General features: G+C 33.7%; 47 protein-coding genes and 3 pseudogenes (2 of these 50 cut by a window edge). 18 read left to right on the top strand and 32 right to left on the bottom strand.

Annotation, left to right across the window (positions count from 1 at the left end; all coding sequences use genetic code 11):
* The 6 genes and pseudogenes from ADIWIN_RS09650 to uvrB all read left to right on the top strand — a co-directional run.
* On the top strand, window positions 1-3,945 hold the 3' portion of the coding sequence (locus tag ADIWIN_RS09650) for a T9SS type B sorting domain-containing protein (RefSeq protein ID WP_152487243.1). Its footprint begins 1,722 nt before the window's first position; 3,945 of the gene's 5,667 nt are visible here — the last part of the coding sequence; its start codon lies off the left edge, out of view; it ends in the stop codon at window positions 3,943-3,945.
* A gap of 193 nt (window positions 3,946-4,138) precedes the next feature.
* A complete protein-coding gene (locus ADIWIN_RS09655; RefSeq protein ID WP_020894957.1) occupies window positions 4,139-6,376 on the top strand; it encodes a choice-of-anchor L domain-containing protein in 2,238 nt (745 codons plus the stop codon).
* Window positions 6,377-6,972: 596 nt separating this feature from the next.
* A pseudogene (locus ADIWIN_RS22180) lies at window positions 6,973-7,095 on the top strand (IPT/TIG domain-containing protein); the annotation flags it as partial.
* Window positions 7,096-7,386: 291 nt separating this feature from the next.
* Window positions 7,387-9,117 carry a T9SS type B sorting domain-containing protein gene (locus ADIWIN_RS09665; protein ID WP_020894958.1) on the top strand — a complete coding sequence of 577 codons (1,731 nt, stop codon included), beginning with the start codon at window positions 7,387-7,389 and terminating at the stop codon, window positions 9,115-9,117.
* A 90-nt stretch (window positions 9,118-9,207) separates the two neighbouring features.
* Window positions 9,208-12,084: a T9SS type B sorting domain-containing protein gene (locus ADIWIN_RS09670; protein ID WP_020894959.1), complete on the top strand. Its 2,877-nt coding sequence runs from the start codon at window positions 9,208-9,210 to the stop codon at window positions 12,082-12,084.
* Window positions 12,085-12,240: 156 nt separating this feature from the next.
* Entirely contained in the window at window positions 12,241-14,244 is a 2,004-nt protein-coding gene (gene uvrB / locus ADIWIN_RS09675) for an excinuclease ABC subunit UvrB (protein WP_020894960.1), read from the top strand.
* A gap of 350 nt (window positions 14,245-14,594) precedes the next feature.
* Here uvrB and ADIWIN_RS09680 read toward each other — a convergent pair whose 3' ends face one another.
* Window positions 14,595-14,996, bottom strand: coding sequence for a hypothetical protein (locus tag ADIWIN_RS09680; protein WP_020894961.1), 402 nt, complete (start codon window positions 14,994-14,996; stop codon window positions 14,595-14,597).
* A gap of 141 nt (window positions 14,997-15,137) precedes the next feature.
* Between ADIWIN_RS09680 and ADIWIN_RS09685 the strand changes: the two genes are divergently transcribed.
* Window positions 15,138-15,938, top strand: a complete 801-nt coding sequence (locus ADIWIN_RS09685) for an alpha/beta hydrolase (RefSeq protein ID WP_020894962.1) — start codon at window positions 15,138-15,140, stop codon at window positions 15,936-15,938.
* Window positions 15,939-16,021: 83 nt separating this feature from the next.
* Window positions 16,022-16,282, top strand: a complete 261-nt coding sequence (locus ADIWIN_RS09690; protein WP_020894963.1) for a DUF1456 family protein — start codon at window positions 16,022-16,024, stop codon at window positions 16,280-16,282.
* A 107-nt stretch (window positions 16,283-16,389) separates the two neighbouring features.
* On the opposite strand, the gene sucC is transcribed toward ADIWIN_RS09690, so the two are convergent.
* Together sucC and ADIWIN_RS09700 are read right to left on the bottom strand one after the other, a co-directional pair.
* Window positions 16,390-17,583 (bottom strand): ADP-forming succinate--CoA ligase subunit beta, encoded by a 1,194-nt coding sequence (gene sucC / locus ADIWIN_RS09695; RefSeq protein WP_020894964.1) that lies wholly within the window; start codon window positions 17,581-17,583, stop codon window positions 16,390-16,392.
* A 140-nt stretch (window positions 17,584-17,723) separates the two neighbouring features.
* Complete coding sequence (locus ADIWIN_RS09700) at window positions 17,724-18,380, bottom strand: hypothetical protein (RefSeq protein WP_020894965.1); 657 nt, start codon at window positions 18,378-18,380, stop codon at window positions 17,724-17,726.
* A 109-nt stretch (window positions 18,381-18,489) separates the two neighbouring features.
* Between ADIWIN_RS09700 and lysA the strand changes: the two genes are divergently transcribed.
* The 4 genes from lysA (at window position 18,490) to ADIWIN_RS21355 (ending at window position 24,161) form a co-directional block, all read left to right on the top strand.
* Complete coding sequence (lysA, locus tag ADIWIN_RS09705; protein WP_020894966.1) at window positions 18,490-19,695, top strand: diaminopimelate decarboxylase; 1,206 nt, start codon at window positions 18,490-18,492, stop codon at window positions 19,693-19,695.
* 89 nt (window positions 19,696-19,784) lie between these two features.
* Window positions 19,785-20,795, top strand: a complete 1,011-nt coding sequence (locus tag ADIWIN_RS09710; RefSeq protein WP_040756872.1) for an AI-2E family transporter — start codon at window positions 19,785-19,787, stop codon at window positions 20,793-20,795.
* Between the two features lie 97 nt (window positions 20,796-20,892).
* Complete coding sequence (locus ADIWIN_RS21350; protein ID WP_020894968.1) at window positions 20,893-22,185, top strand: S41 family peptidase; 1,293 nt, start codon at window positions 20,893-20,895, stop codon at window positions 22,183-22,185.
* 74 nt (window positions 22,186-22,259) lie between these two features.
* Window positions 22,260-24,161, top strand: coding sequence for a PDZ domain-containing protein (locus ADIWIN_RS21355; protein WP_498370482.1), 1,902 nt, complete (start codon window positions 22,260-22,262; stop codon window positions 24,159-24,161).
* 138 nt (window positions 24,162-24,299) lie between these two features.
* On the opposite strand, the gene ADIWIN_RS09720 is transcribed toward ADIWIN_RS21355, so the two are convergent.
* The 8 genes and pseudogenes from ADIWIN_RS09720 to ADIWIN_RS09755 all read right to left on the bottom strand — a co-directional run bounded on the left by ADIWIN_RS09720 (window position 24,300) and on the right by ADIWIN_RS09755 (window position 32,272).
* A complete protein-coding gene (locus tag ADIWIN_RS09720) occupies window positions 24,300-24,827 on the bottom strand; it encodes a hypothetical protein (protein ID WP_020894970.1) in 528 nt (175 codons plus the stop codon).
* A gap of 52 nt (window positions 24,828-24,879) precedes the next feature.
* Window positions 24,880-25,758: a PPK2 family polyphosphate kinase gene (locus ADIWIN_RS09725; RefSeq protein WP_020894971.1), complete on the bottom strand. Its 879-nt coding sequence runs from the start codon at window positions 25,756-25,758 to the stop codon at window positions 24,880-24,882.
* A gap of 12 nt (window positions 25,759-25,770) precedes the next feature.
* Window positions 25,771-26,932 (bottom strand): annotated as a pseudogene (locus ADIWIN_RS09730) (sigma-54-dependent transcriptional regulator).
* A 99-nt stretch (window positions 26,933-27,031) separates the two neighbouring features.
* Window positions 27,032-27,907, bottom strand: coding sequence for a mechanosensitive ion channel family protein (locus ADIWIN_RS09735; protein WP_020894974.1), 876 nt, complete (start codon window positions 27,905-27,907; stop codon window positions 27,032-27,034).
* A 3-nt stretch (window positions 27,908-27,910) separates the two neighbouring features.
* Window positions 27,911-29,224 carry an ABC transporter permease gene (locus ADIWIN_RS09740; RefSeq protein ID WP_020894975.1) on the bottom strand — a complete coding sequence of 438 codons (1,314 nt, stop codon included), beginning with the start codon at window positions 29,222-29,224 and terminating at the stop codon, window positions 27,911-27,913.
* Window positions 29,224-30,153 carry an ABC transporter ATP-binding protein gene (locus ADIWIN_RS09745; RefSeq protein WP_020894976.1) on the bottom strand — a complete coding sequence of 310 codons (930 nt, stop codon included), beginning with the start codon at window positions 30,151-30,153 and terminating at the stop codon, window positions 29,224-29,226. The genes ADIWIN_RS09740 and ADIWIN_RS09745 overlap by 1 nt, the downstream gene beginning before the upstream one ends.
* A gap of 381 nt (window positions 30,154-30,534) precedes the next feature.
* A complete protein-coding gene (gene dnaJ, locus ADIWIN_RS09750; protein WP_020894977.1) occupies window positions 30,535-31,662 on the bottom strand; it encodes a molecular chaperone DnaJ in 1,128 nt (375 codons plus the stop codon).
* 52 nt (window positions 31,663-31,714) lie between these two features.
* A complete protein-coding gene (locus ADIWIN_RS09755; protein ID WP_020894978.1) occupies window positions 31,715-32,272 on the bottom strand; it encodes a nucleotide exchange factor GrpE in 558 nt (185 codons plus the stop codon).
* A 148-nt stretch (window positions 32,273-32,420) separates the two neighbouring features.
* Here ADIWIN_RS09755 and ADIWIN_RS09760 point away from each other — a divergent pair, with 148 nt between their 5' ends.
* Complete coding sequence (locus ADIWIN_RS09760; RefSeq protein ID WP_020894979.1) at window positions 32,421-33,074, top strand: YceI family protein; 654 nt, start codon at window positions 32,421-32,423, stop codon at window positions 33,072-33,074.
* Window positions 33,075-33,440: 366 nt separating this feature from the next.
* Here ADIWIN_RS09760 and ADIWIN_RS09765 read toward each other — a convergent pair whose 3' ends face one another.
* The 5 genes from ADIWIN_RS09765 to ADIWIN_RS09780 all read right to left on the bottom strand — a co-directional run bounded on the left by ADIWIN_RS09765 (window position 33,441) and on the right by ADIWIN_RS09780 (window position 37,399).
* Window positions 33,441-34,763 (bottom strand): DUF5723 family protein, encoded by a 1,323-nt coding sequence (locus ADIWIN_RS09765; RefSeq protein WP_040756873.1) that lies wholly within the window; start codon window positions 34,761-34,763, stop codon window positions 33,441-33,443.
* 167 nt (window positions 34,764-34,930) lie between these two features.
* Window positions 34,931-35,551: a response regulator transcription factor gene (locus tag ADIWIN_RS09770; protein ID WP_020894981.1), complete on the bottom strand. Its 621-nt coding sequence runs from the start codon at window positions 35,549-35,551 to the stop codon at window positions 34,931-34,933.
* Window positions 35,548-35,973: a sensor histidine kinase gene (locus tag ADIWIN_RS19580; protein WP_020894982.1), complete on the bottom strand. Its 426-nt coding sequence runs from the start codon at window positions 35,971-35,973 to the stop codon at window positions 35,548-35,550. Before ADIWIN_RS19580 ends, ADIWIN_RS09770 begins: the two co-directional genes overlap by 4 nt.
* Window positions 35,974-36,011: 38 nt before the next feature.
* Window positions 36,012-36,323 (bottom strand): histidine kinase, encoded by a 312-nt coding sequence (locus ADIWIN_RS19585; protein WP_020894983.1) that lies wholly within the window; start codon window positions 36,321-36,323, stop codon window positions 36,012-36,014.
* Window positions 36,324-36,499: 176 nt separating this feature from the next.
* A complete protein-coding gene (locus ADIWIN_RS09780) occupies window positions 36,500-37,399 on the bottom strand; it encodes a tetratricopeptide repeat protein (protein ID WP_161624670.1) in 900 nt (299 codons plus the stop codon).
* 428 nt (window positions 37,400-37,827) lie between these two features.
* Here ADIWIN_RS09780 and ADIWIN_RS09785 point away from each other — a divergent pair, with 428 nt between their 5' ends.
* Complete coding sequence (locus ADIWIN_RS09785) at window positions 37,828-38,214, top strand: pyrophosphohydrolase domain-containing protein (protein WP_020894985.1); 387 nt, start codon at window positions 37,828-37,830, stop codon at window positions 38,212-38,214.
* A gap of 74 nt (window positions 38,215-38,288) precedes the next feature.
* Here the strand turns inward: ADIWIN_RS09785 and ADIWIN_RS09790 are convergent, their stop codons facing one another.
* On the bottom strand, window positions 38,289-39,362 hold the full coding sequence (locus ADIWIN_RS09790) for a branched-chain amino acid aminotransferase (protein WP_020894986.1): 1,074 nt from the start codon (window positions 39,360-39,362) through the stop codon (window positions 38,289-38,291).
* 118 nt (window positions 39,363-39,480) lie between these two features.
* Here ADIWIN_RS09790 and ADIWIN_RS09795 point away from each other — a divergent pair, with 118 nt between their 5' ends.
* From ADIWIN_RS09795 to ADIWIN_RS09810, 4 genes are all read left to right on the top strand, one after another.
* Window positions 39,481-39,984, top strand: a complete 504-nt coding sequence (locus ADIWIN_RS09795) for a DUF4920 domain-containing protein (RefSeq protein ID WP_020894987.1) — start codon at window positions 39,481-39,483, stop codon at window positions 39,982-39,984.
* Between the two features lie 16 nt (window positions 39,985-40,000).
* Complete coding sequence (locus tag ADIWIN_RS09800) at window positions 40,001-40,420, top strand: hypothetical protein (RefSeq protein ID WP_040756897.1); 420 nt, start codon at window positions 40,001-40,003, stop codon at window positions 40,418-40,420.
* Between the two features lie 177 nt (window positions 40,421-40,597).
* Window positions 40,598-41,284: a tRNA (5-methylaminomethyl-2-thiouridine)(34)-methyltransferase MnmC2 gene (mnmC2, locus tag ADIWIN_RS09805; protein WP_020894989.1), complete on the top strand. Its 687-nt coding sequence runs from the start codon at window positions 40,598-40,600 to the stop codon at window positions 41,282-41,284.
* Between the two features lie 306 nt (window positions 41,285-41,590).
* Complete coding sequence (locus ADIWIN_RS09810; RefSeq protein ID WP_020894990.1) at window positions 41,591-42,496, top strand: TIGR01777 family oxidoreductase; 906 nt, start codon at window positions 41,591-41,593, stop codon at window positions 42,494-42,496.
* Window positions 42,497-42,588: 92 nt separating this feature from the next.
* On the opposite strand, the gene ADIWIN_RS09815 is transcribed toward ADIWIN_RS09810, so the two are convergent.
* The 15 genes and pseudogenes from ADIWIN_RS09815 to ADIWIN_RS09885 form a co-directional block, all read right to left on the bottom strand.
* The gene (locus ADIWIN_RS09815) at window positions 42,589-44,208 is read right to left on the bottom strand and encodes a phosphodiester glycosidase family protein (protein ID WP_020894991.1); all 1,620 of its coding nucleotides are present in this window, start codon (window positions 44,206-44,208) and stop codon (window positions 42,589-42,591) included.
* 212 nt (window positions 44,209-44,420) lie between these two features.
* Complete coding sequence (locus tag ADIWIN_RS09820) at window positions 44,421-46,781, bottom strand: glycosyltransferase (protein WP_020894992.1); 2,361 nt, start codon at window positions 46,779-46,781, stop codon at window positions 44,421-44,423.
* A 10-nt stretch (window positions 46,782-46,791) separates the two neighbouring features.
* A complete protein-coding gene (locus ADIWIN_RS09825) occupies window positions 46,792-47,664 on the bottom strand; it encodes a glycosyltransferase family 4 protein (protein WP_020894993.1) in 873 nt (290 codons plus the stop codon).
* Window positions 47,642-48,037, bottom strand: coding sequence for a hypothetical protein (locus ADIWIN_RS09830; protein WP_020894994.1), 396 nt, complete (start codon window positions 48,035-48,037; stop codon window positions 47,642-47,644). The genes ADIWIN_RS09825 and ADIWIN_RS09830 overlap by 23 nt, the downstream gene beginning before the upstream one ends.
* A 194-nt stretch (window positions 48,038-48,231) precedes the next feature.
* Window positions 48,232-49,713 (bottom strand): pyridoxal phosphate-dependent decarboxylase family protein, encoded by a 1,482-nt coding sequence (locus tag ADIWIN_RS09835; protein WP_020894995.1) that lies wholly within the window; start codon window positions 49,711-49,713, stop codon window positions 48,232-48,234.
* Between the two features lie 27 nt (window positions 49,714-49,740).
* Complete coding sequence (locus ADIWIN_RS09840) at window positions 49,741-50,229, bottom strand: P-loop nucleotide/nucleoside kinase family protein (protein ID WP_020894996.1); 489 nt, start codon at window positions 50,227-50,229, stop codon at window positions 49,741-49,743.
* Between the two features lie 14 nt (window positions 50,230-50,243).
* Window positions 50,244-50,468, bottom strand: coding sequence for a hypothetical protein (locus tag ADIWIN_RS09845; protein ID WP_020894997.1), 225 nt, complete (start codon window positions 50,466-50,468; stop codon window positions 50,244-50,246).
* A gap of 153 nt (window positions 50,469-50,621) precedes the next feature.
* Window positions 50,622-51,301 (bottom strand): annotated as a pseudogene (locus ADIWIN_RS20030) (tRNA-uridine aminocarboxypropyltransferase).
* A gap of 206 nt (window positions 51,302-51,507) precedes the next feature.
* Window positions 51,508-51,810, bottom strand: a complete 303-nt coding sequence (locus ADIWIN_RS09855; RefSeq protein WP_020895000.1) for a type II toxin-antitoxin system RelE/ParE family toxin — start codon at window positions 51,808-51,810, stop codon at window positions 51,508-51,510.
* Window positions 51,807-52,049, bottom strand: coding sequence for a type II toxin-antitoxin system ParD family antitoxin (locus ADIWIN_RS09860; protein ID WP_020895001.1), 243 nt, complete (start codon window positions 52,047-52,049; stop codon window positions 51,807-51,809). Before ADIWIN_RS09860 ends, ADIWIN_RS09855 begins: the two co-directional genes overlap by 4 nt.
* A 191-nt stretch (window positions 52,050-52,240) precedes the next feature.
* Window positions 52,241-53,092 carry a HEPN domain-containing protein gene (locus ADIWIN_RS09865; protein WP_020895002.1) on the bottom strand — a complete coding sequence of 284 codons (852 nt, stop codon included), beginning with the start codon at window positions 53,090-53,092 and terminating at the stop codon, window positions 52,241-52,243.
* A 340-nt stretch (window positions 53,093-53,432) separates the two neighbouring features.
* Complete coding sequence (locus ADIWIN_RS09870; protein WP_040756874.1) at window positions 53,433-53,861, bottom strand: PH domain-containing protein; 429 nt, start codon at window positions 53,859-53,861, stop codon at window positions 53,433-53,435.
* Window positions 53,862-54,002: 141 nt separating this feature from the next.
* Window positions 54,003-54,674 carry a phosphoglycolate phosphatase gene (locus ADIWIN_RS09875; RefSeq protein ID WP_020895004.1) on the bottom strand — a complete coding sequence of 224 codons (672 nt, stop codon included), beginning with the start codon at window positions 54,672-54,674 and terminating at the stop codon, window positions 54,003-54,005.
* A gap of 335 nt (window positions 54,675-55,009) precedes the next feature.
* Complete coding sequence (locus tag ADIWIN_RS09880; RefSeq protein WP_020895005.1) at window positions 55,010-56,158, bottom strand: DUF3095 family protein; 1,149 nt, start codon at window positions 56,156-56,158, stop codon at window positions 55,010-55,012.
* Window positions 56,159-56,416: 258 nt separating this feature from the next.
* Window positions 56,417-57,671, bottom strand: partial view of a dipeptidyl-peptidase 3 family protein gene (locus ADIWIN_RS09885; protein WP_020895006.1) — the 3' portion only. 782 nt of this gene lie beyond the right edge of the window; 1,255 of the gene's 2,037 nt are visible here — the last part of the coding sequence; the start codon falls outside the window, past its right edge; the stop codon is at window positions 56,417-56,419.

A 57,671-nucleotide genomic window follows, 5' to 3' on the forward strand; every position in this document is an offset into this window, starting at 1 on the left:
AGTTTTCATATCACTAATGAAGATGCTATAAGCAACATGAATCCCATAGCAGATCCTGAAAATTATATAAATACAACACCAAATTTTCAAATAATCTACATACGCGTTCAAGATCCTTTGACAGGATGTAATACAATTGTAGAATTAGAACTGCATTCTAATATTATTCTAACAACATTTTCAAATGTTACTTTTATTGTTTGTGATGATGTTTCTAATGATGGCATCGCTGATTTTGATTTGAATGCTGTTGAAGCAGATCTTAAAGATGACTATGACGAATTTGACGTTTCATTCTACTTGACCGAAGATGATAGAGAGAATGACATCAATGCATTAGATAAATTTATTCCGTTTAATGTCATTGACAATGGTACAATTCTATATGCCACTATGGCCGATGGAGAATGTGACGGTTTTGTAGATATTGCATTGCAAATTGCTCCGGCCATTATCTTAACACCTCAAGTTGTTGATTATTGTGATGAAGATAATGATGGATTCACCACTTTAGTTATGGATACCTTTAATAGTGTTGCAAGCCAAGGTGTGCCTGCTGTAAACGTTAAATATTACCTTACTGAAAACGATGCCATAAATAATGAAAACATACTTCCAGATTATGTCTACAATACTTCTAATCCCCAATTACTTTATATAAGAGTTACCAATTCTCAAACCGGATGTTATGATATTTCCACTCTAGAAGTTAACGTGGTTAGCGCACCTACAATTACATATCCTGACGCTATAATTGTTTGTGATAATGATCAAGATGGTATTTCTAATGTGGATTTAATTTCTAAAATCCCAGAGATAACGAGTGCTACCACAGGGTTTGAAATCACATTTTATAATGATTATAATTTTGCTATTGCAGGTGAAAATGAAATAATAACTCCAGAAGATTATACCACAGCTACACAATATATTTATGCACGCGTTGAAAATGAAACCACAGGCTGTTACAGCTTATCCGGATTTTATGTTTATGTGAATACCTTGCCCGAATTTGTTCCAATTACAAATTTTGAAAATTGCGAAGCAGACATCACTGGAGTTGCTGATTTTTATTTCTACTTAAAAGATGATGAAATCCTTAATGGCCAGCCAGACAAACAAGTACTTTATTATAGGACAGAAGCCGATGCCCTTGCTGGAGATAATGTTATAGACAAATATTCAATCTTTAATAACACATCTAGCCCTCAAACGATATATGTTAGAGTAGAAGGCCTTACAGACTCTAATTGTTTTGGCACCTCTTCATTTGAAATAGAGGTTGGTTCTATTCCTATTTTTAATGCTGCAACAAGTATTTTTGTTTGCGATGACATTAGTAACGACGGTTTTATAACCATTGATTTAAACGATAAGATAGCCGAAATGGTTGCTGGTAGTCCAGAAACATTAGATATTACATTTCATGAATCTGCCTTTGATGCCACTAACAATAGTAATCCTGTTCCTTTAATTTACACCAATTCAACAAACCCACAAGAGCTTTATGCCAGAGTCGATAACGGCAATCATTGCAAAGGGATTTCAGCTTTTGATATTAATGTTATTACAGCACCTGTTGTTAATTCTTCAACACCAATTGCACGCTGTGATGACAATTACGATGGTATTTTAACTTGGGATTTAACAGTTTCTGAAGTTGAAATACTAGGAGTAAGACAAGACAATATTGAAGTCACTTATTTTGAAACTATAGAAGATTTAGAAGCTGATACAAATCCAATTCTAGATCCTGAAAACTATGATAACATCAGTAACCCACAAACAGCTTACGTTAAAATAACCAACACACTTAGTAATTGCTTTGTTAATGTTCCTCTAGATTTAATTGTGAATCTTCCTCCACCCTTCAATGATTTTGAAGTTTATCAAATTTGTGATAATCCAACCAATAGTTTCGACCTTTCAGAAATTGAAGCTGTCATAATTAATCCAGGAACACAAACCACTTTATCATATTTTGAAAGTTATAATAATGCCCAAAACAGTATAAGTCCATTAGCTTTAAATTATAATTATCAAACGACAAATGATGTTATTTTTGTTCGTATCGAACACTCTGATACGGGCTGCTTTTTTGTTTATGATTTTATACTTCAAATTAATCCTTTACCGATTGCAAATACACCAAATAATATTGAAGCTTGTGATGATGATTCTAATGATGGTATTGCTTCTTTTAATTTAGAATCTCAAACCGATATCATTTTAGGCACTCAAAATCCTGATAATTTTACAGTAACTTATCATTTAAATCTTACTGCTGCAGACGATGGAGACAACCCAATTTCATCTCCTTTTATAACGTCAAACCAACAGCAGATTATAGTCCGAATTGAAAACAATGAGACAGGATGTTATAGCCTAACTGATTTTACCTTAATCGTAAATCCGCATCCAGAGATTCCTGAGCCTCTTTTAGAATGTGATACTAATTATGATGCAAATACACCTTTCAATTTAACAACAGCTGAAGACGATTTATTCACAACAACTAATCCCGATAATGTCATCTCCTATTTTACATCCATAGACGATTTGCAAATAGGTAGTAGTCCTATTTTAAATCCTGAAAATTATTCTAACACTAGCAATCCACAAACGGTGTTTATAAAAGTTTATAATTCAGTTGCCGATTGCTTCACTTTTGTGCCGTTAGAATTAAATGTAAATCTTCCTCCGGCAACAAATGCTTTCGAAATATTTGATACTTGCGAAAATGAAAGCAATAACTTCGACTTAACAACGATTAACGACGTTATTGTAGATACCAATTATAATGTGCTCTTTAGTTATTTCACTTCAGAAGCAGATGCTATTGCCAATCAAAATCCTCTAGACACAAATTACACGTATACAAGTACAAATGATATCCTTTTTGCTCGTGTAGAATTCAGTACCACACATTGCTATTACATTCACCCTTTTGAACTTAGAGTAAATCCATTGCCCATAGCAAATCAACCACCAAATCTTATTGCTTGCGATGATGACTATGATGGTTATTTTGATTTCAATTTAGATCAACAAACGGCAAGCATTTTGGGCTTCCAAAATCCATCAAACTTTAGCGTCACCTATTTTAATAACACGCCAGAAGCTATTGAAGGTTTAAATTCAATAAATGAAGACGCTTACAGTGGATTTGACAACGATACCATTACGGCACGTGTTGTAAACTTAACTACGGGTTGTTTCGAACTTGTCAATTTTTCATTAATCGTTAATCGTAAACCTTTTATAAATATTCCTAATCAGGTTGTTTGTATCGATAATTTACCTTTAGTTGTTTCTGCAACTACGTTTTATCCTACCGACACCTATTTATGGTCCACAAATCAAAATAGTTCTGAGATTGAAATCACAGAAATTGGTACGTATTCTGTTACTGTGACTTCAGAAAACGGATGTATAACAACAAACACATTCAATGTTACAGCATCAGAATCTGCAACTATAGATTTAACGGAAACGGTAGATTTCTCTGACCCAAATAATATTACAATCACCATCAGTGGTATTGGTAATTATCTCTATATTTTAGACGATAACGAACCACAAGAATCTAATGTTTTTGAAGATGTGTCTTTAGGTTACCATACAGTTACCATTATTGATCTATATGGTTGTGCAGAAGTCACCAAAGAAGTTGTTGTTGTAGATGCACCTCCCTTTTTCACTCCTAATGGAGATACACAAAACGACACTTGGCATATTATAGGCATAGAAACTTTACCTGGTAGTATAGTTTATGTATTTAATCGTTATGGCAAATTAATAACAAAGTTAGGATCTAATACCCAAGGTTGGGACGGTACCTACAATGGTTACAATCTACCAGCCAGCGATTATTGGTTTTTAGCAGAAATAAAACAAGGCACTATTGCTTTTGAAGTCAAAGGCCATTTTGCGCTTCGTCGTTAATAAAAACATCTCACCTTTTTTAACATCTTATTTGAATTTAGATAATCCTTAGTAGTTTATCTTTGCAGTCCCTTAAAACGAAAATGAAGCAAACACTACTCGCTATTGTCTTTTTTTTTCTCTATTGAATTATGCTCAAAATATTTCAGTAGACAGTCAGACTTATAGTCCTCAACAGCTTATAGAAAATATTTTGATTGATAGTGACTGTATCAACAATGTTACAGTAACCAATGTCGTTGGTGGTGATTTTGGAGGAACGGATCAAAGCTACGGTTATTTTGAAGCTACTGGCACTAATTTCCCTTTTGAAAGTGGCATTGTTTTAAGTACAGGACGATTAAATAATGTCCCTGGACCAAATAACAATTTAAGCGATGATGACGCTCCTAATTGGACTGGAGATATTGATCTCGAAAATGCATTAAATGAATCTGGCACCATAAACGCTACCATTTTAGAATTTGAGTTTACGTCTGTTGCTTCACAGATAAGTTTTAGATATATATTTGCGTCAGAAGAATATCAAGAGAATAATTCGAACACCTGTAGGTACTCTGATTTATTTGGCTTTTTAATTAGACCTACAATCGGACAACAGGCCTATGAAAATATAGCCTTAGTGCCAGATACAGACACACCTGTTAAAGTGACTACGGTTATGCCGGGCGTTCAGGGTAGTTGTCCTCCAGAAAACGAAACCTATTTTGGTAATTATAATGATAGTAATGCTCCCATTAATTTTAATGGTCAGACTGCTATTTTAACGGCTACAGCAAATGTAGAACCGAATACCACTTACCATGTTAAGTTAGTCATTGCAGATGAGCAGAATTACAGATATGACTCTGCTGTTTTTTTAGAGGCTAGTAGTTTTGAACTCTCTTCAGACATAGGTCCTAATTTACTTCTTGCGACAAACAATGCACTTTGTGAAGGTGAATCTATTATATTGGATGCCAGACAAGCTGGGCAAAACACATACGATTGGTACAAAAACGGTAGCTTAATTGAGTCTCAACCTAGCAATTGTGTAAACTGTGGAATATATACGGTTGCTGAACAAGGAACCTATAATGTTGAAGTTACCTTAGCCAACGGTTGTATTTCTTACGGAGAGGTTACAATTGAATATGCTCCGTTACCTATTGGAGTGGATTCTGTTTTAATTGAATGTGATAGTAAACAAGATGGGTTAACTATGTATGATTTGTTTGATGCCACCTCAGATTTAACTAGCGCAAACCAAGACGCATATGTTGATCAATTTTTCTTATCAGAAGCAGATGCTATTGCCAATATAAATCCGATTACAAATCCTGAGGCATTTCAGAACACGACTCCATTTCAAACTATTTATGCTAGAGTCATAAATAGAGCTAATTGTTTTGACATTGCTGAGTTAGAGTTACAAACCTCAAATAACACGGTATATATCCCTAATTTAGAAGCCTGTGACGGAGAGGTTATAGATGGATTTACCACTTTTGATTTATCTGAGATTCAAACCTCTATTCAAAATCAAATTCCGATAGGTGCTGTAGTGCGTTATTATGACACAGAAGAAGATGCTTTAAGTGACTCTAATCAGTTATCTGTTAGTTTTGAAAATACGGTAGCATATACACAAACGATTTACGTAAAAATCACGAATAACAATCAGTGTTATGGTATTTCTACGGCAAGCCTCAACGTCCTTTATACTCCAGTTTTAGAACCAGATGAAACGGTTTTATATTGTTTAAATACGTTCCCAGAACCACTTACCATATATGGTGGTGTGCTTAACGATTTACCTAATAATTATTATTACGAATGGCAATTTAATGAGACTACAACGCCGAACAACACTTTGTTTTATGATGTTACAGAACCTGGTGTTTATACGGTAATTGTTACAGATCCAAATGGCTGTTCTTCTAGTAGAACAATTACAGTTTTGGCTTCAGAATTGGCAACTATAGATGGTGTTAGCGTTGTTGGTGTTGCTCCTAATAATACGGTTACCATTACACTTTCAGGTGAAGGTGATTATGAAATCGCATTAGATGATATCAATGGACTTTACCAAGATAGTTTTGTATTTACAAATGTTTCTAGAGGCTTTCATACCGTTTATATAAGAGACAAAAATGGTTGCGGTACTCAAGAAGAGATCATTTCAGTCTTAGGCTTCCCAAAATTCTTTACTCCAAATGGAGATGACGACAATCCGACTTGGCAAGTTATTGGTACTGCTGCACAATTCGATCAAATAGCATCTATTCAGATTTTTAATCGTTACGGTAAATTGATAACACTGCTTACAAATGCCAATCGTAGTTGGGATGGCATGCTAAAAGGAAAACCACTTCCTAGTGACGATTATTGGTTTAAAGCTAATTTTTATGATGGTAAGATCTATACTGGTCATTTTGCTTTGAGACGGTAATTCGTAATTAAGTCTCCTTATTTTAAATTCTATTATATTAAGGAAGGACCTTTTCTTTTATACCTAAACTATCTGCCTATTATTTTATATCATTTTTTGTTTATACCTATAAAAGTTCCTACTAGAGATTTATGATATCACTATACATTACCAATACAAACTTTACATTCTAATTTTATCTATTCATAGCAGAAAATTCCCATATCTAACGATTTAAAAAGTAGAAACAAGATGTAAAAAAGAGGAACAAGACGTTAAGCACCTGATTCATTTCACACTACAAATAATAACCTTCACATTTTGAATTATCACTTAATCTTCTATTTTTGTGATAACTAACTCAACCTTTATTTGAGCAAGAATTAATGTAACTATTACTTAACAAATGAAAGTATTTTATTACATATTTTTGCCCTCTATTTTTATCTAAACTAAATGAAAAATTCTACTTTTTTATTATTCCCTCTTGTTTTAATTTTTAACGGTTATTTTTAATTAATAACACAAATTACTCAACCTACAAAGCCGAAAGCACTACTTGTCCGGCACCAATCATAAGCACATTTAATCCTTCAAGTGGACCTATAAATACAGAAATCACACTTAATGGAAGTAATTTTGCGACGACTACGACAGTAGACTTTAGTGGTGTAAATGCAAGCTTTACAATACTAAGTGATACTGAAATTGCTATTAGTGTTCCATCTGGAGTTTCTAGCACATCTAGTATAACGCTTACAACGTCTGGAGGCTGTGACGCTACAACCGCTTCTAATTTTACCCTAATTGATTCTGATTGTAATTCGGCCGATGAGATTTACATCTCGGAAGTTTATGATTCTAACGGCGGAAGTTATGGTGTTATAGAACTCTATAATCCAACCAATGCAGCTATAAGTCTAAATACCGTTTACGAAGTACAACGTTTTGGAGATATTGGTGACGCTGCCCCAAGTGCTACAATTCCACTAGAAGGTTCTATTGCGCCTCTTAGCACCTATATTATTGAAATGGGTAACACAGGTAATACTTGTAATGGCTTAACGGCTGGTGTATCGATTAATGCTGGTATTAACGAAGATGATGAAATTAAATTAGTAAAAAATGGATCTATCATCGATGTAATGTTTACAGATGATGAAATTGGTTACAGTTTTATTAGAAACGCAGATGCAGCTGCACCGAGTACAACATTTAACCTTAACGAGTGGTTATTGTTAGAAGATGAAGATTGCTCTAATTTAGGCGCTCATACAGCTAATGGTGGTAGTTCTACTCCGAACATTACACATCCTAATAGTCAAGATATTTGTGAAAACGGTACAGCTACTTTTTCAGTGTCTGTCGATACCGGATCATATACTTACCAATGGCTTGTTATTAATGCTGCTGGAAACTGGGTTAACGTCACTAACGACAGTAATTATTCTGGAGCGACAACAAATACATTGACCATTACAAATACGCCTGCGAGTTTTAATGATTTTCAATACTACTGTATGATATCATCTACCGATTGTAACCTGGTTTCGGACGCTGCTCAACTTGAAGTTTCAAACCCTGAAGTTGATACCTTATCCAACCAAACGGTGTGTTCTAACTACACCTTACCTACTTTAACTAACGGGGATTATTATACAGGAACTAACGGAACTGGTACTCAACTTAACGCTGGAGATGTTATTACATCATCTCAAACCATCTATATTTATAATGTTTCTGGTACCGCGCCAAACACTTGCCAAAGTGAATCTAGCTTTAGCATTTCTGTTAGTGGAAATCCACTTGTAAGTGTCATAGCTGATCAAACTGTTTGTTCTGAATATGTGTTACCAAGTATCACTAATGGAAATTATTTTACAGGTGCAAATGGAAGTGGTTCACCTTTAAATACCGGAGATATTATATCGACTTCACAAACGATTTATATTTATAACGAAGTTGGAGTTGCTCCTAATGTCTGTACGAACGAAAGTAGTTTTGATGTAAGCGTAACCGGAACTCCAAATGTAGATATGCTTTCTGATGTTTCGATTTGTTCAGAATTTATTCTACCAAACCTTACAGATGGTAACTATTTTACAGGACCTAATGGTACCGGAACGCAGCTTAATGCAGGTGCTATGATTTCAACGTCACAAACAATTTATATTTTTAATGAAATTGGTACCACTGCAGCTACTTGTAATAACGAAAGCAGTTTTGATGTTACAATTTATCCGTCGACAGATTTCTCGCTTACGGATTCGAATATTGAAATTAATGGAGATTCTATAACAATAACAATGTCTGACACGTCAATTGAATACGAATACGCTATTGATGGTTCTAGTTTTCAAAGCGACAATACTTTTACAACTATTTCAGAAGGCTCAAACACCTTATACGTGCAAGATGTTAATGGTTGTATTGTTAAATTCATTTCTTTTGAAATCACAACTTCAGCAGTAGAGTTAATTATTCCAACGGGTTTTTCACCTAATAATGATGACAAAAATGAATGGTTTAACATCCAAGGTTTATATGACGTTTACACCAACCATAAATTAGAAATCTACAACAGATACGGAACTTTAATTTTTGAAGGGAATAATAGTAACAAATGGTTCGGAACCGCAAACAAAGGTTTAATGCATACGGATAAAGTACTGCCTGTAGGCACTTACTTTTATGTATTATATTTAAATGAGCCTAATAAGAGTTCTAAACCTTTTACGGGTTGGGTTTATCTTAATAAGTAAAACTAATTATTTTTCTCACCGCTAATTTGAAGCTATGAAACGCATTAATTTATTAATACACTATACCTGCGCATTAAGTTATTTTTTATAATGACTGCTTATGCCTCAGTAGGTAGCGCTATCACAAAAGACAATAGCTTTTGTCCTGCACCAATTATTAATACGTTTACACCTGCTAGTGGACCAAAAAACACATTAATTACGATTAGCGGTAGTAATTTTAATGCTGCTGCTTCTGTTTCAATTGATGGAGTCTCTACGACATTTACAGTTATAAACGATTCTCAAATTACAGCGATTATACCTGCTGGTGCTGTCGATACTTCTAGCATTTCCATTATAAGTACTGGCGGTTGCACAGGAACGTCTGCGACAGATTTTACAGTGATAACTTCAGATTGTGAACCTGCTGATATTTATATTTCAGAAATATATGATGCCAATAGCGGCGATTATGCGGTTATAGAGCTTTATAATCCCACAAATTCCCCTGTGGTTATAGATAATATTTATATCATAGAACGTTACGGAGATGTCGGAAATGCAACGCCTAATAATGTATTTAACGACATTGTAGGGACAATTCCACCACTAAGTACTTTTGTCATTCAAATGGGAAGCGGTACAAATTGTTCTCCTCTAGATGTTGATTTCAATATACCTACAGGAATTAACGATAATGATGAATTCAAATTATTTAAAAACGGAAACCTTATTGATACTGTAAATGCACCAGACGAAAGAGGCTATACAGTTATCAGAAATGCAGATGCACCCATACCACAAACAACTTATGATAGTAACGATTGGTCTATTCAATCTAGTGAAAACTGTTCTAATTTAGGGTCACACACAGCAGATCCGATTACGAATAACATACCAGATATTACAGACCCTATTACTCAAACCATTTGTGAGAGTAGTACTGTAACATTTAACACGACTTTAGATACTAGTACTTTTCAATACCAATGGAAAGTTCTTGACTCCTCAGGAAACTGGGTTGACGTTCCCAACGCTAGTCCATATTCGGGCACTCAAACTAGCGCCTTAAGTATCACTAATGCTCCTTTAAGTTTTAATGAAAATCAATATTACTGTGAAGTTACATACGATGCATGTACCTTAATTACGAATACGGCCCAACTATTCATTGAAAATCCAGCTGTAGATACACTTTCAAATCAAACTACATGTTCTAGTTATACCTTACCAACCTTAACTGACGGAGCCTATTACACTGCAACTAATGGTGGAGGAACCCAACTTAATGCTGGTGATTTTATTTCAACAACGCAAACCATTTTCATTTATAACGAAATAGGAACAGCGCCTAATACGTGCTCAAATGAAAGTAGTTTTGAAGTCACTATTTCTGGTACACCAAATGTAGATACCATTGTTGACCAAGCTGTGTGTTCAGATTATACATTGCCTGCACTAAGCGATGGTAATTATTTTACTGGGACTAATGGAACAGGAAGCCAACTCAATGCTGGTGAAATTATTTCAACAACACAAACCATTTACATTTATAACGAAATAGGTACAGCGCCTAATACGTGTTCAAACGAAAGTAGCTTTGACGTTACGGTGAGTGGCACTCCTAATGTAGATACGCTTTCTAATCAATCGGAATGTGGATCATATATATTACCATCACTTACCAATGGTAATTATTTTACAGGCACAAACGGTACAGGTACACCACTTAATGCTGGTGATACTATTTCAACCACACAAACCATCTATATTTATGTTGAAATTGGTACAGCTCCAGACACCTGTAATAATGAAAGTAGTTTTGAAGTCACTATTACTGGTGCTCCAAATGTCGATATTATTGCTAACCAAGATGTGTGTTCAGAGTACACATTGCCTCCACTAACCGATGGTAATTATTTTACAGGCACTAATGGAACAGGAACGCAGCTCAATGCTGGTGAACTTATTTCAACAACACAAACCATTTACATTTATAACGAAACAGGAACTGCACCTAACACCTGCTCTAATGAAAGTAATTTTGAGGTTACAGTAAGTGGCACTCCTAATGTAGATACACTTTCTAATCAAACGGAATGTGGGTCCTATACCTTACCAACACTTAACAATGGTAATTATTTTACGGGTACAAACGGAACAGGTACCGCACTTAATGCTGGAGATGTAATTTCGACTTCTCAAACCATCTATATTTATGTTGAAATTGGTACAGCTCCAAACACGTGTAATAATGAAAGTAGCTTTGATGTCACCATTACTGGTGCACCAAATGTAGATACGTTTACCGATCAAACTATTTGTGCAGAATATACGTTGCCTACACTAACCAATGGTAACTATTTTACAGGAGCAAATGGAACAGGAACGCAATTAAATGCAGGAGATATTATTACCACTTCTCAAACCTTATACATTTATAACGAAATAGGGACAGCTCCAAATACCTGCGCTAATGAAAGTAGTTTTGACATTACTATTAATGACGCTTTAGATTTTACATTAGATGAATTTAGTATTATCATAGATGACGCAACACTTACGGTGAACATGACAGACATGTCTATAGATTACCTATATGCAGTAGATGACACCGATTTTCAAACCTCTAATGTGTTCAATAACCTTAGAACAGGTTTACATGTATTATATGTTCAAGGCCGTAATGGCTGTGTTATAAAAACGCTCAATTTTGAAATTGAAGTAGACCTTTTTATCCCTGCATTTTTCACACCTAATAATGATAGCGCTCATGATACATGGACGGTTATTGACAGAAACCGCATTGTAAAAGAAATTCTTATTTTTAATAGATACGGTAAGCTTATAAAGCAATTAATTCCTTCGAATTACTCTTGGGACGGTTATTACAATGGAAAAATGCTTGAGTCAAATGATTTCTGGTATTTAATTACTTTAAAAAGCGGTGAAGAGCTTAGGGGCCATTTTGCTTTAAAGCATTAAGACGTATAACTAATACTTCTAGTAAAAAAGGAGTATCTATATTGAACATTCTATAAAACGGACTTCAGATTTTAAATCTTGAAGTCCATTTTATTTTAACGCAATTGTAACGCATTTCACAATTAAATTATAAGCGCTTTATTGTAACTTTGCAGTATGCGATTTAAAATTGAGTCCGAATTCAAACCTACTGGTGATCAGCCACAAGCTATAAAAAAACTAGCAAAAGGGATTACCGATAACGAAAAATACCAAACGCTTTTGGGTGTTACTGGTTCTGGTAAAACCTTTACAGTTGCCAATGTTATTGAAGAGGTGCAACGACCAACTTTGGTTTTGGCACATAACAAAACGTTAGCAGCACAACTCTACTCCGAATTCAAACAGTTTTTCCCTGAAAATGCTGTTGAGTATTTTGTATCCTACTATGATTATTATCAACCCGAAGCCTATATTCCCACGTCTGGTGTATATATAGAGAAAGATTTATCTATCAACGAGGAAATAGAGAAAATGCGTTTAAGCACCACCTCTTCCCTACTCTCTGGTCGTCGTGATGTGATTGTGATTGCTTCAGTATCTTGTTTATATGGTATTGGAAATCCTGTGGAATTTCAAAAGAATGTGATTTCTATAGAACGTGATCAAGTGATTTCTCGTACTAAGTTATTACATCAACTGGTTCAAAGTTTATATTCTAGAACGGAGTCTGAATTCAAAAACGGAAACTTTAGAATAAAAGGTGATACTGTAGATGTATTTCCGGGTTATGCAGATCATGCCTTTAGAATTCACTTTTTTGGTGATGAAATTGAAGAAATTGAAGCGTTTGATGCCAGATCTAACGAGATTATAGAACGTTATGATCGCTTAAATATTTATCCTGCAAATATGTTTGTGACGTCTCCAGATGTGTTGAATGGTGCGATAAAAGATATACAAGACGATTTAGTAAAACAATACGATTACTTTAAAGAAATAGGTAAACATCTTGAAGCCAAACGACTCAAAGAACGTACAGAGTTCGATTTAGAAATGATTCGAGAATTGGGGTATTGTTCGGGTATTGAGAACTATTCAAGATATTTAGACGGCAGATTGCCAGGAACGCGTCCGTTCTGTTTATTGGATTATTTTCCGGATGATTTTTTAATGGTGGTTGATGAAAGTCACGTCACCATTTCACAAGTGCACGCGATGTATGGTGGAGATAGAAGCCGAAAAGTGAATTTGGTTGATTATGGTTTCCGATTGCCAGCCGCTATGGATAATAGACCTTTAAAGTTTGAAGAGTTTGAAGCCCTTCAAAATCAAGTGATCTATGTTTCTGCGACTCCTGCAGATTACGAAATGCAAAAAACAGATGGCGTTTATGTAGAGCAAGTCATTCGTCCAACAGGATTATTAGATCCTGTTATTGAAGTTAGACCAAGCCTAAATCAAATTGATGATTTAATTGAAGAAATTCAAAATCGTGTTGAAAAAGACGAACGGACTTTAGTAACCACGTTGACGAAACGAATGGCGGAAGAATTGACAAAATATTTAACCAGAATTTCAATTCGTACCCGATATATCCATAGTGATGTAGATACTTTGGAGCGTGTAGAAATAATGCAAGATTTACGAAAAGGTGTCTTTGATGTTTTGGTAGGTGTCAACTTACTACGTGAAGGTTTAGATTTACCTGAAGTATCTTTAGTTGCCATTTTAGATGCTGATAAAGAAGGTTTTTTAAGATCTGCACGTTCTTTAACCCAAACTGTTGGTAGAGCTGCAAGAAACTTAAATGGGAAAGCGATTATGTATGCTGATAAAATTACGAAGAGCATGCAAAAAACAATGGACGAAACGGAATATCGTCGTGAAAAACAAATTGCCTATAACACCAAACATAACCTTGTTCCTAAAGCTTTAAATAAAAGTTTAAATAGTGCTTTAACTAAAAACTCTGTGAGTACATACAGAACAGAATTGGATGCACAAATAGCAGCTGAACCAGAAAGTGATTATTTGAATAAAGGGGAATTAGAAAAGAAAATTAGAGAACGTCGTAAGTTAATGGAACAAGCTGCAAAAGCATTAGACTTTTTAGAAGCCGCTCGTTTTAGGGATGAGATAACAGCTTATCAGAGTAAGTTAGAGAAGTTGAAGGTGTGAAACAGTGGTCAGTGGTCAGTAAAAAGTGTGAAGTGTGAAGTGTGAAGTGTGAAGTGTGAAGTGTGAAGTGTGAAGTGTGAAGTGTGAAGTGTGAAGTGTGAAGTGTGAAACTAAAAAAAATTGACGGAAGGTTGGAAGATTTTACAAAAAGTTGCGAAAGAGTAAACATTCCGAAACCCAATAATTAAATTCCAAGATTAAAAACTGAGACTGAGACTAAAACTGAAAACTATTACACGAAGTTACACAGAGAAGGCACAAAGATTCACAGAGAGATTGTTCTAAACAATTAAGCATATATTTAAATAGGATAGCTTTTTAAAATTACCATTGAGACTGCAAACTAAAGACTAGTTGTATTGCACCTTAAAAATATCAATCAAGAAATCTGGTGGTACAATTTTATTAGGAAAACTATCCATTAAATCGAGCACTCGGTTAATTGATTCATGACTTAATCCCATTCTTAATCCAAAGTTGTGAATTTTTACTAGTTGTTTTGGTGCTACTTTATGATCGAGATTCATAAGTAATACTAACCGATGGAATTGAACAATGCGTTCGCTATGTGATTTTAAATGCACATAATTTACAGGATGCTCAAAGAGGTATTTAAAATCTTCTTTTGAAATCTCCAACTGCTTAGCAATACTATATAAAAATTTATATTCAATAGCTTTTATATTTTCATCTGTTTGAGCGAAGGCAATCATCTCGGAAAGCAAACTCAGTTTTTCAACACGATTAATCATGATTATATGGGGATTAATTTATAGTGTAAAGTTAAAGAGATAGATTATTTTATTGTCGTTGATATAATGTATCTTGTCGAAAAATTAAATGTACTTGGTCGATTTTTTAAACTTTTGTCACACAAAAACAGCATTAAATCAATGAAATTGAAGTATTTATATTTGCTAATCTTAGCATTTATAGCGAACAAAACCACAGCTCAAAGCACTGCTTCACAACGGGTTACAAAATTCACCATAGCAGCACCTCAACTAAATTCTGTAAAAACTATTTGGGTGTATTTACCTACAAATTATAAAAATTCCGAAAATTCTTATCCTGTCATTTATATGCATGATGCTCAAAATTTATTTGATGCAGAAACATCTTTTGTTGGAGAATGGAAAGTTGATGAATATATGGATACATTAACTGCTGACCAAAGTATAATTATTGGAATAGAACACGGCAACGCTAAACGCACTGATGAACTCACTCCATATACGCATGAAAAACATGGAGGAGGAAAAGGGGATGCCTATTTAAGTTTTATAAAAAACACTTTAAAATCACATATCGATAAGACTTACAGAACTCAACCAGATGCAGAACATACCACAATTTTCGGTTCTTCATTGGGTGGTTTAATATCATTTTATGCAGTAATAAAATATCCTGAAACGTTTGGTAAAGCCGGAGTATTCTCACCTTCATTTTGGATAAATCCTGAGATTTTTGACTTCGTTGAAGCTACTCAAATACCTGAAACCTCAAAATTTTACTTTCTGGCTGGCACTGATGAGGGCGACACTATGATTCCAAAGTTAGAAGAAATGATTAAATTGCTTCAATCTAAAGGTGTCAATGAATCACAATTTGAAAGCCATCATATTGAAGGTGGCCAACATAATGAAAAACTTTGGGCGACTCATTTTGAGCAAGCTTATAAATGGTTGAATTAAGAAACCTCATAGATTTGACTAGTTTTACAAAAAAATCAAAAATCAACAGATTCTAATATAAAGATCCATAAACAAATTATAAAATGACAAATAACGACATATTTAAAAAATTAAGAGTTGCTCACAAACTAAGAGACGATGATATCGTAAAAATTTTAGAATTGGTAGATTTTAGAATTTCTAAAAGTGAATTAAATGCCATGTTTAGAAATGAAGATCATCCTAAATATATGGAATGTGGAGATCAAATACTTCGTAATTTTTTGAATGGTTTAATTATTCATTTACGAGGACCAATGCCTAAAAAAGGAGAGAAAAAGAAAGAGGAAAAGAAGAAAGATTAAATTCTATAATTATAGAGACAAAAAAAAGAGCAACAAATTAATGTTGCTCTTTTTTTAATATATATAATAATACCTGTCAGGCTTTAAAAAACCTTATTAGATACTTATTATTTATTTAATACTTCTTGCACCTTATCAGCTGCTTCTTGGAATTCAGTTGCACTCATTACATCTAAACCAGAATTATCAATTAGTTCTTTTGCGATGTCTGCATTTGTTCCTTGTAAACGTACAATGATTGGCACTGTAATGTTGCCCATGTTTTTATACGCGTCAATGACACCTTGAGCCACACGATCACAACGTACAATACCACCAAAAATATTAATTAAGATTGCTTTTACCGCAGGATCTTTTAATATGATTTTAAAAGCTGCTTCTACTCTAGCCGCATCTGCAGTACCACCAACATCTAAAAAGTTAGCTGGCTCACCACCTGCTTGCTTAATTAAATCCATTGTTGCCATTGCTAAACCAGCACCATTTACCATACAACCAACGTTTCCGTCTAAGTCCACATAGTTTAAACCTAAAGCACCTGCTTCAACTTCAATCTGGTTTTCTTCACGTAAATCACGTAATGCAGCTAAATCTCTATGTCTGTATAAAGCGTTTGCATCTAAAGTTACTTTAGCATCAACAGCCATTATTTTACTATCACTAGTTTTTAGTACTGGGTTGATTTCAAATAAAGACGCATCCGATTTATCGTAAGCAGTATATAAAGCCGTAACAAATTTTGTCATTTCTTTAAAAGCAGCACCCGATAAACCTAAGTTAAACGCGATACGACGCGCTTGAAAAGGTAAAATCCCTGTAGCAGGATCAATTTCTTCGTTATGTATTAATTCTGGAGTTTCTTCGGCAACCGTTTCAATATCCATTCCACCTTCTGTAGAATATACAATCATGTTTCTTCCTGTAGCACGATTTAATAAAACAGACATATAATATTCTTTTGGCTCACTTTCACCTGGATAGTAAACATCTTCAGCAACTAAAACTTGATGAACACGTTTTCCTTCTGCAGAAGTTTGAGGTGTTACCAAATCCATTCCTATGATTTGTCCTGCAATTTCTTCAACTTCCTTAAGGTTTTTAGCCAACTTAACGCCTCCACCTTTTCCACGTCCACCTGCATGAACTTGTGCTTTTATAACATGCCAACCTGTTTCAGTTTCAGCTGTTAATTGCTTTGCTGCATCAACAGCTTCTTTAGCACTTTGAGCTACAATTCCACGTTGAATTCGTACTCCAAAACTGCTTAATAATTCTTTTCCTTGATATTCGTGTAAATTCATTTTTAATCAGAAATTTATTGGTCCAACAAAAATAAGCATACTAATAGTTTTTACCAATAGTTTTTAAAATTGATTTAAGCTTAATAATATCTCATTTAGAAATTAGCAAATATGCCTTTAAACTGAAATTATTATTTCATTTAATCTATCAATCGTTTTATAGCCGAAAATGCCTTATCCACTAAATAATCTTCAACCACAATTGTAAATTCATTGGTTGTAGAAACGACTTCATATAAGGTTATGTTTTCCCAAGCTAAACGTTTAAAAATCTGATAATACAAGCCCACTATTTTAGAATTTCCTTTAGGTAAATAAATACTAATGGCAGACAGTTTTTCTTGTAATCCTATTTGATTTTCGTTTTTAAATGCCTTGATAACAGTCTCTTTTTCAGATGTAGATATAATAATATTGCTTTCAAACATACCACGTGTAAAGGCATAAAACGTTTGGTGATTTTCACTAATTTTCTCTAAGATTTGCGAGTGACTATGTATTAAGGTTTTTGAATTTTGGAATGTAAAATCACTTAAGTTAGAGCGCACCGTTATATCACCCAATTCATTAAAGGTTTTCTTTAAACTTTTTGAATTTTCAAGATTTAGAGGTTGTTGATAACGTCGTAATGCCATCATAATAGCCCCATCTTTTATAGGTTTCCGCAGCATTTTGGAAATCGGTCCATTCAACTCTTTTGCTAAAGCAGAAAAATTTATAATTTCTCTAGATAAGCCTTCTTCTAAGAAGGGACTAGCCACAATAATATCTTGAACACAAGAAGCAATAGTCTTCATTTTGTTAACTATTTAACATTTTGTGTAAAAATAACCATTTTTTGTCATTTTTATGTTTATTATGTGGATTACATATATTTTCGCCATCTCACTTAAAGACAAAGAAAGAATGAAAGATAGTACCTTATTACAAATTGCAAAGGATTTTGGAAGTCCTGTTTATGTTTATGACGCTGAAAAAATTGAATTTCAATACAAGCGATTAACAAAAGCGTTTAGTAAGGTAAAAAACCTGAAGCTTAACTATGCCGTTAAAGCATTGTCGAATATTTCAGTTCTAAGATTGTTTAATAAGTTGGGTTCAGGAATTGATACCGTTTCGATTCAAGAATTGCGATTAGGTTTAAAAGCCGGATTTAAACCCGAAGATATTATTTTCACTCCCAATGGTGTGTCTCTTGAAGAGATTGAAGAAGCTGCAAAATTAGGTGTTCAAATTAACATTGATAACCTTTCAATCTTAGAACAATTTGGAACGAAGCATCCTAAAGTTCCTGTTTGTATCCGAATAAATCCACATGTAATGGCTGGTGGAAATACCAATATTTCTGTTGGACATATTGATAGTAAATTCGGGATTTCAATTCATCAGATTCCTTTATTACTTCGTATTGTAGAAAACACGAATATGAATATCAACGGCATTCACATGCATACCGGAAGTGATATTTTAGATATTGATGTCTTCTTATATGCCAGTGAAATTTTATTTGACACGGCTAAAAACTTCAAAACTCTTGAATTTATAGATTTCGGTTCTGGATTTAAAGTGCCTTATAAAAAAGGAGACATTGAAACCAATATTGAAGAATTAGGCGAAAAATTATCGCAACGTTTCAACGAATTCTGTAAAGAATACGGTAAAGATTTAACCTTAGCGTTTGAGCCTGGTAAATTTCTTGTAAGTGAAGCTGGTGTGTTTTTAGCCAAAGTAAATGTAGTTAAGCAGACAACGTCAACTGTCTTTGCTCAAGTTGATTCTGGTTTTAATCATTTAATACGTCCAATGTTATATGGCTCTCAACATGAGATTTTAAATATTTCGAATCCTAAAGGACGCGAACGTTTTTATTCTGTGGTTGGTTATATCTGTGAAACGGACACATTTGCAAATAACAGACGTATTTCTGAAATCAACGAAAACGACATTCTGTGTTTTAAAAATGCTGGTGCCTATTGTTATTCAATGGCCAGCAACTACAACTCGCGCTATAGACCAGCAGAAGTGTTACTTTACAAGGGAAAAGCTCATTTAATTAGAAAGCGTGAAACTTTTGATGACATTCTGAATAATCAAGTTGAGATTGTCCTATAAATACATTTAATTGCGTTAATCTTTTTTGTTTAAGAGCACCTTTGGATGGTGTTTGCAACTACCTTTGAGTAATTACAAACGCCATCAACATGAATCAAATTCCTCCTAAAATAATTCGTCAAATCTTTGTTTTACTATTAATCTTACTCTTTGGTAGTTTGATTTTTCGTGAAATGTTACCGTATTTGACTGGCGTTTTAGGAGCCATTACATTCTATATATTGTTGAGAAAACCAATGAAACGGTTAGTAAATCACTATAGTTGGAAACCTGCATTGGCAGCAATGACCCTAATGTTAGGTTCTTTTATACTTATAATGATTCCACTTACTGGCTTTGGTATAATGTTAGGAAATAAAATTTCTGATGTTGCAGGCAATAGCGAAAAGGTCATTGATGCTTTTAAAGATCAAGTAAGCAAAGTAAAATTTGCAACTGGGATTGATATCAACTCTCAAATTGATACACAAGGCATAACTACATGGCTTTCTGAAAGTTTACAAAGCATGGCTGGCAATACATTTAACTTACTCATAGCGATAGGCTTAATGTACTTTATGCTGTTTTTCATGTTAACAAATCGAAAGGAACTAAGACAATCCTTACGCGATTATCTGCCTTTAAATACAGATAATGTTAATGAAATTGGTAAAGAAGTACAAGCCATGGTAAAATCTAACGCCATTGGTATTCCGTTAGTCGCTATTGCTCAAGGTATAATTGCATTAATTGGTTTTCTTATTTTTGGTATCGAAGAACCGTTCTTTTGGTTTGTTATCGTTACCATCGGGTCCATGATTCCGTTTATTGGAACCTTTATAGGAATTATACCCGTATTCATATTGTCCTTATCCGCTGGAAATTCATTTCAGGCATGGGGAATATTAATTTATGGTGTGGTTGTGGTCGGTTTAACCGATAACATTATAAGACTGTATGTGCTAAAGAAATTAGATAATGTCCATCCGTTAATCACATTGATTGGTGTTATTGTCGGTGTGCCTTTATTCGGGTTTATAGGATTAATTTTTGGTCCCTTATTAATTAGTATTTTCATGGCCTTAGTTAGAATATATAAAGAGGAATATGGTAAGTCTTAGATAGACGGTCTTTGGAATTGATTAAATTTTAATAATAGTCATTAAGTTATTAGTAACTTTATAACTTCATTATAAATAATTTAATCAACCCTCTCACATGACGTTAAAATTTAAAACGCAGCATCAAACCCCAATTCTTACTGTATTATTTCTATTCACCAGCATTTTATCATTTGCTCAAGGCACCAGATTACTCCGGTCACCAGATATAAGTGCTACTCATATTACTTATACATACGGAAGCGATATTTGGGTTTCAGCATTAAACTCTAGCGACTCTAAGCGCATCACTTCGACTGCTGCCGTGGAATCGAACCCTTACTTTTCACCAGATGGTAATTGGATTGCATTCAGTTCTAACAGAGCTGGCACAAACAACGTGTATGTGGTTTCTAAAAACGGAGGAGAACCAAAACGCTTAACTTGGCATCCTAGCGGCTCTGTAGTTAGAGGTTGGACAAATGATGGAAAGCATATCTTATTTGCGAGTAACAGAGAAACAGCACCACGGCCATATAACAGACTTTATACGATTTCGGTTGAAGGCGGAGCACCGCAACTCTTAACGAAACAATGGAGTAATGATGGCTCTTACTCACCAGACGGAACGCAGTTGATTTTAGACAAAATGGATCGTTGGGATGAAGAATGGCGCGCCTATAGAGGAGGACAAAATACACCACTTATTATATTGGATTTAAAAACGCAGAATGAAGTTTTACTCCCAAATGAAAAAACAACAGATATTCAGCCAATGTGGTTAGGTGAAAACATTTATTTTCTGTCAGATCGCGATTTAGTAGCGAATATTTGGTCTTTCAATCCGAAGACAAAATCAATTCAACAAATTACAACTTTTAAAGGTTCTGATGTGAAATGGCTAAGTGGTAATGATGACACTTTGATTTATGAACGCGATGGTTATTTACATACCATGAATATTTCAACAGGTAAACATACCCAACTATCAATTACTGTGGTTGGTGATTTTCCATGGTCTGAAACCAAATGGGAAGATGTTTCTAATTCCACCCGTTCAGCCTCTTTATCTCCAAACGGAAAACGTGCCATAATGCAATCTCGTGGAGATATCTTTACAATTCCTGTAGAATTTGGTGATTCTAGAAATATTACTGAAAGTTCTGGCACAGCAGACAGACGACCTATTTGGTCACCAAAAGGTGATAAAATTGCTTGGTTTTCTGATGCGGACAGAAAAAATTATGCATTAATGATTTCTGATCAGGATGGATTATCAAAACCTGAAACTATTTCTATTGGAGAATCCAAACTAGCATGGAATCCGACATGGTCACCAGACGGAAAACATATTGCCTTTGTTGATGATGATGTACGTTTACGTTTTGTAAATTTAGAAACGAAAAAGTAAAAACCATTGATATTGGGGGCACTAATTTAGAACGTAACAGTATTGAATTAAAGTGGTCACCAGATAGTAATTGGATTGCCTATCAAAAATCGGCTTCCAATAACTTCAGACAAATTTATATTTATTCTATTGAGAAAGATACCACAAAACCAATTACGGATGCTTTTGCAGATTCCTTTTCACCGGCTTGGGATTTAAATAAAAAACAACTTTACTTTTTAGCAAGTACCGATGTTGCTCTTGGATCGGGTTGGGCGAACACAAGTTCCATGACGGCAAACCCTGCCTACGCTGCTTATGTGATTAATTTAGATGCTAATGACGATTCTCCATTTAAACCAAAAAGTGACGAAGAAGACATCAAAAAAGAAGCAGAAGAGAAAAGTGATGACAAAAAAGAAGACAAAGATTCAAAAGATAAAAAAGATGATGAGAATAAACCAATGCTCATAGATTTTGAAAACATTGGCCGTAGAACACTAGCATTGCCAATACCTTCTAGAAACTATGGCTACATTGTAGCTGGTCCAAAAGGATCCATGTTTATTTCAGAATATGTCCCAAATGATAGAGGAGCACTACTTCACAAATTTGATCTTGAAAAACAAGAGAACAAAGAATTTGCGTCTGGCGTGCGTTCGGTTTCAGTGACCACAAATGGCGAACATATGTTAGCTCAAATTAATGGTGATTGGCAAGTGATTAGTACCAAAGGTGGAGATGCAAAAGGTGGCAAACGCCTCAAAATAAATTTACAAATGAATTTAGATCGTTCCGCGGAATGGGAACAAATGTTTGAAGAAGCTTGGAGATACGAACGCGATTATTTTTACGATCCAAACATGCATGGTCGTGATTGGAATGTGGTTTACAAACGTTACGCTCCATTGGTTCCATTTATAAAGCATCGTGCCGATTTATATTACATTCTAGATCAGGTAAATGGTGAATTATCTGTTGGCCATAGTTTTGTTAGAGGAGGCGATTATCCAGAAATTGAAAGATCTACAACAGGTTTATTAGGTGCTGATATGAGTACCGACAAAAACCACTGGAAAATCGATCGTATTTTCACTACTGAAAGTTGGAATCCAGGTTTAACTGGTCCTCTAGACGCTCCTGGATTAAACATAGAAGAGGGCCAATATATCGTTGGTATCAATGGAAACGAAATAAAAGCCGACGATAATTTTTATAAATATTTAGATGGAACATCTGGCAAACAAACTATTCTTCATATTAATGACAAACCTGAATTTAAAGGCAACTGGACAGAAATTGTTGAACCTATTTCTAATGAAAACTCATTAAGACAACGCACTTGGGTTGAGGACAACCGTAGACTAGTCGATAAATTATCAAACGGTCGTTTAGGATATATTTGGGTTCCAAATACCGGAGGTCCTGGGTTTGTGTCTTTCAATAGATATTACTTTGCCCAACAAGATAAAGAAGGTGCTGTTATTGACGAACGCTTTAATGGTGGTGGGTTATTAGATGATTACATGGTCGATTTAATGACACGTAGCTTAAGAGCCGGCTTAACTAATGAAGTACCAAATGGTAAACCGTTAACACTTCCGGCAGGTATATTGGGTCCAAAAGTTTTATTGATTAATGAACTTGCAGGTTCTGGTGGAGATTTCTTCCCATGGGTATTTAGACAACAAAATGTTGGTAAATTAATTGGTATGACAACTTGGGGAGGTTTAGTAAAATCCTCAACACATTATGCTTTAATCGATGGTGGTTCATTAACGTCTCCAGACAATGCCGTGTTTGATCCTATAAATAATAAATGGATTGCCGAAAACGAAGGAGTGGCACCAGATATTGAAGTTAGACAAGATGCAAAATCATTGTATAAAGGAAATGATCCTCAGCTTGAAAGAGGAGTTGCAGAATTAATGAAACAATTAAGTATTAAAAAAGAGGTTAAAATCCCTCCGTTTCCTCAACCAGCAAAGGGAAATTAATACATGACAGGTTTAGATATAGTAATGGTATTTGCCGTAATCCTTTTTTCTCGATTAGGAGTGCGGCTCATATCTTAATATATTCAAATGAAGAAGGAAGATAAAGATGAAACGTGATAAGACAAAGAAACAGACAATTTAAGACCCGATCTTTCCTGTAAAATGATTCACTTTAGGATTCATAGGATTACCTGTTGTTCGTCTATTAATTGCTATTTGACCACAATGCCAAATTGAATCTGCAATTGGGCCATTTATTTGATTCCAAAACGGAATTTCACGGTCTCCAAAAATAATTTTGTATTGCGAAATATCATCACTCGCTCTTAAAATATCTGCCGCAGTTTTTAAATTGTGTAATGTTTTAGATCTCAACTCGGCATAAGACAGATCTTCTTTTTCTTTATGGTTTGATTGCTTTAAAGTTGAATTTACAATAGTATTAGATAAATTATAAATATGAATTATAATTTCTTCAGTCGATTTCCCTTCTTGGTTAGCCCTAAACACTAAATCTTTAGACGTTAAACTATCTGTAGACCAGTAAAACCGGAACCCTAAGGCATCAATCATACGCGCTGCCATAGTGCCTGCTGTAAACTCTTCTGAAGCTTCAGGTAATTCATAATACGGAAGGTCATCGTTATTTTGGGCGTCACTAAACATTGGAACTATAATATTGCAAATTAATAGAATTTTTATAATCAGAGTATTCACCTTATTCATTTTCAAGTTGATGCTTGTAAGAATCTATATTCTCTTTCTGACTCTCAGGTAATTCTGGCTCCTTAATATCTGTATATTCCTTAAGTGTATCGTAAAGTATTTTTGCTACAATATATCTCGCCGTTGGCTTGTCGTCTGCAGGAAGATTATACCAAGGTGCATGAGGCTTAGACGTTTTATTAATCGCGTCTTCATAACATGTTTGATAATTATCCCAATGCTCACGCTCATCTAGATCGTCTGGTGAGAATTTCCAATTTTTATTAGGCTTATTTAAACGTCTTAGTAATCTATTCTTTTGTTCTTCTTTTGAAAGATTCAGAAAGAATTTAAAAATGATTGTGCCGTTATCTGCAATATGCTTTTCAAAGTTATTAATTTGATTGAATCGTTTGTCCCAAAAAGTATCATCAACATCATCTAGCGATGTTACGTTTGGAATATTCTCATACATTAGATATTCAGGATGTACCCTTGTAACCAATACATTTTCGTAATGTGTTCTATTAAAAATACCAAACTTCCCTCTTGCAGGTAAAGCTCTAACATGTCGCCAAAGATAATCGTGTTTTAATTCTAAATCTGTTGGTTTCTTGAAGCTATGCGCTATAATTCCCCTAACATTAAATTCTTTAAAAACTTCACGAATCAAACTATCTTTACCAGCCGTATCCATGCCTTGAATACAAAAAAGCACCGAATATTTTCCATGCGCATACATTCGATTTTGGATGTCTGCTAAATCGCGACTGACTTTTCTTAATTCTTTTTCTATCTTCTTTTCACTTGCATCTAAATCGAACTTTGTTGGCAAATCTTTAATATTGATTTGAGCTGAAATTTCGAAATCGTCTATCTTGATATCTTTCATAATAACTAGGTTTTATTTTGAAGCAAAAGCTTTGACATCACTTTCACTTACTTCAGTTCCACCTAAAATAATAAGGCGTTCTACCACATTACGTAATTCACGTATGTTACCTGTCCAATCATAATTCTGAAGTAACTTAATAGCTTTATCTGCAAATGACTTTTTAGCCGTTCCGTGCTCATTAGAAATCTTTTCAGAAAAATAATTAATCAAAAGAGGAATATCTACTCGTCTATCATTTAAAGAAGGTACTTCAATTAAAATTACCGCTAATCTGTGATATAAATCTTCTCTAAAGTTACCCTCTTCAATTTCTTTTTTAAGATTTTTGTTGGTCGCTGCAATTACTCTAACATTCACTTTTATGTCCTTATCGCTCCCTACACGTTGAATGCGACTTTCTTGTAAGGCACGTAAAACTTTGGCTTGCGCAGATAAACTCATATCTCCAATTTCATCTAAAAATATGGTACCTCCATTAGCCGCTTCAAACTTACCCGCTCTATCTTTTGCCGCCGATGTAAAAGCCCCTTTTACATGTCCAAATAATTCGCTTTCAATTAATTCTGAAGGAATTGCGGCACAATTAACTTCTATCATTGGACCTTTAGAGCGTTCACTTTTTTGGTGTAACCAATGCGCAACAAGTTCTTTACCGGTTCCATTAGGACCTGTAATTAATACGCGTGCATCTGTTGGTGCCACTTTATCAATCATGTCTTTAATACGTTCCACTCCATCACTCTCACCAATCATCTCATAGTTTTTGCTTACTTTTTTCTTAAGCATCTTATTTTCTACAACGAGTTCTTTTCTATCTAAAGCAATACGAACTGTATTTAATAATCGGTTTAAATCTGGCGGTTTAGAAATATAATCAAAAGCACCTAAACGCATTGTGTTTACGGCTGTATCTAAATCCCCATGACCAGATATCATTACCATTGGGGTTTCTGGTTTTATTTTTTTACGGCTTCTAAGACTTCAACACCATCCATTTTTGGCATTTTAATATCACAAAGCACTAAATCGTAATCGTCCTTTTTATTTTTTCAATTCCAACTAAACCATCTTCTGCTTCTTCAACTTGGTAGGTGCTATTTTCTTCTGAAAGTATTTTTACCAATACACGTCGTATTGCTGCTTCATCTTCAATTATTAATATTTTTGGCATAATTTTATTTTTTATGTTGAATATGATTTTAACCCTTTAAACTATTACTATAATTCAAACTACATCCTATTTTGAATCGTGTAAAATCATAACCCTATTTTATTTTTGAATAATATGTATGTCGCGTTGCGGAAACGGAATAGACACATTATGTTCTCTAAAAAGACGATCAATTTCAAACCTAATTTCACTCTTAGGAAACTGCGCTTTAAAACTATCTGCTAATGTAAACGACACTTTAAAATCTAAAGAACTGTCACCAAAATTAGTAAAAAGGACTCCTGGTTCTGGTTCTGAAAGTACACTCTTATTTGCACTTGCTGCTTGTAACAACAATTTCTTAACCAACTGTACATCGCTACCATAAGCGACACCAACTTCTACATTTTCTCGAGTTGTGGTTCCGTTTTGTGTCCAGTTATACAAGCTGTTTTCTAAATACAAGTGATTAGGAATTATTAAAACCTTATTATCAATAGTAACTGCTCTAGTCGTTCGTAATTTAATTTCATCTACGCGACCGACTTTACCATCTATTTCAATAATATCACCAACATGTACGGATTGATCAATTAGTATAAAAACTCCAGAAATAATATCTTGAAACAAGGTTTGTAATGCTAAACCAATCCCAATTAAAAGTGCTGCTGAAGCTGCAAAAACTGCTGTTACATTTACACCTACGCTGTTCAACGTTATTAAGAGTATAATAATATATACAAGCCATCTGAAATAACCATAAACAACACCAAATTTACCCTTGTTCTCTTCAGGCACCTTTCGGGTCATGATTTTTAAAACTATTCTTAAGGCAATAGTAGTAACAAAAATGACTGTAATGATAATTAGAATATCAAAAATTGAAATACTAATATCTGTACCAAGATTTACGTGTAACCCGAGGAAATCCACTATAGTCTGCCAAGCACCACTCTCTGTTATTTTGTCTTCTATCTCACTTAAATCTTGAGCCATTGTTTAATATTTCAACCATTTAAAAAGTTCCTTATATGTTGGTTTTTTGCCATACATTAAAATACCAACACGATATATTTTAGCCGCAAACCATACAGCAAAAATAAATGTTCCTAATAGAAGTACTAAAGATAAACCTTGCTGCCATAACGGAACACCAAACGGAATACGCATTAACATAACCACAGGAGACGTCAATGGAATAAACGAAAATACCGTCGAAATAGTACCATGCGGATCTTCAATAACCGTAAATACTCCTACATAAACTGCTAAAATTAAAGGCATAAGAATTGGCAACATAAATTGTTGTGTATCCGTTTCGTTATCTACTGCCGCACCAATCGCTGCATAAAGCGAACTATAAAGTAAATAGCCTCCAATAAAGAAGAATAAAAACGCTATAATAAGATTAGTCAACGGTAAGTTACTTATTGCTGTGATTAAGTTCTCGGCCATCGCTTGCGTGCCATCCGCTTGCATAGCTTGGTTCATCATTTCTTGCTGTGGTGTTTGTACTTGTGTTAAATCGATACCAAAAATGGCAGAAACAATAACCAACAAAACACCTCCCAAAATAACCCAAATTACAAACTGTGTAATACCAGCTAATGACGTCCCTATAATTTTCCCCATCATTAATTGAATAGGTTTTACAGATGAAATAATAACTTCGATAATTCTGCTTGTTTTTTCTTCTATAACACTACGCATAATCATGTTACCATAAATAACAATAAACATAAACAGTAAATAACCAGCTGCTCCACCAAATGCAAGTTTTACAACATTATCTATTTTAGAACTTTTTTCTCCATCAAAACTTTCTTGTGCGATTTCGATATCTGTTTGAGATGCCTCAATTTGCGCCAAGGAAACTCCGTCTAATTCAAGTTTCTTTTCTTTTAATCGTTTTTCAATCTGAAGTTCTAAACCAGAAATGACACTTAAGGATGGTGATTCTTCAGAATAAAATTTCACGTTACCAGAAACATTATCAAGAGAACCGGATTTACCAATATATAATAAACCATAATCTTCTTTTTCTTTCACCAAAGCTATGGCGTCGTCTAGGCTTAATCCGTTTAGATTTGTGTAGGTTGTGAACTCTGTATTTTGAAAGACTTCTTCTAAGTAACCTGTTTCATCTAAAACAGAAATGGTACGTTCCTTATCGTTATTCAATTGCGATAAATAGGCTACTACTGCAAAAAGCGCAATCATTATTAACGGACTTAAAAACGTCATTACAATAAATGATTTATTTTTCACTTTTGTAAAGTACTCACGTCTTATAATTAATGGTAAATGATTCATTATTGGTTGTTTTTTACAGTTTGAATAAAAATATCGCTAGCAGAAGGTATCACTTCTACAAAGTGATGCACCTGTGCTTTTGAGGTTAAAAATGACAGTAAATCATTAGGTGATGTTTGTCCATTTATTTTAATATTCAACTTAATATCATCATTTAAGTTTCTGAAAGTCGCTGGAAGCACTTCAAATTTATCTTGAATTTCAGAAATCACTTTTTCTCGATCTAAGGATTCTAGTCCAACTTCAAATGTGTTCGTTTTATATTGACGTTTTATATCGTTTAATTTTCCGTCTAAGACTTTATTCGATTTATGAATTAAGGCGATATGGTCGCATAACTCCTCAACAGATTCCATTCGGTGTGTTGAAAAAATCACCGTAGCTCCTTCGTCTCTTAACTGTAAAATTTCATCTTTAATTAAATTAGCATTAATGGGATCGAAACCAGAAAAAGGTTCATCAAAAATCAACAATTTAGGCTGATGAAGAACGGTTACAATAAATTGTATTTTTTGAGCTTGACCTTTACTTAATTCTTGGATTTTCTTATTCCACCAATCTCCAATCTCTAATTTATCGAACCAATATTTTAATCTTGCTTTCGCTTCAGTTTTCGTTAATCCTTTTAACTGTGCTAAATACAAACATTGCTCACCTACTTTCATGGATTTATACAATCCGCGCTCTTCTGGCAGATAACCGATATCCCTAACATGCTCTGGCTTTAATGGCTGACCATCTAATAGCACAGAACCTTCATCTGGCATGGTAATTTGATTTATAATACGGATTAAGGTGGTTTTCCCTGCTCCATTTGGGCCAAGTAAGCCAAATATGCTACCTTTTGGCACAGCAATAGATACTTGATTTAGTGCTTTAAAATCTCCGAAATTTTTTGAGACGGAATTAGCAACTAATAAGTCGTTCATATTAAACTAAATTTTTAAGATGTGGTTATTACGTAAATATATTAAATGTTATAGATTCTAAAATAAGAATATCTTACTATTTCGGTAATTATTGAATATTTCTTTAACTAGCTTGAAAAGAGAGCTACAGATTGAGACAAATTTTAATAAATTTAAAGATTTCTAAAGGCATATGAGACGATGATAATTGCTTTACCAAAAGTATTTTCAATGCGACATACCATCAAAAAAGACTTATTATCAACTCATTAGGATATAAAAAACAAAACCCACCCTTATGGTTAGACAAGGATGGGAAAAAATTGCTATGAAAAAGAAAAATTACCGCTAATTAGATTAGCGATAAATCAAATATACTAATTTTTATTAAATAGGCACCCTTTATGAAAACATATCTTTTACCTTTTCAAAAAAAGATTTATCCGAGCTTTCTGGTTTAGGTTCAAAATGCTCATCATCCTTCATACTTTCAAAAAATGTCTTTTGCTTTTTACTCAAAGTCTTTGGTGTCCAAACGTTTACATGAACCAACAAATCACCTTTACCATAACCATTAATACTAGGAATACCTTTACCTCGTAATCTTAAAATTTTACCAGATTGTACACCTGGTTCAATTTTTATTCTCACTTTTCCTGTAACGGTATCTATTTCTTTAGAGTTACCTAAAACCGCATCTGGCAAACTTACATACATATCATAATGTAAATTATCACCTTCGCGTTTTAAAGTTGGGTGCTCTTCTTCTTGTATTGCGACTAATAAATCACCTGCAACACCATTACCTGGTGCATCATTACCTTTTCCTGTAACTTTAAGTTGCATACCATCGACTACACCTGCTGGAATTTTAACAGTAACGGTTTCATCAGAAACTTTTAAACCATGTGCATCTGCATCTGCTGGTTTTTTGTCAATAGTTTGTCCTGCGCCACCACAAGTTGGACACGCTGAAGCCGTTTGCATTCTACCTAAAATAGTGTTGGTAACTCTAGTGACTTGACCAGCACCATTACATGTACCACATGTTTTGTATGTTGTACCTGGCGCTTGTATTTTACGCTTTACTTTAATCTTCTTTTCAACTCCATTAGCCACATCTTCTAGTGATAAAGTCACACGAATACGCAAATTGCTTCCTTTAACAACACGTTGCCTTCCGCCGCCACCAAAGCCACTGAATCCGCCTCCACCTCCGAAGCCTCCGCCGCCAAAGATATCGCCAAATTGACTGAAGATGTCGTCCATATTCATGCCACCTCCGCCAAAGCCTCCGCCTCCGCTGCCATCAAAGGCTTGGTGACCAAATTGGTCGTAACGTGCTTTTTTGTCAGCATTACTTAAAACCTCATATGCTTCTGCAGCTTTTTTAAACTTCTCTTCGGCTTCAGTATCATCTGGGTTTTTATCTGGATGATATTTTAATGCCATTTTACGATAAGCTTTTTTTACTTCAGCTTCAGTTGCTCCTTTACTTATTCCTAATATGTCGTAATAATCTTCTTTCATCAACTAATTAATTCTTGATTTTCACAGAAATGTGCAAATTCGTATTTCAATATTATTGTCCGATTACCACCTTTGGGAAACGAATAACTTTCTCTCCTAATTTATAACCTCGTTCAATAACATCAATGATTTTTCCTTTAAGATCATCAGTCGGTGCCGGAATTTGTGTTACTGCTTCATGGTTATCTGCATTAAAGACATCACCTTGTCTTACCTCTATTACAGATAAGCCTTTTTGCTCTAATGTATTCTGCAATTTATTATAAATTAACAGGACTCCTTTTCTTAACTCTTCTGCTTCTTTGTCATCTTCAATATGTGACAAAGCACGTTCAAAATCATCTAAAATTGGCAACATTGCCACTACAACATCTTGACTTGCTGTTTTAAATAATTCGATACGCTCTTTAGTTGTTCGTTTTTTATAGTTTTCAAACTCAGCAAACAAACGCATAAATTTATCTTTCTCAGCAACCAATTGATCCTGTAACTGTTCTTCTGGAGATTTCAGCTCTTCCTGTTGTGTTTCAACATCGCCTTCTGCTGTACTTGTTGCCTGATCCTCTACTTGTGGATCTTCAACCTTATTGTTTTTATCTTTTTTACTCATTTTGAGTTCTTTTTTTGCTTTCAATTAGATTGGCAAAAGTACTGCCATTATTACGAAAATGTCAAAATGTCATTAACATTTTTTTATCATACTTTAAAGGCAGTATTTCATATCTTTGTTTTATCAACTCAAATAAAAAACACTAAATATGAAATCAAATTTTTTTAATTTTTTTACGCTAATTGCACTAATTACATTTTCAAGTTGTGGAGACAAAGCCAAAGAAGCCGATACCACAAAGGCTAAAGATGCAGCAGTTGCTGAATCTAGTTCTGTTAGCTATGCTGTAGATACAGATAAATCTACAATTGAATGGAAAGGTTTTAAACCAACTGGAACTCATAATGGTACAATTGCCTTAAGTGCTGGTAAATTAAATGTTATTGATGGCGCTGTTAAATACGGGAAATTCATTGTTAACATGAATAGTATTGTGGTTAACGACATTCCTGTTGAAGAAGAAGAAAATGCAAAACTAACCGGTCATCTTATGAGTGCCGATTTTTTTAATGTTGAATCGCACCCTACCTCAAAATTTGAAGTTACTGGGATGGAAACTAAAGAAGGAAAATCTATGCTTTCTGGTAATTTAACGATTAAGGAAACTACAAATAATATCAGTTTTCCTGTAGCAGTTTCTTTAAATGAAGACACCATGACATTAACAAGTGAAGCATTTACAATAGACCGTTCTAAATGGAATATTAAATATGGTTCCAAATCATTTTTTGATGACTTAGGGGATAAATTCATTAACGATGATATTGAATTGAAAATTACCTTAACAGCAAACAAAGCATAAAATAAATTTATTTTATTATGAAGAGCAGTCATTTTAGTGGCTGCTTTTTTTTGCTTGACAGTGAAATAATTTTAAAATAGGACACGCTGATATTTTCACCATTCAACTCAAAATTGACTGATATAAACTAAAAAATCCCCGTAATGGGGATTCTTAGTTAAAGTTGACATTTATAATTCCCTAAAACTAGTAGTGGCCAACTCATAACATTAATAAATAATTATTGCTATATAGAAAGCTCCCGAAAAACAAGAAGCATTTCACAATAACAAGTTTTAGTTAATAGCATTGTAAACTTACAAAACACTAGTAAAACTAAAAATACCCAATAAGTGGTATTTTTTAGTTTATTTATGTCATCAAATACTATCTATATAACGGAATCTTTAGTCCCACATAAACATCTGTAGTCTTAGAACTATCAGATAAAAGATTTGTAAAAACAGATCCAGAACCTACGGTTAATGGCCCTAAACGAATACCTCCACCAAAAGACACATCGTCATATTGCCTGTAGCTAAGTGGAGCATAAAAGCTAAACCATTTAGTTTCTAATCTTGGGGCCACAGTTACGGTATTTAGAGCTGAAGTACTTAATTCTGATCCTTTTTTTACCATAGATAAATCTGCCTGTGCACTCACAAACCATTTTTTTGTCAATCTATAATCTACAAGTAAATGTAGGGCCGTTGGCAATTTTATTTTTGCCGTTTCATCGGTTTCCGTATTTTGATAGTTAGAATCTAAGAAGTCTTCTGTATCGTCATCAAAGTCATCCGTATTTACAGTAGCATTTAAATCGTAACGAGTAACTGTGGAGTTATCATAATTAATAGCACCAATATCTGTAACAGAAATACCTATCTTTAATTTATAAGGATCCTTATAAGTCGGCAAATCATCATTCTCACGATCCGTATACCATTGATAAGTAAAACCAAGATCTAAACCAAAACCAGAAGTAAGATTGCTAAAATCGATATCATCGTCATCAAAATCTTGACTTGTGCCATAATTTAATTGCCCTTGAGTCGTTAATGTTTCTGTAGATTGAACATAGTTTCCTTCTAAACCAGGACTACTCATAAACAAACTACCTGCACCTAAAAGGTATTTTAAGGTCACCCCTCCTTTTAAGACATGGTTGGGTTTCTCCATAAGTATTCTACCATAAGCGACTCCTACCTCTGCCCAAGAATGTACGGTACCATTTAAGTTTTTAGAATCAAACCTAAAATCATCATCTGAATCAAAGTCATCTGCAATGGCTTCATAAAGTTCACCATTTATATTGTTAATATTAAAGTTTGCTCTTGCTCTAGTTATAATACCAATACTACTCTTCTTAGTAAGATTGAACATAAACGACGGAAGAACGATATCTGCGTTTAAAAAAAAGTTATTGGCGTTACTTGGAAATTTTTTAGTGTCGTCTTCAAAATCAAAACTACCATCGGAGTTCATAATATCGTTGACATTAATTCCAAAATAATCACTGCCTCCGAAGACACTACCTGATACTAAGTTAACATCAGCTCTAAGGCCAGACCCCACAATACTCGATGGGTTATAAATAACACCCTGAATACCGGAATAATTATCGATAGAATGACCAACATAGCTTTGACCAAAGGAGAAATTAAGAATTAAAAGAAAAAAGGTTAGGTTTAATAGTTTAGTATGTTTCATAATAAATTAAGGTTGGTTAATAGCGAAGTTAAAATTATAAATGAATTTGAGTTTTTTTCTTGATATACGACCTTTTTCAAAGGTTAAAAATTTACTTATTACAATAACATCCCCAAAACTGGGTATATTTTTTATTAGAATTAAAAATTAATAAATCTTCAAGAACCTTAAAATTTATATTTCTTTTCTAAGGCATAGCGCATCAATTCGCCTTTACCTTGAAGCCCAAGAATCCGAATCATGTTTTTACGATGTGTTTCTACTGTATGTATACCTATAAAAAGTTCGTCTGCAATTTCACGAGACGTTTTACCTAGTGCTACTAAATTTAAAATTTCAACTTGTCGCTTGGTCAGTATACTTTTAGCCTTTTTATTGGTGTCATTTTCTGCTTCTATTTCAATATTAGCATCAAAATAAGTATTGCCATTATACACTGCTCGTATAGCTTTTAAAACTTCTTCTAAAGGTGAATTTTTCAGTAAATAACCCGAAGCTCCTGCATCTAACATTTGCTTAATCGCATCCTTTTGATCAAACATCGTAAAGCCTAATATTTTTATATGTGGCAACTCTTTTTTTATCACCTTCGTGGCTGTAATACCATCCATTTTTGGCATTCTAATATCTGTAATTACAACATTTGGTTGCTTTAAACGCACCAGATCTAAAAGTGCTTCACCATCGTTTGCGGTACCTACAATTTTAATATCGTCTTCGTATTCTAAAAGTAATTTTATACCATCTATAAAAGACTGATGGTCTTCGGCTATAGCTACTGTTATCATAATGGTAAATCAATTATTACTGTTGTCCCTTTACTTATTTCTGATTCAATTGTAAATTTCCCATCTAAAGACTCCACACGTTTATCTATACTAGTAATTCCCATTCCTGGTTTTGTTTTTGAGAGTTGTTTCGGATTAAATCCTACTCCATTATCTTCAACCATAATATTGAGATTATCAGAATGATTAGTGATATGAATCGTTCCTTGGGTTGCTTTTGCATGCTTTATAATATTGGTCACTAATTCTTGAATAATTCTAAAAATTGAAATTTCTAACGAATTATCTAAGCGCTGATCCAAACCAAAGCTCTGAACTTCAAATTCTAATCCATTTATTCCTGACGCATTTTTTGCTAGTTTTTCTACAGCTGGCAGCAAACCATTTTTTGCAATGACACCTGAATTTTTCAGATGCGCCATTGAGCGAATTTCAACATATGCATTTTCTAATAATGTGCTTATTTTTTTGTTAGCTCCTCTGAATCTTCAACATCATTTTGATGTTTTACAAAATAATCAAATTGTAATTTAGCTGCGGCTAAAGTAGCACCAACACTATCGTGTAAGTCAGCAGCCAAACGTTGGCGTTCTTTTTCCTGACCTTCAATCATAGCATCGATAGTTGATAATTCTAAATCTTTTAGAATTTTTTCTTTTGCATCAATTTCATCTTGACGTTCTTGTTCTGCCTTATATTGTTTCCGTTTTATATTTCTATAGACTAAAAAAGCGATAACTGAAAGCACAGCCAAACTTCCTCCCCAAGCCAAAAACAGATTCGCTTTCTCATTTTGATGCGTTATTCTTGTTTTTAGTGTCTCGTTTATATGAATAAGACTGTCTTTTGTTCGATGGTTATCAATTTTTATCTTCTCTAATATTCTTACAGCACTAATATCATCTATAGTCGTTTTAGTATCTTGTCTTAAATTTTGATATTTTATAGTTAAATCAAAGTCTCTTTTTCCTTTATAGGCTTCAAAAAGAAAAAGTAAGCACCATCAATCATTTCATTGCTCGATATCTTTTGACCATAATCTAGCAATTTATTCGCCGTAATTATAATCTTGTCATAATCCTTTTGTTTAAAATAACTAGCACATAGCACACGATAAGCATGAGCTAATGTATTATTATTACCAATAGAATCGCCAATTTTTATGGCGCTATCAATAGTTTCTTTTGCTCGTTTAAATTCTTTTTTCTGAATATAGGAATCACTAATATTAATTAAAGCTATGGCTTCATTTCGTTTATTATTAATCGCTTTAGATAGCCTTAAGCTTTCGTTATAATAGTCTAATGCTTTATTAGATTTGTAACGCCAACTATAAATATTTCCTATATTAACTAAAGCCTGAGATATTAATATGGTGTCATTTATTTCTTTACTTAGTTCCAATGATCTCTCGTAATACGCTTTGGCTTCATCAAGATTAAAAACTTTTCTGTAAGAAACACCTAAGCCATTATTAGCTTTTGCTTGCCCTCTCTTATCATTCAATTCCTTATAAAGTTTTAAACTTAACCCAAAGTGCTTTGAGGCTTCAGTATTATCGCCAAAAGTATGTTCTATTTCACCTAATAGTATGAGTGCATCTGCCTTCTGTTTTTTTAACCGACGCGCTTTAGTAAAATCCATTAAGCTTAATGCCATAGCATAAGCACTGTCTGTTTTACTTTCAAAATAATTTTTATAAATAAATTCTCTATAAGCACTAGCTCTTGTAGTATCCGCTAGTTTAGTATTTTCCCAAATTGCAAATAAAGAATCTTGTTGTTTTTGACTATTACCTATCCATGGTAATAGTATAAAACAGAGTATAATTGTAAAATTTGTAGTCATGTATTTTACTTCCATAAAATCTCAAAGGTGTTAGAAATTTGTAATTTCAAAATTACATTTTTATGTAAAAAGATTTAACAAGTCAAAGATGCAAAGTAAAAGCACACCAAAACATACCTAATAAAAGGTATATTTCTGAAAATAAGCGATAAAATTTGAATTGTAAACTAATCTTTAGACAAAAAGACTAAAAAACAGACGATTACATAAAAATATACTTAATAGATGCAATCATACCTATGAAACCTATAAAAGCAATGAGTACCCAGACGGTACCTTTATAATGCGTCTTATGAAGTTGAAGATCTTTACGATACTGATATGCAATAACAATTACAAATGCAATAAAAATAATATTCCAAAAATCAATTGACCAGTACTAAACATCTTCTTATTTTTATGCAAAAATAAGGATTAAAACCACAACTATGCAAGACAAAATTAATGCGGTAAAAGCGTTTCATACGGCTTTCAAAATAGGACATCGCGAAACTCCAAAAGCTGACTTAGGAATCGATAAAAATATGCTACGCTATAAGTTAATGCGCGAAGAAAATGAAGAATACCTAGAGGCGGCAAATGACAATGACTTAGTTGAAGTTGCGGATGCTTTAGGTGATATGCTCTACATTTTGTGTGGTACTATTATAGAACACGGTATGCAACACAAAATAGAAGAAGTATTTGAAGAAATACAACGCAGTAATATGAGTAAACTAGGTGAAGACGGTGAGCCAATTTATCGTGAAGATGGCAAAGTTTTAAAAGGCCCTAATTACTTTAAACCACATATTAAAGATATTTTAGAATCATAAAAAAAAGCAGCTATTCACTGAGCGAAGTCGAAGTGTGGCTGCTTTTTCTTTATAGTATAATAATAATTGGACTTTTATTTTACTTCGTGTCTCCAACCATGCTTATCATCAGATAAATTATGTTGAATATTCAATAAGGTTTGTTTAAATAATTTAGCATAAGAATCTTCAGCGCCAACACCAGAAATTTCAAACAACTCATCTTGGTGCTCAAATGCCGATATTGGACTAATTACAGCAGCAGTTCCGGCTCCAAAAATTTCTTTTAAACTTCCATCTTTAGCAGCATTTTTAATTTCCTCTACGGTTACTTGCCTTACATCGCAGGTAATACCTAAATCTTCGGCCAGTTGAATGATACTTTTTCGAGTAACACCATCTAAAATCCTATCGCTTGTAGGTGCTGTAATTAACGTATCATTTACTCTAAAAAACACATTCATTGTGCCTGCTTCTTCAAGAAACGTATGTGTACTAGCATCTGTCCAAACCACTTGTTGGAATCCTTTTTTCTGTGCTAAACTTGTCGGATAAAACTGAGCGGCATAATTACCTGCAGCTTTAGCAGCTCCAACCCCACCATTGGCAGAACGACTATAATGATCTGCAATTAATACACGAACTGCTGAATTGTAGTATGATTTTGCAGGTGAGCAAATAATCATAAAACGATACATATTTGCAGGAGACGCAGAAATCGCTGGTTCCGTAGCAATTACAAATGGTCTTAAGTATAATGAATTACCAACACCTGGCTTAATCCAATCATTATCTAATTTTAATAAAGCTTCTAAACCTTCAAAAAAATAATCTTCAGGAAACGCTGGCATTGCCAATCGACCAGATGATTTATTAATTCTATCAAAATTTTGTTTTGGTCTAAAAAGAAAAACCTTTCCATCATCATCCTTGTACGCTTTCATACCTTCAAACACCGCCTGACCATAATGAAACACACGAGCCGAAGGCTCAAAAGTCATAGCTTGGTACGGCATAATTTTAGGGTTTTCCCATTTGCCATCGTTATAATCACAAACAAACATGTGATCTGTAAACACACGACCAAAGTCTAAGTTACTAAAATCTACAGTATTAATTTTAGTGCTTGCAGCGGTTTCGATGCTAATTTTATCTGTATGATTGGCCATAATTATATGTGATTTTTAAAACAAAAGTACATAATCAGTACGGTTAATAAAAGGTTATATTCCGTTAAATTGACTAAATTTGTAATTATATAGTAATTCAAATCAAAACCTATTAATAATGAAAAAAATCATTTTACTTTTTGCAATTAGCTTATTTGCTTTGTCTTGCAAAGACGATTCTAAAACTACAGAAGTTAAGGTTGAAAAAGCAAAACAAGAAATCGCTTATGCCTCTTTTGGAAAAGAAATAAATGACACCGATGCTTTAAGTTCTGAGCGTATGATGGAACATTATAAAAACTTAAAACCTGGCGATACCGTTAACTCTAAAATGAAAGGAAAAATCATTGAGGTCTGCTCTAAAAAAGGGTGTTGGATGACTCTAGATGTAGAAGGAGACACTGATGTGATGGTAAAATTTAAAGATTACGGATTTTTTATGCCTTTAAATGCGGAAGGTGATGTTGTTATTAATGGAAAGGCTTATGTTTCTGAAACTTCAGTTGAAGAATTAAGACATTACGCTGAAGATGCTGGTAAATCTGAAGAAGAAATTGCAGCGATTACAGATCCTAAATTTGAATATGGTTTTGAAGCTGATGGGGTTTTACTTAAACAATAAATTTTTAAGCATAGCGATGCTTTCATTTTTAATGCTTACCAGCTGTAAAAAGGAAGAAAAAGTAGCTGAAGACCCCATAAAGAAGACTGTTGAATACGATATGTATCAACCTTCTGAAATGGCAGGTTTTATGAATGCTATGTACGCTTACAATCAACAATTAAAAGCACAAATTGTCGCTGGTGAAACGCCGACTAACTTACCGTTAGATTTATTAAAACTGCATTCCGCGGAAATGACAGATGGTAAATCTAGGACTCAGAATTGGGAAAGTTTTGTAAACGTTTTTATTAATTCGCAAGAAGCGATAGTAGATACACTCTCTAATACAGAATTAAAGGAGCGTTATAATGTTGCTATTAACAATTGTTTAAGCTGTCATAAAACGGAATGCACAGGACCAATTCCTAAGATTAAAAAACTACTTATTCAGTAAAAAAAAGATATAAGATCGCTTACTTCGACTTCGCTCAGCACAAGTCGCTTTTAGAATCTAGAACTAAGACTTGATTCTAACAAAATGAAAAACAGATGTATTTTTATTTAAACTGAAATATTTGGTTCAAAAAAAATCAGATGCATCATGTGACAAAAACCGAATAGCCAAAAACATTTGAAAAGAAATATAATTACCACATCAGATGGTTCTAAAACCATCCAAATAGAAGAATGGAATGAACAATACCATTCTATTCACGGTGCCATACAAGAAGCAAATCACGTTTTTATGAAACATGGTTTGCTTTTTTATTCTGAAACATGCGCTACATCTAAACTTGACGATATATCTATTTTAGAAATAGGTTTTGGTACAGGACTCAATGCTTTCTTAACGCTCATCGAAGCCGAAAAATTAAAATCAAACATTAATTATGTTGGTGTAGAAGCTTACCCTGTACAACTAGACGAAATAAAACAACTTAATTATATTGAATTAATTTCTGAAGAACATGACACTGTTTTCGAAAAGTTACATGAAACTCCTTGGGAAGAATCATGCCAAATAACTTCGAATTTTCAATTAGAAAAACAACAAAAATTCTTCAAGGACATAGACGCTAAAGACCAATTTAACATCATCTATTTTGATGCTTTTGGCGCACGTGTGCAACCCGATTTATGGACCGAAGATATTTTTAAAATTATGTTTAATGCTTTGAAAGAAAATGGCGTATTGGTCACCTATTCTGCAAAAGGTAGCGTAAGACGAGCTATGCAAGCTGTTGGTTTTATTGTAGAACGACTACCCGGACCTCCAGGCAAACGTGAAATGTTACGAGCCCAGAAAAAGGGAAAGTAACATTCAGTGAAATTCAATGCGCTAAAGGCTTTAAATCCTAAATATTAATATTTAATAATTACCACTTCGAGTGGAATTCTGTTTTTTAGGAATTTCACATGTCGACTGCGCTCATTAGAACTATCCAGAGGCTTATTTTAAGCTAAGGTTCTCGATACATTTCTCGTAAACTCAAAACATTCAAACTGACGCCAAGAAGCGAATTGGAAAACGATACCATTTAAAAGTTTTGTTCCTCAAACGTTAAATCATATCTAAATGGCATACGTACCCTTTTAACCTTTTGTATCTTTAAATAAAAGAAAAATGACCGTTTTAATAACAGGAGCGACAGGATTAATTGGACAGGAAATTGTAAAAAAATGTCATGAAAAAGGAATTAATGTACATTATTTAACGACTTCAAAATCTAAATTGAGTACAGAACCCAATTACAAAGGGTTTTATTGGAATCCCGAAAGCAACGAAATAGATCACAAATGCTTTGAAGGTGTTACCGCCATTATCAATATGGTTGGAGCTTCTATTTCTAAACGTTGGACTGATACTTATAAAAAAGTCATCCTTGAAAGTCGTACAATAACAGCACAACTTTTACAAAACACCATAAACAAGTACAATTATAGCATTGACCAAGTCGTATCTGCTAGTGCTATTGGCATTTATCCAACGAGTTTAGTAAACTATTACGAAGAAACGAATACAGAGATTTCAGAAACATTTTTAGGTAAAGTTGTGCATGAATGGGAAGCTGCAGTGAACGACTTTGAATCGTTAGGATGTAAAGTCGCAAAGATCAGAATCGGTTTGGTCTTGGCTAAAGATGGAGGCGCATTACCACAAATTGTAAAACCAATAAAATATGGTGCCGGCGCAGCAATTGGAAGCGGTAAACAATGGCAAAGCTGGATTCATGTTGAAGATTTAGCTTCACTCTTTGTTTTTGCCGTACAAAACAAATTTGAAGGTATTTACAATGGTGTAGCACCAAATCCGGTAACTAATAAAGAATTGACAAAAGCTGCGGCAAAGGTTTTGCATCGTCCTTTGATATTACCAAACATTCCAAAATTTGCGATGAAGCTCGTTTTAGGAGAGATGCACATTCTTTTATTTGAAAGTCAACGTGTAAGTTCTCAAAAAGTAGAAGCTGAAGGATTTAATTATACTTATGTGAATTTAAGACCTGCTTTAGAGGATTTGTTGGATTGATGGTTAGATTGTTAGATTGTTAGATGTAAATTGACGAAAAAAGAAGCAAAAATTAATGTTGCTTCTTTTTTATTTCAAGTTATGTTTTATATTTATTCTTCAATCCAACCCATAATTGCATTGGCTACAAACCTCGGTTCTGGTGGTAAGGCATAAATATCCTTTTCGTAGTTTTTATTGTATGGTGAAATATTCATAATGTTTCCGTCTACGACTAACGTACTACTTCCGCCTGGATCAAAGCCCATAGCTTTATCCATACCATATTTCAAAAGAATATCTACCATATCAAAATGCGTAGCACCTACAGACTCTCTAATCCGTCCGTTTACCATAAGTACCATCAATCTACCTTCTTTGGTAATTCCAACGGCTATTTTTGGACCACGCATATCTGTAAAATCTAATCGTGCTGCTTGTGTTTTAATAGAATTGGTGGTTTTCCAACCTTCGTCTTCCATATTTAAAATTTGTTTTCCTTCATCAATTAGCATAGGTCCTGCTTCAATAGCATAAGAAACCTCATCCCATTTATAAGGATTCTCTTCTGGTTCTAATAATTGAATATCTAAAGGCTTTCCATCCTTAAACATCGCTTCAGAAAACAAACCTGCAGGAATAGATAAGGTAATCCCAACCGGAATGACTGGTACATCTTCTTTCTTCTTCGTTTTAATAATCTCTTTTACGGTATTACCTGCTAGTCTTACAATGACATTACCATTTCCTTCAAAAGTAGCTTCAGTATAAGATAAATCATAAAAACATGGTTCTGTGTTACTATGGTTGTTGTAATTGGCACTTGTAAAGGTTAATGCTTTCCTTTTTCCTTTAATACTAAATCCGGCTTTACTATTAACTTTTCGAATATCTACATCACCATTTTTATAAATTATAAAAGCTGGTTTATTAAAAAGTGGTGGACAAAACACTTTATTATTCATAATTAATAAGCCTAATGGCGAACCAATATAGGTTTCTGGCAATCCTAATTTTCCAACCAATTCCGGATTTAAAATATAACCACCATTCCAAGCTAGTTCAATCTTATTAGAATTATTACTTTTCTTCCTGTATTCATTAACAAGTGCTGGCACATTTTTAGGCTCTTTATTGGCAATATGTGCTGCAAATTTCCAGTGGTGTTTTTTAGTATCAATTTCGGCTAAAACTCCACTCCAAGGCAAACCGTCTTCATAAACGCCTCCTGCATACGATGATTTTACTTTTTGAACAGTGTCAGTATCCTTTAGACCTTCTTTTATTTGAGTCAATAACTTAGCAATAGGTGTTCCGTTTTTAATGGCATCTTCGGTAACCATATGTAACAATTCCTTTTCACCTAAAGTGTTTTTTAATTCTTGATATAATTCGCTTTTTAGAACCACATCAAAATCCTTAGCGGTTTGAATTGGTGTAGGATACGCTAAAGTAGTACGAACTCCTGCTGGTACAAACTGAATAAACCCACTACCTTTAGGAATACCCATAATTTTGGCTGTCATTTCATACATCACTTTTCCAATATGAAAATGATCGATTTCAATAATATCAGTCATCATCGCAGCATATTCACCATTGGTGATTAAGAAACCATCAGCTGCTTTAATATCGCGTAAAATCTTAATGGCTTTTGCTCCCATCTGAGGAAAATGAACACCTTCTGACCATTGTTTTGTTTCAATAATTTGAACGACTCCTGCTTTATACAATAACCCTAATTCTGGTTCTTTTCCGCTTTCTAAATACTCTTTAATGTCTGCGCTCGAGAACCATTTTGTAATTCTTGGTTCGTGTATAAAAATGTAGATTTTCTCTAACTGATTGACGTTGGCTTCAAGAATATCTGAAGTTAATTCTTGTTCTATGGTTAATTTTAGTTGTGCACGAATAGGTTGTAATACAAAATATTCTAATTCATGTTTTATATAACGACCAGGAAAATAGCCTTTAGGTACATTCTTTTTAAATTTTTGGTTAATATTTTCCGATCATCAATACCTAAATATTTACTATTCGTCAGTTGAAATAATGCCAATTCCCAATCGGCAAAAAACTGTGGCGCTAAGGTTAAATCTGGTAAGTTGGTTGGTTTAAACACATCGGTATAAATCATGTTCACCAAACCTGTAACTTCTTGGTAAGTAAACGCTTGATACGCATAAGATTTTTTATTTCGATGACGATATGCCAACGCATGATCGTGACGAATTGAAATTTCACCATCCACATATTTAAAAATATCATCAATAGCATTATAGTATTTATGGATGACCTCAAGATTGGTATTTACGAGATCCGGAATGTCATTTTCCATCGTTCTAGCATAACGCATTACACGGCCCTTCACCAGTTGCTGTTCGACTCTAAAAAAGCTAGGATCAATTAACGATTTTAAATAATGCATAAAAGACAACCGTCCGTAACCTGGTAAATAATGTCTAGTTTTTTTATTGAGAATCGCATTAAGATCATCGTTTTCAAAATCTACAGAAGCCTTATATTGCTTTAATAAATTAATCACTTGCGGATTATTTTCAATGGAAACAGACACCAATTGATAATACATACGTTGTAAAATATAACGTATATTCTCTTCTAAAGCTTCTAAACTGTACCGCTTTTTAATTACATTTCTATTGTGCGTAACGTCTACCATTCTATTCTGTGGATAAAACACATGATCACATATTTTCTCTGCTAATTTCTTTGGGACTTTAGAACCTTTAAACTCCAAAACATTAAGTCGAAGTGATTCGTCTAAATGTCTACCAATAACCTCATCATAGACTTCTCTTGGCTCATATTGTCTGCAAAAAATTGGTGTTCCGCACGCTGCAGCTTCAATAATTGGCAAACCACGTCCTTCGGTTTGACTTGGTAATAAAATTAAAGAGGCTACATCAAAAAGCTGTTCAATATCTAATGGTTTTTTATGTTTTTTCTTGAAATCGTTTTTATCAAACTCACTAAATAAAAATCCAAGAAGTACTCGCGATTTAAACGCTTTTGGAAGCTCTTTTAGAAACTCTGAAAAGTCCTTTTTTAAATCGTGATAATAATTTTGTTGTCCATGCGGAATTGGCCCTGAAACAATTAACGACAATTTTAACTGTGGATTTGTGAGAAATTTATCAGCAAAAGAATCGTAAGAAAACAAGCGTTTTATAAGTTTAAAATTAAGCTCGATAGACTTTCTACTAATGACTCTTGTAGGCTGTAAAAAAACAATATTATTATTTACAAAATCAAAGTTTTTAACCGTTTTATGACCTAATAAAATAGGTTTTAAAGAGCGCTCACTATCAGCATGATGTGCTGCAGTATGTACCGTAATTGAGTCTTTTTTATTTGCGAAAATTGAAGAGACTTGCATAAACGCTTTTATGATATCGCGCTTACTCATTTGGTGCATTTTGGTATCTACAGCGGTTCCTAATAAGGCTACGTTAGCAGGATTATGACCATTAACATTAATCAAATGATCTTGTTGAATTCTATTAATATTGACATTCATCCAAGACCGACTTTCCCATGGGTATATCGTTTCAATGACAGAGAAAAATTCACCTACATGTGCATTATGAAAAAAGAAATCTCGCGGTCCTTTTTTAAGGCCTTTCTTTTTAATTTCGACGTCTCTGTTTCCACCTTCCCAATAAAAATCATGATTATTATTAATCACAGGAATGCCCAAATATTCTGAGATTAAAACCGTTGCTAAAGCCAAAGACACATTCCCCGGATTAGAACACACATTAATAAGGTACAACAACGAAATATCATTCTCTTCAATATAAGACCCTAACTTTTCTACGAGAACAAGAACTTCATCCCAGAACTTACCAATAAGATTATTATAAGCTTCACTCCCACGTTCCATTTTAATTTGAAAGAAGTCCTTATATAAAGGCCAAGCATCAAAAGCTTCCATTTCTGGTATTACTTTTCTGAAGGCCGTTTTTGGAATAAGCTCGTCTGCTTCTTGTTTAATTTCACCTGCTATAAAGTGAATAGGAATGTCTGGATATATATTTTTAAAGGTTTTGGCATACTTTTCGGTTTCGACTGTGATACCATCAATGGTAAAGTAAAAGGTTAAGAATGCTATACCACCGTTTTCAATATGTGTATCAAAAGTAGACGCATTGCCTTTAAAAGCCGATGGTAAATTTTTCTCTTTAAATTTATCCATGAATAAACCGAGATCAAACCACGTATTTATCTTTTCATTTTTAAGTTCATTTAAAATAGTAGAGATTTTTGTTGTTTTTTTATCAGTCATGTTTTGGTTCTTAAAATGTAAATAATTGGCTTAACTTTTCTTCTAATACTTCATATGAAAAATATTTTTTACCAAGGTTAAAATTGTAGTCTCCAATTTCTATACAGCGTTTGGGATTATATATAATATCCGACATTTGTTGTATGCTTTCTGGTGTAAGATTACTATCTTCAATCATTACGGTTTCAAACCCTTTGTTGCCAATATCTTGCATATAAACGGGCTTGTAGTTATTGACGAATATGGGTTTTTTAGCGAGTACCGTTTCTACAAAAGCATTCCCAAAACCTTCATAGGTACTAAAATAAGTCGCCGCTCTACCATGCGCATACACATCAGATAAATCTTTGTGATCTAAAACTTTATGTGCTGCAAATATGACCTGACGTGATAGATTTAAGTCGTGAATTTGGTCAATTAACTCATTGTAATATTCCTTATTTTCATCATCATTATTATTTCCTGTGATAACCAATTTTAGTTTTTTATCATCTAATTGGTCAATTAAGGAAATCGCTGTTTCAATACCTTTACGTCTTACAATTCGCGTGACTTGCAACAAAGCAATTTCATCTTTTAAAACTCCAACATCTCTAAGGAAAAATTCATTTTCGGGTGTTGGCACACCATAAACACGATTAAAATCCATGACATTAGGTACTAAAGTGGCATCAATATCGAAACGGTTTTTAAAGGTTTCTACACCAAACGTATTAATGACAGCATGTTTAACATTTGGAAGTAACAACGGAAAGTTATTATCTACATAGTTATTAATTTCTGGATGCACAGACACATAGCGCTGACCGCGTTCCCAATGAAAATCATGATCATGAGTCACTATAGGTATTCCTGTCGTTTCAACAAGTTTTTTTGATAGCAACACCCATTGACAAATGGCAAGGCAATGCAGAAGCATTCTCTGAAAGAATCACGTCAATTTTCTTCTTTGCCACCCATTGTCGCATGGCTAGATGCATTCTGTTTGACGCTTTTTCAACATGTTCTAGTAAAGCATCGGGATGTTTATCGGGTTCAAAAAAAGCTTTACGTTGTCCCCATTCTGCTTCTACTGAAAAAAAGGATAAAGCAGGAAACAAATAATCGTGCTCATAATCCATCGTCCAGGATTCGAATTCTCCAGACATGATAAAGACTTCATGGCCTAATTTTTTTAATACATCTATCCATTTTTCGGTTTCGAGAGCGACACCATCTACACCTCCTATTCGTCCAATTATAATACCTATACGCATGTTACATCTAAAGTTTTGTGTTCTTTAAATATACAGTATCGAAAAAGGTCAGGAAAGGTTTTGAAGGACTGAGATTACGGAATTACGACTTCAAAAATATAAACAAGATTAAATTATGTGTAATGAAATTAATATGGCTAATCTTAACAAAATGATAATATGGAAATTTGTTATTATCAAAAACAACTCACATTTTAACTGAGTAACTGGTGTAATTTCCGACCGGCTTTAACAATAATCTCAATACATTCTTCAATATCCTTTTTCGTCGTTCTGAAATTCACAATGCAAGTTCTCATGCAATATTTCTCATTGATAATAGCATTAGATAAGAACAACTCACCTCCTGCTTGCAGTGTATTTACTAAGTCCTCATTTAATGTATTTAAATATTCTGCTCTCTTTTCATCCTTTACTTCAAGATTTCGTGGAATATATCTGAAGGTAGCAATACTCAAATTTTGAGTGACACATTCTAATTCTGGATGCTGTGCTGCCAATTCTGCAAAATATTTTGATAAGGCAATGTCTTCACTTATTAATTTCACATAACCATCACGACCTATTTGTTGTAAGGCCAACCATACTTTTAAAGCTCTAAAACCTCGCGAATTTTGAAGTCCATATTCAAAGTAATTCAGTGAACCTCCTTCTTCCGTTAAACTGAAATTGTAATATTCTGGATGTGAACTATAGGTATCAATAAGGTGTTTAGGATTTTTAACCAAGGTACAACCAGCTTCTAAAGGACTGTATAACCATTTATGAGGATCTAGCGCAATAGAATCCGCTTCTTCTACTCCACGGAACAGTTCTTTTAAATCTAAAACAACAGCTGCAGGAATACCATAAGCTCCATCTATATGAAACCATAAATCGTAGGCTTTACAAACTGCAGAAACAGCTTCAAGATTATCTACAACTCCTGTACTGACATCCCCTGCTGTACCAACAACCAAGAAGGGTTGATAGCCTTGTTCTATGTCCTCTTTAATGGTTTGTTCTAAAATTTGAGTATTCATTTTATTTGATGAATCTGTCGGAATCCAACGAATTGAATTGCTACCATGCCCAAATAGAATCGCTGCTTTATCTATCCATGTATGGGTGGATTTTGAACAATAAGAAATTAATTGTTTTGAGGTATTTGAAAGGCCATCTTCTTTGATGTTTTTTGGCGCTTTAGCCGTTCTTGCTGCTAAAAACGCCGTGAAATTTGCCATGTTGCCTCCACTGACTAAAACACCTCCATAGCTTGGATCTACACCAATAAATTCGGCCAACCATTTAATGGTTTGTTTTTCTATTTCTGTGGCGATCGGACTTAAAATTTGTCCACCAACATTTGGATTTACCGAAGCGGCTAACAAATCAGCTAAAGCTCCAATTGGTGCTGCTGACGATGTAATAAATCCGAAAAACTTAGGATGACCGTTTAATAACGAATTATCAAATAATAATTTAGACGTTGATGCTAAAAGTTCATCTGCAGAAACCCCTTCTTTTGGTAACGATGAATTCCCTAATAGCTGTTGTAACTCTTTTGGTGACTTGGTTGTTGTGACGGGTTGATTTGAAATATCATCGAGAAAATCAGAAATGGTATCAATGAGCTGATAACCCATTTTTCGAAATTCTGTTTTACTAATTTCAATTGAGTTTTCTCGCTTATCCATAATCTGACTATTTAATTGATACTTATTCTATTCAGAAATCACAAAACCATTACTCAGTTCTTTTTCAGATGGTCTTTCAAACCATGTTTCCATAAATTCGAAGTTGTCTTTTGTCACTTCAAATTCAAACGTGGCTCCTTTTTCGGTATTCCGTTTCATCACGCGGTCTAACCTCTCGGCTTTAGAAACATCTAGAAAATGCAGCTTTACTTTGTAATTATTCATTTCAGCAAATTTCCTAAACTTTTCGCGATGCCCGAATTTAGACAATCCTAAATCTAAGATCGTATCTGTATTTAAATTTTCTAACTGATGAATTAGATCTAGCATCATTCGTTCGGAACGTTCAATGCGTTCTAAAAACCACTCTAAACCATCCGTTTCTTTTTTATCTGGAAGAAACAACACATTATTCCAGCTATCGATTGAAAACACAACACCTTTGATGTTTCTTTTGAGTTCGTTGGCGTAAGTCGTTTTTCCTGAACCTGTATTTCCTACTATGAGGTGAATCATTTTGTTTTCAACTTTTATTCAACGATTTCGTAATCTATATCTAGCTTTCGTAAGGCTCTTAAAGCAGAGCCAGAATTTTTATCTGCAACTTCAATATCTACAGGATCTCCGTCTAGAAGAATCTCTGTAAGCTCATTAGATAGTGATGCATTCCCATTAGTAGAAATCTCAGTAATACAGTTTGCGATAGCTCTCTTGTCTGGTCGTTGAGCGTCGCATGATAATAGGTTTAATTTCATTGTAATGGATTAATAATTTGAATCAGAATAGCCTGACATGTGTGTTTAGGAATGGTAAAGCAACTAATTTAGTGAATAAAGACGGAATAGAACGTCTGCAAGGGATTTTCTGAATAGAAAACCTTTAATAACTAACATTCACGACGACTACAATTAATGCTCTACTTCAAAAATAGTATTTCTTTCAGTTTTCTTATATAGGTTCTTAGCAGCAATCTCATTGTCCGCTGTAGAACGATAGTTTTTATTATTTGGGTTTCGCAAATAGTCGAGTTGATGTGCAATCATTTTTTCAAAAGGCATCAGGAAATCCTTTGTGTCACAATGTTCAACGTCTCCTTCCTTAAGTAAATTTAATACCGTAAAGACGGACTCAATTGTGCTGAGACAAAGTGATTCTGGTTGCTGTTTGATGATAAATTTTGATTTAATCTCATTATCAAAACTCACTCGTTTTAGGCTTTGCAAGTTCTTACTTAGTTTTAGCATTTTACGAGCACAAGGCCATGTCCCATCGAGAATGAAGAGGTGTGGATGATGCCCCATAAACGCATTCACTTCTGAACTTTTCCTTACCGATAAGTTGAAGTTCTCTTTTCCTGGATACAACAAAAAGAACTATTGTTTTCATTTGCTAGTACGTCATTAACGCGCTTATTATCGGTAAAATCGACACCAACTATAATTTCTGAATTTTCAAGTTGAAGCTTCGTTATATGGCCCGTTCCATTTTTTTCTTTCTTGTACTCTTTTGGGTGCATCAGAATAATAAAACGCGTCTTAGTATGTAACGCATGAATGTGTTTACAAATACATGTGCTTTTAGGACTCATACAGTTGTAACAGGTTAATCTTGGATTATTTATGTTTGCTTGCAAAGGGGATATTTCTGTTTTTCTGGGTGGTTACAAGTTGTGTTAGATTGGTTGTGTGGTAAAGCACATAATTTAGTAAATAAAAACTGAATAAAACGTCTACGAGGACTGTTGTAAGTAGGCACTAACTAGCCATGAATTATACAAATTGGTGTGTGCCGTTTTTATTTCAGTCGTTTTTTAATATCCATTCTCTGATGTAAAACTCTAACGATTTCCACAATCCCATTATCCACTTTTCTGTAAAAAAGGAGATGGGATTTAATTTTCGTAACTCGATAGTTTTTTCGAGTTTGTTCTGCGGATTTTCCTGTCAGGTAATTGTCCGCAATAAATTTAATTTCTGCTATTATTAAATCGTAATATCTGTCTGCTTGTTCTTTAGACCATTTCTTAAGCGTATAAATCCAAATTTTATCTAAATCCTCAATCGCTTGCTGGCTTATGCGATATTTGTTTTTGCTCATAAGTGTTTACGATGCAATTCTTTTAGATGTTGTTTTGGGTCAAAATTTTCAACAAATCCACTATCTTCTCCAACTTCTAGGGCTTTAATCAGTTCTCTTTCTTTCTTTTCTTCTCGCTCTAACAAACGTAATGCAGAACGAATTACTTCGCTAACCGAACCATATCTACCAGAATTTACTTCTTCTCTGATAAAATCCTCAAAATGATTTCCGAGTGATATTGATGTGTTTTTTCCCATTTTGACTATAATTTTACTCAAATATACCAAATCTTGGTAACGTAGCCAAATTGCGGAGAACGGTCTCGGCTATGAGTAGTTGCGTGGTTTAGCACTTAACTTTGCAAGTACACACCAAGTTGGAAATTCCGCAGGAATTTCCAAAGTAGGCGAGAATAAGCAATTACTTATAGCCATTGTTGTGCGTAGGCTTATTCGTAAACTTCGTTAAATTTGTTTATAGTTTTTCGCATAATTTCAATAAATGTAGGAATAAATTCAATGACTACATTTTCATTCGTGTAATAATTTTTTGGTGTTTCATCATTCGAAATTGACGGATATCTTGTTGATTGTTCGTGAGGTGCAGTTATTAACGATAAATTAATCCAAGCGTAACTCACATATGCCATTTTTTCGTCTTGTCTAAATTTAAATTTATGATCAAGTACTTGGTGATTTACATAATCCTCGGTATGTTCTAATCTTTTCTTTACATCATTAATAAGAAAATCATCATTAAATTGCTTGAAATATTCTAGGAAATGTTCGTGCGTTTTTACAAAGTCCTCTTTGATGTCATTGTAAATTTTTTCATCATCGAATTTTTCTTCCTTTTCAAATTCTTTCAATTCGTTTATAAATTGATTTAAATCTTTCCTCTTTATATCTTTATATTTAGGCACATCTGCGTTATTTATAGCATCGTGCAAATACTGTAATTTCTTAATCTTTTCTTTCGTTTTGCTTTTATCCCTTTGGTGAGGTGGAATCATATCTGCAATTAGCAAAGGTGTTTGGTCAAGTTTAATTAATTCTTCTGCTTTGCTTGAATATTGTCTAGTAAAAACTTTATGTGGTAAATGACTTATTTTTCTCGCTAAATCTTCAGGTTTTATAATTTCCATTCTAATACCGTAGGATTTCACAAATTTTTCCACTGACTGCTGAAGTTGGAATAATGCAATACTATAATTTTCGTTATTGTATAAAATTTCCACTGCATTTAAATCAATTTCCGCTGTTTGAAAGAGTTTTTTAGCAAGTTTTAAATTTTCTTTCATTTTTTTATCAGCTTACGCACAACTCGTTATATCAAAACAAATATCCCTGTTATCACTATGTATTTTCGGGATAAGTAAACCTTTGATATTTATTTACTAATTTCTAAATTTAAGAAATCTTTATATAGACCTACTTTTTTTTATAATTATATGTTATTTACATAACTACATAATAAACTTGAGCAGAATTCTCATGGTCTAGATTTTAATCGTCTAACATTTTAATCTGTATCGTCTCTATTAAAACTAAAAGGGTTTCTCGATGTTTTTTTGAGATTAAAATGCTATTTCCCTCTGCTTAATTGTAAATTCTCGCAGCCTTTATTCTATCTGGCTTTTATTAGTCCTTAAGGTTATTTTTTATATCTGGATTTAATTTTGTCAAATATTGCGCGAATTCAACCTTATTCCTTGGTGAAATTATGATCTCTTCAAATTTTCCATATTTAATTTCAATTCGGTCAAACGATGCTGCTGGTGAAGACATAACGCTACTCGATTTTGATATTTCCTTAATGTCCTTAATGGCAATTGGCTTATACTTAAAAAATCCACATTTAATATTCAGTTTCTTTTCGTCAATAGTATATTCTGTTTTTAAGAACATATGAACGATAAGTGCAAAAATTAGCATTACCATCAAACTTATCCAAAGCATATCCATAGTTAACCCGTTTTCAATTAGGTTCAGAATTACAGGACTAAAAAAAACTATGAATACAACACTCAACAATCCATAAGATACTTTAGAGGTATATTTTTTAGTCATAAATCATCAGTTTTAACAACTCTTAAAATTAAGAAATCCAATCTATAAATCTATAGTAGAGTCTAAGTATTTCTATATAAAAAAAGCACCCACAAAACTGTAAGTGCTTTTTAAAATTTATGCTTTCTAAGTTTTACCTCTTTAAAACAACTTTAAAAGTTCAGCAAATTCATCAACCACTAGAGTTGGCTTATAATCGGCAATATTCTCGTTATAGTTATAACCGTAACTTACACCAATACTATCCATGTTTGCATTTTGAGCGGCTAGAATATCATTTTTAGAGTCACCAACCATGATGCTTTTTTCTATAGTTGTATTTAGCTCTTTTACTAAGTGTAACAATGGTGCTGCACTTGGTTTTTTCTCAGCTAATGAATCTTCACCTATCCAACGTTTAAAATATGTTGTAATCTCTAAGGTGTCTAAAATCGGTTCAATAAATCCAAAAGGTTTATTAGTGCATATCGCCATTTTGTAGCCTTTTTTATCTAAACTTTTTAAGGTTTCTAAAACACCAGGATACATAAACGTATCTATACAAATGGCCTCTTTATAAGCCCCCAAATAGATTTCATAAGCGTCTTTTAGCAAAGTTTCTGGCAGCGCTTTATCTTGCATCCTATATTCTAGCGCTCTACGCACTAAAGGTTTTGCGCCATTGCCTATGTAAGGCGTGACTTGTTCTATGGTTAAGCGATGTAAACTATAATGCTTCAGCATTTTATTTACAGCCAAGGTTAAATCTGGAATACTATTAATTAGCGTGCCATCAAAATCGAATATAATTAGGTCTTTGTCTTTAAAATTCACAATGTTTAATTTTTTGCAAAGATGCGGAAGTTTTCATAAAACAAACTTGTAAGTTCTGTAAAATTAGTCACGATTATGGGTGGTTTTATATCATCACTGCTTATTTATAATCTATTTTGCTTCTCTTTAAAAACACCCCTAATAAGCTTCGCTCGGTAGTTTCAAAACAAAAAATATTTTGTTTCTCACTAATCCTCAAGGGGACAATCGAACCAAATAAACTTTTAGGTAAAACTATAATTTGATTTCCTCTCGTACATTAGAATCCAATGCAATCGAACTGACGATTTTTTAGATTTAATAGGTATTTTAAACTTCAAATGGAGATGCTACACCTATTTCAACTTTTGCTTAAACATTTTGGCTGCCGACGTATAACCTCCTTCGGTGCCATCTACAAAGTGAGAATGTTTGGTCTTTCGATCTAACACATAACAAGACATCACAGAAGCATGCGTAATATGAATACCATAAATGATTTTTTTGTCTTTTTCGAGTTGATTTAAATACGCTATAAAAAGATCAATTTTAGACTGTTCTGCTGTAAAAACAGTATTAATCATGCCATCGAGCATAAATGTATGCGATAATTGCCCTATTTGTTTTAAGTAGTGTTTTCCATCATTTGAAAAGTTTAAATAGAATTTACCTATCAATGTTGACATCCATTTTTTAACTAGGTAGCTTAATTTTTGTTGATCGAGGCTAATCTTCATTTCCTCCCATATATTACGAATACTAAAATTTAATTTTAAATTATTCGATTTTATAGGTTGCCTGTTATCAAAAGTTCCAAAGAATCGATCCATCTCACTGATAACATCTTTATAAATTTGTCTTTGATCGTCTTCATGTATAGCATCTAATAATAAACAAACTACTTTTTTTTGAGTTTGAATAGGATTAATTTCTTTCCAGCGACACTCCATGCCTTCCAAATTTAAAAGGGCTTTTTCGAAATTGGTTCTACTCTCTTCAAAATTGGTTTTTACTAGGTCTTCAGCCATTTTTAAACCACTGCCTAATACAATAGGAATCGATAATTGATTGGTTAGTTGGTGTTTCGCTATTTTTAATCCATAGTCCTGCCCCTTTAAATAATTAACTGAAATATGACCGACTCTAAGTATCAAATTGGTGTGATTTTTAATATGAAGACTGTAATTATCTAAGATCTGTATAATTCGTTCTAAAAATAAGGTTGGAATAATAAATGTAGCCCCATCACCTCCAAAAAAATAGGGTACTTCTATGTTTTGCTTTTCTTTTCTGATAAAATTTAAAACCGAAATTATGGCTCCTGTAGCTGTTAGATTAACTTGATGGTGTTTTCCTTCATCAACTGCTAGTGTGGAATTTAAAATATCAACGATGACAACGTGCCACGTATCTGGTACATTAGAAAAATTAGATTCATTTTCCAATAACTCTGTTAGTGTATCCGTTGATTTTTTTAGTTGGTTATAAAATTTTATATTTTCCATTATTTCCAATACAGATGGCTCTCTTTATCTTTAAAATGCTTTTATTCTTTTGTTTAGAGTCGCTTTTAAACACACAAGATTAACCACGTTTAAAAAATACTACATCCTATTATTTTAAATATAGTCAATTTTAAAATTAATCAACGTTATAACATTATTGATAATTGTTGTTTGCTATTCATATTTGTAATTCTATTCCAGAAAAAAAGCACCTACAAAACTGTAAGTGCTTTTTTGAAATTTATAATAATTTACAACTTAATTTACATCAGGAAGATTGTTGTAATCCTTGCTGTAGTTTAACATCTGCTCTGCAAATGCATTTGGTTGTGTGACTTTAATCGCCGTAATTTCGCCAGCATCATTCATTTCTGGAACTAAAACAGGATTCACAAAACCACTATACGGTGGAGATGGAAATTGCTTGTTACGCTCTAAAACTTCAGCATGAATAGCTTGATCTACTTTTACACCGTAACCTTCAACCAACGCTTCAACAGCTGCGTAATCTCCTTCAGATTTAATACGTTGTGTTTCTTTTAATAATTGTCCGAATAAATCGTGTAACTTATCGTAATCATTAATATTGAAGTATGTTTTTCCGTCTCTTGTTACTTTTTCAATAACATTGTCTGCTTTACCTTTTTCAAAAGCCCAAGCAGAAACCCATTGTCTGTTTCTCATGTGTGCTTCTTCAACATTATCACCTAGATCTAAACGAATTAATTGCGTCATTAAACCATTTCTGATGTAACCATCAAACGCTGCTTTACCTACTTTTTTCCAATCGTCAACTAAACCAAGTTCTTGTAATTTAGAATCGTATAAATAGTATAAACCAACTAAATCTGCACGACCTTCTTCTAAAGTAGAGGCGTACGTTTTAAGTGTTTCTTTAGTTTCACCAACTCCAGGATTTAATTGTCCTGAGGCATGACCAATCACTTCGTGTAATGCGGTGTGTAATTTATCTGCTACTTGTCCGTATTCTTCCTCTAATTGTAATTCTTCTTCATCGTGAACAAATTCTTTTAAACGACCAGAACCTCCTGCATTATTGTAGGCATTAATAATGTTTCCTAAAGACACTGACTTACTTCCAACGGCAGCTCTAATCCAGTTTGCATTTGGTAAATTAACACCAATTGGAGTACTTGGAGAAGCATCTCCAGATTCACCAGCAACGTTAACCACTTTGTATGTAACACCTACAACACTGTCCTTTTTATGAGCATCCATTAACGGTGAATTATCTTCAAACCATTGTGCGTTTTCAGACAATACAGCCATTTTTGCAGACATGTCAAAATCATTGATTTGTATAATACTTTCGTAAGATCCTCTGTAACCTAATGGATCGTTATAGACTTCAATAAAACTATTAATATAATCTACATTTCCTTCAGTTGCAGCTGTCCAAGCGACATTATAATCATCCCAAGTTTGTAAATCTCCTGTTTTGTAATATTGAATTAATAAACCTAAAGCGTTGCCTTGTGCTTCGTTTTCAGCA

The organism is Winogradskyella psychrotolerans RS-3 (assembly GCF_000427335.1).
Lineage (GTDB): Bacteria > Bacteroidota > Bacteroidia > Flavobacteriales > Flavobacteriaceae > Winogradskyella > Winogradskyella psychrotolerans.

What these genes read in the sequence shown, in the direction of transcription:
- ADIWIN_RS09665 (WP_020894958.1), top strand. Translation starts at nt 7,387, where the DNA reads ATGGGTAACACAGGTAATACTTGTAATGGCTTAACGGCTGGTGTATCG.
- ADIWIN_RS09670 (WP_020894959.1), top strand. Translation starts at nt 9,208, where the DNA reads ATGACTGCTTATGCCTCAGTAGGTAGCGCTATCACAAAAGACAATAGC.
- uvrB (WP_020894960.1), top strand. Translation starts at nt 12,241, where the DNA reads ATGCGATTTAAAATTGAGTCCGAATTCAAACCTACTGGTGATCAGCCA.
- ADIWIN_RS09680 (WP_020894961.1), bottom strand. Translation starts at nt 14,996, where the DNA reads ATGATTAATCGTGTTGAAAAACTGAGTTTGCTTTCCGAGATGATTGCC.
- ADIWIN_RS09685 (WP_020894962.1), top strand. Translation starts at nt 15,138, where the DNA reads ATGAAATTGAAGTATTTATATTTGCTAATCTTAGCATTTATAGCGAAC.
- ADIWIN_RS09690 (WP_020894963.1), top strand. Translation starts at nt 16,022, where the DNA reads ATGACAAATAACGACATATTTAAAAAATTAAGAGTTGCTCACAAACTA.
- sucC (WP_020894964.1), bottom strand. Translation starts at nt 17,583, where the DNA reads ATGAATTTACACGAATATCAAGGAAAAGAATTATTAAGCAGTTTTGGA.
- ADIWIN_RS09700 (WP_020894965.1), bottom strand. Translation starts at nt 18,380, where the DNA reads ATGAAGACTATTGCTTCTTGTGTTCAAGATATTATTGTGGCTAGTCCC.
- lysA (WP_020894966.1), top strand. Translation starts at nt 18,490, where the DNA reads ATGAAAGATAGTACCTTATTACAAATTGCAAAGGATTTTGGAAGTCCT.
- ADIWIN_RS09710 (WP_040756872.1), top strand. Translation starts at nt 19,785, where the DNA reads ATGAATCAAATTCCTCCTAAAATAATTCGTCAAATCTTTGTTTTACTA.
- ADIWIN_RS21350 (WP_020894968.1), top strand. Translation starts at nt 20,893, where the DNA reads ATGACGTTAAAATTTAAAACGCAGCATCAAACCCCAATTCTTACTGTA.
- ADIWIN_RS09720 (WP_020894970.1), bottom strand. Translation starts at nt 24,827, where the DNA reads ATGTTTAGTGACGCCCAAAATAACGATGACCTTCCGTATTATGAATTA.
- ADIWIN_RS09725 (WP_020894971.1), bottom strand. Translation starts at nt 25,758, where the DNA reads ATGAAAGATATCAAGATAGACGATTTCGAAATTTCAGCTCAAATCAAT.
- ADIWIN_RS09735 (WP_020894974.1), bottom strand. Translation starts at nt 27,907, where the DNA reads ATGGCTCAAGATTTAAGTGAGATAGAAGACAAAATAACAGAGAGTGGT.
- ADIWIN_RS09740 (WP_020894975.1), bottom strand. Translation starts at nt 29,224, where the DNA reads ATGAATCATTTACCATTAATTATAAGACGTGAGTACTTTACAAAAGTG.
- ADIWIN_RS09745 (WP_020894976.1), bottom strand. Translation starts at nt 30,153, where the DNA reads ATGAACGACTTATTAGTTGCTAATTCCGTCTCAAAAAATTTCGGAGAT.
- dnaJ (WP_020894977.1), bottom strand. Translation starts at nt 31,662, where the DNA reads ATGAAAGAAGATTATTACGACATATTAGGAATAAGTAAAGGAGCAACT.
- ADIWIN_RS09755 (WP_020894978.1), bottom strand. Translation starts at nt 32,272, where the DNA reads ATGAGTAAAAAAGATAAAAACAATAAGGTTGAAGATCCACAAGTAGAG.
- ADIWIN_RS09760 (WP_020894979.1), top strand. Translation starts at nt 32,421, where the DNA reads ATGAAATCAAATTTTTTTAATTTTTTTACGCTAATTGCACTAATTACA.
- ADIWIN_RS09765 (WP_040756873.1), bottom strand. Translation starts at nt 34,763, where the DNA reads ATGAAACATACTAAACTATTAAACCTAACCTTTTTTCTTTTAATTCTT.
- ADIWIN_RS09770 (WP_020894981.1), bottom strand. Translation starts at nt 35,551, where the DNA reads ATGATAACAGTAGCTATAGCCGAAGACCATCAGTCTTTTATAGATGGT.
- ADIWIN_RS19580 (WP_020894982.1), bottom strand. Translation starts at nt 35,973, where the DNA reads ATGGCGCATCTGAAAAATTCAGGTGTCATTGCAAAAAATGGTTTGCTG.
- ADIWIN_RS09780 (WP_161624670.1), bottom strand. Translation starts at nt 37,399, where the DNA reads ATGACTACAAATTTTACAATTATACTCTGTTTTATACTATTACCATGG.
- ADIWIN_RS09785 (WP_020894985.1), top strand. Translation starts at nt 37,828, where the DNA reads ATGCAAGACAAAATTAATGCGGTAAAAGCGTTTCATACGGCTTTCAAA.
- ADIWIN_RS09790 (WP_020894986.1), bottom strand. Translation starts at nt 39,362, where the DNA reads ATGGCCAATCATACAGATAAAATTAGCATCGAAACCGCTGCAAGCACT.
- ADIWIN_RS09795 (WP_020894987.1), top strand. Translation starts at nt 39,481, where the DNA reads ATGAAAAAAATCATTTTACTTTTTGCAATTAGCTTATTTGCTTTGTCT.
- ADIWIN_RS09800 (WP_040756897.1), top strand. Translation starts at nt 40,001, where the DNA reads ATGCTTTCATTTTTAATGCTTACCAGCTGTAAAAAGGAAGAAAAAGTA.
- ADIWIN_RS09810 (WP_020894990.1), top strand. Translation starts at nt 41,591, where the DNA reads ATGACCGTTTTAATAACAGGAGCGACAGGATTAATTGGACAGGAAATT.
- ADIWIN_RS09820 (WP_020894992.1), bottom strand. Translation starts at nt 46,781, where the DNA reads ATGACTGATAAAAAAACAACAAAAATCTCTACTATTTTAAATGAACTT.
- ADIWIN_RS09830 (WP_020894994.1), bottom strand. Translation starts at nt 48,037, where the DNA reads ATGCGTATAGGTATTATAATTGGACGAATAGGAGGTGTAGATGGTGTC.
- ADIWIN_RS09835 (WP_020894995.1), bottom strand. Translation starts at nt 49,713, where the DNA reads ATGGATAAGCGAGAAAACTCAATTGAAATTAGTAAAACAGAATTTCGA.
- ADIWIN_RS09840 (WP_020894996.1), bottom strand. Translation starts at nt 50,229, where the DNA reads ATGATTCACCTCATAGTAGGAAATACAGGTTCAGGAAAAACGACTTAC.
- ADIWIN_RS09845 (WP_020894997.1), bottom strand. Translation starts at nt 50,468, where the DNA reads ATGAAATTAAACCTATTATCATGCGACGCTCAACGACCAGACAAGAGA.
- ADIWIN_RS09855 (WP_020895000.1), bottom strand. Translation starts at nt 51,810, where the DNA reads ATGAGCAAAAACAAATATCGCATAAGCCAGCAAGCGATTGAGGATTTA.
- ADIWIN_RS09860 (WP_020895001.1), bottom strand. Translation starts at nt 52,049, where the DNA reads ATGGGAAAAAACACATCAATATCACTCGGAAATCATTTTGAGGATTTT.
- ADIWIN_RS09865 (WP_020895002.1), bottom strand. Translation starts at nt 53,092, where the DNA reads ATGAAAGAAAATTTAAAACTTGCTAAAAAACTCTTTCAAACAGCGGAA.
- ADIWIN_RS09870 (WP_040756874.1), bottom strand. Translation starts at nt 53,861, where the DNA reads ATGACTAAAAAATATACCTCTAAAGTATCTTATGGATTGTTGAGTGTT.
- ADIWIN_RS09880 (WP_020895005.1), bottom strand. Translation starts at nt 56,158, where the DNA reads ATGGAAAATATAAAATTTTATAACCAACTAAAAAAATCAACGGATACA.